This is a genomic window from Flavobacterium frigoris PS1 (assembly GCF_000252125.1).
Classification (GTDB): Bacteria; Bacteroidota; Bacteroidia; order Flavobacteriales; family Flavobacteriaceae; genus Flavobacterium; species Flavobacterium frigoris_A.
Genome location: NZ_AHKF01000032.1, coordinates 1 through 57,671 on the forward strand (window position 1 = coordinate 1; position 57,671 = coordinate 57,671).

50 protein-coding genes, 1 tRNA gene and 2 pseudogenes (1 of these 53 running past the window's edge) are annotated in these 57,671 nt (G+C 34.1%); 45 read left to right on the plus strand and 8 right to left on the minus strand.

The annotated features are described in order from the left end of the window. Positions 1-1,945: thrombospondin type 3 repeat-containing protein (locus tag HJ01_RS16290; RefSeq protein WP_040474087.1), on the minus strand; the 1,945-nt coding region annotated here is incomplete at its 3' end. Between the two features lie 689 nt (positions 1,946-2,634). Between HJ01_RS16290 and HJ01_RS16295 the strand changes: the two genes are divergently transcribed. The 3 genes and pseudogenes from HJ01_RS16295 (at position 2,635) to HJ01_RS16305 (ending at position 4,077) form a co-directional block, all read left to right on the plus strand. After that, a complete protein-coding gene (locus HJ01_RS16295) occupies positions 2,635-3,411 on the plus strand; it encodes a DUF4369 domain-containing protein (protein ID WP_007139606.1) in 777 nt (258 codons plus the stop codon). Positions 3,412-3,429: 18 nt separating this feature from the next. Next, positions 3,430-3,816, plus strand: a pseudogene (locus tag HJ01_RS16300) (TlpA family protein disulfide reductase); the annotation flags it as partial. A 176-nt stretch (positions 3,817-3,992) separates the two neighbouring features. Beyond that, a tRNA-Tyr gene (locus HJ01_RS16305) sits at positions 3,993-4,077 on the plus strand. A gap of 266 nt (positions 4,078-4,343) precedes the next feature. Here the strand turns inward: HJ01_RS16305 and HJ01_RS16310 are convergent. Beyond that, complete coding sequence (locus HJ01_RS16310; RefSeq protein ID WP_007139608.1) at positions 4,344-5,033, minus strand: SIMPL domain-containing protein; 690 nt, start codon at positions 5,031-5,033, stop codon at positions 4,344-4,346. A 51-nt stretch (positions 5,034-5,084) separates the two neighbouring features. Beyond that, on the minus strand, positions 5,085-5,723 hold the full coding sequence (locus HJ01_RS16315; RefSeq protein ID WP_007139609.1) for a rhomboid family intramembrane serine protease: 639 nt from the start codon (positions 5,721-5,723) through the stop codon (positions 5,085-5,087). Positions 5,724-5,838: 115 nt separating this feature from the next. Between HJ01_RS16315 and HJ01_RS16320 the strand changes: the two genes are divergently transcribed. After that, complete coding sequence (locus HJ01_RS16320) at positions 5,839-6,711, plus strand: lysophospholipid acyltransferase family protein (RefSeq protein WP_040474088.1); 873 nt, start codon at positions 5,839-5,841, stop codon at positions 6,709-6,711. A gap of 75 nt (positions 6,712-6,786) precedes the next feature. After that, complete coding sequence (locus HJ01_RS16325; protein ID WP_007139611.1) at positions 6,787-8,352, plus strand: protein adenylyltransferase SelO; 1,566 nt, start codon at positions 6,787-6,789, stop codon at positions 8,350-8,352. Positions 8,353-8,395: 43 nt separating this feature from the next. Here HJ01_RS16325 and HJ01_RS16330 read toward each other — a convergent pair whose 3' ends face one another. Further along, positions 8,396-9,883: an aminotransferase class V-fold PLP-dependent enzyme gene (locus HJ01_RS16330; protein WP_007139612.1), complete on the minus strand. Its 1,488-nt coding sequence runs from the start codon at positions 9,881-9,883 to the stop codon at positions 8,396-8,398. A 203-nt stretch (positions 9,884-10,086) separates the two neighbouring features. Here HJ01_RS16330 and HJ01_RS16335 point away from each other — a divergent pair, with 203 nt between their 5' ends. After that, on the plus strand, positions 10,087-11,109 hold the full coding sequence (locus HJ01_RS16335) for an alkaline phosphatase D family protein (RefSeq protein WP_007139613.1): 1,023 nt from the start codon (positions 10,087-10,089) through the stop codon (positions 11,107-11,109). A 69-nt stretch (positions 11,110-11,178) separates the two neighbouring features. On the opposite strand, the gene HJ01_RS16340 is transcribed toward HJ01_RS16335, so the two are convergent. From HJ01_RS16340 to HJ01_RS16350, 3 genes are all read right to left on the minus strand, one after another. Further along, positions 11,179-11,760 carry a porin family protein gene (locus HJ01_RS16340; RefSeq protein ID WP_007139614.1) on the minus strand — a complete coding sequence of 194 codons (582 nt, stop codon included), beginning with the start codon at positions 11,758-11,760 and terminating at the stop codon, positions 11,179-11,181. Positions 11,761-11,798: 38 nt separating this feature from the next. After that, on the minus strand, positions 11,799-12,575 hold the full coding sequence (locus tag HJ01_RS16345) for a hypothetical protein (RefSeq protein WP_007139615.1): 777 nt from the start codon (positions 12,573-12,575) through the stop codon (positions 11,799-11,801). 96 nt (positions 12,576-12,671) lie between these two features. Further along, positions 12,672-13,715, minus strand: coding sequence for a hypothetical protein (locus HJ01_RS16350; protein WP_007139616.1), 1,044 nt, complete (start codon positions 13,713-13,715; stop codon positions 12,672-12,674). Between the two features lie 339 nt (positions 13,716-14,054). Here HJ01_RS16350 and HJ01_RS16355 point away from each other — a divergent pair, with 339 nt between their 5' ends. The 6 genes from HJ01_RS16355 (at position 14,055) to HJ01_RS16380 (ending at position 20,111) form a co-directional block, all read left to right on the plus strand. Next, positions 14,055-14,570 carry an RNA polymerase sigma factor gene (locus tag HJ01_RS16355; protein ID WP_007139617.1) on the plus strand — a complete coding sequence of 172 codons (516 nt, stop codon included), beginning with the start codon at positions 14,055-14,057 and terminating at the stop codon, positions 14,568-14,570. Positions 14,571-14,631: 61 nt separating this feature from the next. After that, positions 14,632-15,546 carry a FecR family protein gene (locus HJ01_RS16360; RefSeq protein WP_007139618.1) on the plus strand — a complete coding sequence of 305 codons (915 nt, stop codon included), beginning with the start codon at positions 14,632-14,634 and terminating at the stop codon, positions 15,544-15,546. Beyond that, complete coding sequence (locus tag HJ01_RS16365; RefSeq protein WP_007139619.1) at positions 15,533-18,061, plus strand: TonB-dependent receptor; 2,529 nt, start codon at positions 15,533-15,535, stop codon at positions 18,059-18,061. The genes HJ01_RS16360 and HJ01_RS16365 overlap by 14 nt, the downstream gene beginning before the upstream one ends. Positions 18,062-18,382: 321 nt before the next feature. Then, positions 18,383-18,709: a DMT family transporter gene (locus tag HJ01_RS16370; protein WP_007139620.1), complete on the plus strand. Its 327-nt coding sequence runs from the start codon at positions 18,383-18,385 to the stop codon at positions 18,707-18,709. Between the two features lie 734 nt (positions 18,710-19,443). Beyond that, a complete protein-coding gene (locus HJ01_RS16375) occupies positions 19,444-19,689 on the plus strand; it encodes a hypothetical protein (protein WP_007139621.1) in 246 nt (81 codons plus the stop codon). 23 nt (positions 19,690-19,712) lie between these two features. After that, positions 19,713-20,111 (plus strand): DoxX family protein, encoded by a 399-nt coding sequence (locus HJ01_RS16380; protein ID WP_007139622.1) that lies wholly within the window; start codon positions 19,713-19,715, stop codon positions 20,109-20,111. A 112-nt stretch (positions 20,112-20,223) separates the two neighbouring features. Here HJ01_RS16380 and glmM read toward each other — a convergent pair whose 3' ends face one another. Then, positions 20,224-21,627, minus strand: a complete 1,404-nt coding sequence (gene glmM / locus HJ01_RS16385) for a phosphoglucosamine mutase (RefSeq protein ID WP_007139623.1) — start codon at positions 21,625-21,627, stop codon at positions 20,224-20,226. Between the two features lie 97 nt (positions 21,628-21,724). Between glmM and HJ01_RS16390 the strand changes: the two genes are divergently transcribed. The 33 genes and pseudogenes from HJ01_RS16390 to HJ01_RS16545 form a co-directional block, all read left to right on the plus strand. Beyond that, entirely contained in the window at positions 21,725-22,312 is a 588-nt protein-coding gene (locus HJ01_RS16390) for an ACP phosphodiesterase (RefSeq protein ID WP_007139624.1), read from the plus strand. Positions 22,313-22,350: 38 nt separating this feature from the next. Beyond that, the gene (gene ggt / locus HJ01_RS16395) at positions 22,351-24,036 is read left to right on the plus strand and encodes a gamma-glutamyltransferase (RefSeq protein ID WP_007139625.1); all 1,686 of its coding nucleotides are present in this window, start codon (positions 22,351-22,353) and stop codon (positions 24,034-24,036) included. A 51-nt stretch (positions 24,037-24,087) separates the two neighbouring features. Further along, positions 24,088-25,773, plus strand: coding sequence for a gamma-glutamyltransferase (gene ggt, locus HJ01_RS16400; RefSeq protein ID WP_007139626.1), 1,686 nt, complete (start codon positions 24,088-24,090; stop codon positions 25,771-25,773). Next, entirely contained in the window at positions 25,751-26,062 is a 312-nt protein-coding gene (locus HJ01_RS16405) for a DNA alkylation repair protein (RefSeq protein WP_081478731.1), read from the plus strand. The genes ggt (HJ01_RS16400) and HJ01_RS16405 overlap by 23 nt, the downstream gene beginning before the upstream one ends. A 35-nt stretch (positions 26,063-26,097) precedes the next feature. Then, a complete protein-coding gene (locus HJ01_RS16410; protein ID WP_007139628.1) occupies positions 26,098-27,882 on the plus strand; it encodes a chloride channel protein in 1,785 nt (594 codons plus the stop codon). 58 nt (positions 27,883-27,940) lie between these two features. Continuing rightward, a pseudogene (locus HJ01_RS18090) lies at positions 27,941-28,894 on the plus strand (Fic family protein). A 100-nt stretch (positions 28,895-28,994) separates the two neighbouring features. Continuing rightward, entirely contained in the window at positions 28,995-31,826 is a 2,832-nt protein-coding gene (gene uvrA / locus HJ01_RS16420; protein ID WP_007139631.1) for an excinuclease ABC subunit UvrA, read from the plus strand. A gap of 121 nt (positions 31,827-31,947) precedes the next feature. After that, positions 31,948-32,676: a TIGR00730 family Rossman fold protein gene (locus tag HJ01_RS16425; protein WP_007139632.1), complete on the plus strand. Its 729-nt coding sequence runs from the start codon at positions 31,948-31,950 to the stop codon at positions 32,674-32,676. A 190-nt stretch (positions 32,677-32,866) separates the two neighbouring features. Then, positions 32,867-35,614 (plus strand): hypothetical protein, encoded by a 2,748-nt coding sequence (locus HJ01_RS16430; protein WP_007139633.1) that lies wholly within the window; start codon positions 32,867-32,869, stop codon positions 35,612-35,614. A 186-nt stretch (positions 35,615-35,800) separates the two neighbouring features. After that, entirely contained in the window at positions 35,801-38,209 is a 2,409-nt protein-coding gene (locus HJ01_RS16435) for a thiamine pyrophosphate-dependent enzyme (protein ID WP_007139634.1), read from the plus strand. A gap of 119 nt (positions 38,210-38,328) precedes the next feature. After that, complete coding sequence (locus HJ01_RS16440; protein ID WP_007139635.1) at positions 38,329-38,583, plus strand: hypothetical protein; 255 nt, start codon at positions 38,329-38,331, stop codon at positions 38,581-38,583. A 98-nt stretch (positions 38,584-38,681) separates the two neighbouring features. Further along, positions 38,682-39,362 carry a peptidoglycan DD-metalloendopeptidase family protein gene (locus HJ01_RS16445; protein WP_007139636.1) on the plus strand — a complete coding sequence of 227 codons (681 nt, stop codon included), beginning with the start codon at positions 38,682-38,684 and terminating at the stop codon, positions 39,360-39,362. Then, a complete protein-coding gene (locus tag HJ01_RS16450) occupies positions 39,359-39,844 on the plus strand; it encodes a hypothetical protein (protein ID WP_007139637.1) in 486 nt (161 codons plus the stop codon). Before HJ01_RS16445 ends, HJ01_RS16450 begins: the two co-directional genes overlap by 4 nt. Positions 39,845-40,151: 307 nt before the next feature. Continuing rightward, a complete protein-coding gene (locus HJ01_RS16455; protein ID WP_007139638.1) occupies positions 40,152-40,727 on the plus strand; it encodes a helix-turn-helix domain-containing protein in 576 nt (191 codons plus the stop codon). A gap of 15 nt (positions 40,728-40,742) precedes the next feature. Continuing rightward, positions 40,743-44,105 carry a PAS domain S-box protein gene (locus tag HJ01_RS16460; protein ID WP_007139639.1) on the plus strand — a complete coding sequence of 1,121 codons (3,363 nt, stop codon included), beginning with the start codon at positions 40,743-40,745 and terminating at the stop codon, positions 44,103-44,105. Then, positions 44,105-44,542 (plus strand): response regulator, encoded by a 438-nt coding sequence (locus HJ01_RS16465; RefSeq protein WP_007139640.1) that lies wholly within the window; start codon positions 44,105-44,107, stop codon positions 44,540-44,542. Before HJ01_RS16460 ends, HJ01_RS16465 begins: the two co-directional genes overlap by 1 nt. Before the next feature lie 212 nt (positions 44,543-44,754). Continuing rightward, positions 44,755-45,585: an ice-binding protein gene (locus HJ01_RS16470; RefSeq protein ID WP_007139641.1), complete on the plus strand. Its 831-nt coding sequence runs from the start codon at positions 44,755-44,757 to the stop codon at positions 45,583-45,585. A gap of 242 nt (positions 45,586-45,827) precedes the next feature. After that, entirely contained in the window at positions 45,828-47,192 is a 1,365-nt protein-coding gene (locus HJ01_RS16475; protein ID WP_007139642.1) for an NAD-dependent succinate-semialdehyde dehydrogenase, read from the plus strand. A 328-nt stretch (positions 47,193-47,520) separates the two neighbouring features. After that, a complete protein-coding gene (locus HJ01_RS16480) occupies positions 47,521-47,715 on the plus strand; it encodes a hypothetical protein (RefSeq protein WP_007139643.1) in 195 nt (64 codons plus the stop codon). Positions 47,716-47,809: 94 nt separating this feature from the next. Then, complete coding sequence (locus tag HJ01_RS16485) at positions 47,810-48,025, plus strand: hypothetical protein (RefSeq protein WP_007139644.1); 216 nt, start codon at positions 47,810-47,812, stop codon at positions 48,023-48,025. A 115-nt stretch (positions 48,026-48,140) separates the two neighbouring features. Then, on the plus strand, positions 48,141-48,614 hold the full coding sequence (locus tag HJ01_RS16490) for a Dps family protein (RefSeq protein WP_007139645.1): 474 nt from the start codon (positions 48,141-48,143) through the stop codon (positions 48,612-48,614). Between the two features lie 124 nt (positions 48,615-48,738). Further along, a complete protein-coding gene (locus tag HJ01_RS16495; RefSeq protein ID WP_238531104.1) occupies positions 48,739-49,164 on the plus strand; it encodes a hypothetical protein in 426 nt (141 codons plus the stop codon). Positions 49,165-49,460: 296 nt separating this feature from the next. Further along, on the plus strand, positions 49,461-50,354 hold the full coding sequence (locus HJ01_RS16500) for a YihY/virulence factor BrkB family protein (protein ID WP_040474090.1): 894 nt from the start codon (positions 49,461-49,463) through the stop codon (positions 50,352-50,354). Between the two features lie 309 nt (positions 50,355-50,663). Beyond that, a complete protein-coding gene (locus tag HJ01_RS16505) occupies positions 50,664-51,047 on the plus strand; it encodes a hypothetical protein (protein ID WP_007139648.1) in 384 nt (127 codons plus the stop codon). A 209-nt stretch (positions 51,048-51,256) separates the two neighbouring features. Continuing rightward, entirely contained in the window at positions 51,257-51,715 is a 459-nt protein-coding gene (locus tag HJ01_RS16510) for a DUF2383 domain-containing protein (protein WP_007139649.1), read from the plus strand. Between the two features lie 102 nt (positions 51,716-51,817). After that, positions 51,818-52,096 (plus strand): hypothetical protein, encoded by a 279-nt coding sequence (locus HJ01_RS16515; RefSeq protein WP_316928999.1) that lies wholly within the window; start codon positions 51,818-51,820, stop codon positions 52,094-52,096. Between the two features lie 390 nt (positions 52,097-52,486). After that, a complete protein-coding gene (locus HJ01_RS17570; protein ID WP_007139651.1) occupies positions 52,487-52,639 on the plus strand; it encodes a lmo0937 family membrane protein in 153 nt (50 codons plus the stop codon). A 36-nt stretch (positions 52,640-52,675) separates the two neighbouring features. After that, positions 52,676-53,008 carry a YtxH domain-containing protein gene (locus HJ01_RS16520; RefSeq protein WP_007139652.1) on the plus strand — a complete coding sequence of 111 codons (333 nt, stop codon included), beginning with the start codon at positions 52,676-52,678 and terminating at the stop codon, positions 53,006-53,008. A gap of 29 nt (positions 53,009-53,037) precedes the next feature. Beyond that, a complete protein-coding gene (locus tag HJ01_RS16525; RefSeq protein WP_007139653.1) occupies positions 53,038-53,385 on the plus strand; it encodes a hypothetical protein in 348 nt (115 codons plus the stop codon). Between the two features lies 1 nt (position 53,386). Further along, positions 53,387-53,725, plus strand: a complete 339-nt coding sequence (locus HJ01_RS16530) for a hypothetical protein (RefSeq protein WP_007139654.1) — start codon at positions 53,387-53,389, stop codon at positions 53,723-53,725. 152 nt (positions 53,726-53,877) lie between these two features. Beyond that, positions 53,878-54,681, plus strand: coding sequence for a hypothetical protein (locus tag HJ01_RS17940; RefSeq protein WP_007139655.1), 804 nt, complete (start codon positions 53,878-53,880; stop codon positions 54,679-54,681). Between the two features lie 391 nt (positions 54,682-55,072). Beyond that, positions 55,073-56,854: an Ig-like domain-containing protein gene (locus tag HJ01_RS16540; RefSeq protein ID WP_007139656.1), complete on the plus strand. Its 1,782-nt coding sequence runs from the start codon at positions 55,073-55,075 to the stop codon at positions 56,852-56,854. Between the two features lie 77 nt (positions 56,855-56,931). Beyond that, positions 56,932-57,671: the 5' end (the start) of an OmpA family protein gene (locus HJ01_RS16545; protein ID WP_007139657.1), read on the plus strand. It continues 1,294 nt past the right edge of the window; 740 of the gene's 2,034 nt are visible here — the first part of the coding sequence; it begins with the start codon at positions 56,932-56,934; its stop codon lies off the right edge, out of view.

Here is a 57,671-nt window from a genome sequence, read left to right on the forward strand (position 1 = left end):
CATTCAATGGATTCGTTCCGTTTGTGATTTCTTGACCATTAGTCACTCCATCACTATCACAATCTGCGGCATTCCAGGCTGCATTTGGAGCTAAAGTTTGACTAGCGATTACTAACGAACAGTTGTCATTTGGATTCGTGCCATCTGTTTTTTCCACTGTATCTAAAACACCATCTCCATCTGAATCTAAATTGCATACTAATCCATAACTAGGATCGTTAGCCGTTCTACTATCTACAAAAGCTCCAAAAACTCTAATTGAATTTATTGCACTTACTAAGGAACCAACACTTATCTTAATTTCATCATATGATTTAGTAGTTTGAAAACCAATATTATACCTGCCTGCAGCAGTTCCAAAAATATCTATTACTGCTGTTAAGTTTAATAAATTACTCGTTGTGGAACATTCCTGCTGCACACCATTTAAATAGGTACAAATTTCAAGTGAGTTTAATAAATCAAGTTGTAACAATCCTCCTGTATCTTCTATTGCAAATCCAGCTACACTTCCTATAGGATAAGTAGAAACAAGATCCTTAACAGCAATTGATGCTGAAGATGCAACCCCCACGGCTGTACTTATTAAAGCAAAATCGCTGGTACTAGTAGAAATTACGTTTTGAGTATCACTAACAGAGCATCCCACGCAAGCAATACCGGCTAAACCTGTATTAACACTATTTACAATTACAGGAAAGCCAGAAGCTCCTTCATTTAAAAAATAGGTTTGATCACAAACAAGTGACACAGGGCAATTTTTTTGGATAATCGCTCCATAAACGTTAGTTGTTCCTATATTTACTCCTACTAAAGGGTTAAAAACAGATAATTGTATTTCATCAAAAACTTGAGTTGTAACAAAACCTACAATTCCTCTCCCGTCTCCATTTAGTAAAGAAGTTTTTGCTAAAATTAAGCCTGAAGATCCTGAAAAAGTTTCAACTTGTACTCCGTTATTATATGTTGTTAAAGTTAAACCACCTAATAAATCAACACCTAAAAGTGCTGTGTTAGAAATTTCAAAACCAGCAAAAGTTCCTATTGGATAAGTACTTAAAACGTCTTTTACCGAAATTGAGCCACTAGACCCAAGTACGCCAACAGCTAAGTTTATAGTAGCAAAATCTATTGTACTCGCAGATATTAAATTTTCAGCATTGTTTACAGAGCATCCAACGCACGCTAGACCAGAAATTCCTGTTTTACTGCTGTTGATAATAACAGGGAAATTAGGATTACTAAGAGTTGTTTTTTCGTTACAATTTAATGCAGGACCAGCACAAAAATTTTCGATTACAGCATAATAAATAGTATTCGAAAATAAAACTCCTACCAAAGAAGTGTACTCAATTCTGACTTCATTAAAGGATTGAGTAGTTACAAAACCAAGAATTGTGTTGCCACTGCTATCCACTAAAGTAGAATTCACTCCAATAGTACTTGTTACCGCATTAAATGTTTCTTTTAAAGATCCTCCTTGGTACGTTTTAATCTTGATTGTTGCTCCAATTGAGGCCTGCAGTAAACCAGTTGCACTTATTTTAAATCCGGCAAAAGTTCCTGCAGGGTAAACATCATTACTATCTGAAACGGCTAGTTCTCCATTACAACCAATACCTGTAATACTTATAGATGCAACGTTATTCAAATCAGCATCCGTAAGATTACCTGTACCTGATATAGAACCTAAGCAGGGCGGTATCAAGCTTGGTACATTATTAGTTATTGTCGCAGTCAAATTATCAAAAACACTTCCATTTATTAATGGCGTTTTTTGGTTACATGAAACTGCACCTGGATTTAAAGTAGCCGCTCCTCCTGGTACTATTGTCTTCTCGGTATTATTAGCTCTAATACTAAAAGACAATAAAAAAAATAGAGTTGCAAAACTCAATAGTTTTATAAAATTATAATTGACGCTTTTTAAGGTAGAATTACACATAAAATAAATATTTTAAGTTAGTAAACATATGAATGCATGAATTTTCGGCTTGTTAATAGTGTAAAGAAAAATATAAATTACGCCTACCTTTATTTAAATCGATTAAGCTAGAATTGCGATAGATGAAATACAATTATATATAGATGAATGAAATTTCAAAAAGTGTTGAAATTCAGAATTGAAAAGCTTTATGATGAAGAATTAAAAGCAAGTAAATAGCTATAATCAATTAGGTAAACATTGATTAATAAAGCTAAATCTTTCCTCTTCAGTAAAAAAGCTATTGAAGTTTTACACTAATTAAAGTTTATTTTCCTTTATCATAAAAATGAAAATAATATAGTAGTAAAGTTAAAATTGAAGCTTTTATTAAATAGGTCTTCAAAATTTGAAATATTAAGTTTTATTCAAATTTAAAACCATTGACATTAGTCTAATAAAAAGTAATTACTTTCTTTAATTTAAATACTAATTTATCCTATTTGGGTTATGGAACTATCTATTTCACTTTGTAAAACGTTCCATTTCTATGGTTTTTAAAACTAACTAAAGAGTTACAAACGACTAAAATACTTCATTTGTATAAAAAGAAATTAATTAAAAAATAACAAAATTTTAGGTAATTAAATTAATTATACTTTAATAAATTTAGATACTTTTGCACACTTAACTCAATTAACTAATTAACAATGAAAAAAATAATTTTATTACTTTCTGTTGCTGTCATATTATTTTCTTGCAACAAAGTCGGAAAAGACGAATTCCTTATCACTGGTACTGCAACTGGTATTGAAAATGGTAAAACTATAATCCTAGAGACTCAAGACCCTACTACAGGTGCGATAACTGCTTTAGATACTGTAAAGGTAGAAAACGGAAAATTTGAAATTAAAGGAAAAGTTACTGAACCCTCTTTCCATACTATTCAATTAGAAGCACTAGCAGGAAAAGCGCCTTACACTAAAATTCCTTTTATCTTAGAAAATGGAGAAATCACCATAGCAATCGATAAAGACAGTATTCAAAATTCTAAAGTTTCTGGTACTTACAGTAATGATGAATATGTGAAATTTAATGAGGAAATCAAAGTAGTTCAAAAGAAACTAATGGATTTTCAAACTCAAAACATGCAAGCAATGAATACAGCACAACAAACTAAAGACACTGCTGTAATCAACAAATTAATGCAAGGTTTTTCAAAATTACAGGAAGAAGTAGGTGTTGCATCTAAAGCAAAATATACAAGCTATGCTGAAACTCATCCTAAATCTTACATCAGTGTTTTAATTGTACAAGGTATGGCTAATGACCCAACTGCGGATACTAAAAAAACAGAAACAATTTTTAACAGTTTAGAAGAAACTTTAAAAAAGACAAAAGCTGGTATAGCTGTAAAAGCAAAACTTACAGAAATAAACTCTCCTGCTGTTGGTGCAAATACTGCCCAAGTTGGAGATGCTAACTGAACTTCAAATTTCTCTGCACCTAATCCAGAAGGGAAAATTATTTCACTTAAGGAAAGTTTAGGTAAAGTTACAATTGTAGATTTTTGGGCGTCATGGTGCGGCCCTTGTAGACAAGAAAACCCAAATGTGGTTGCCATCTATAAAGAGTTACATCCACAAGGGCTAAATATCATTGGTGTTTCATTAGACAAAGATGCTGCTAAATGGAAGGAAGCCATCGCAAAAGATAAGTTAACTTGGAATCAGGTTTCTAACTTAAAGTTTTGGGATGAGCCAATTGCAGCTCAATATGGTGTCGAAGCCATTCCTGCTACTTTTATACTTGATGCTTCAGGTAAAATAGTAGCAAGAGATTTAAGAGGTGCTGAACTTAAAGCAAAAATCATCGAACTTTTGGCTAAATAATACGTTTTTTAGAACAAAACAAAAAAATCTCCCTAGTGGAGATTTTTTTATTTTATTCAATACCAATACGTTAAAAATAATAGTAAAATTAAGTATGAAAATTGTTTGCAGAAACGAAAAGTGTTACTATATTTGCCACCGCTAACAACAACATAAGCGTTGTAAGCAAAGGCCTCGGGGAGATACTCAAGCGGCCAACGAGGGCAGACTGTAAATCTGCTGACTACGTCTTCGTAGGTTCGAATCCTACTCTCCCCACCAAAACGCTGCAAGCAATTGCAGCGTTTTTTTATGTAAAAAAGTCGTGAAATTTCGAGGACTTTCACTAAGCATAAGAACTACGGATTAATTCAAAAACACTACAAACGTGCAGTTTTTTTTTTGCGCTTAAAAGAACCTGAAATTTATTCTTTCTGCTCTTATAGGAAGCGTACGACAATCAGATATTAACGAATCGTTGTTCACAAAAAAAGTCCTTTCTCTTTTTTAAAAGAGAAAGGACTTTAATATTTTAACTGTTTTATTTTTTATTCTAAAACAAAACTTACACTTACATTTGCAGTTATTGTAATTTCACCCTCGGCAAGCGTCTCACGAGTTGTTGTACTTTCGTCCATTGTCATTGTTTTCATACGGGCATAAACAGGCTGTGGCTGATAGTTTTGTGAGTTATCAGTAATAGTCATCGCTTTACCTACTTTTTGCCCTAAAACAGATACATAGTCCTCGGCTTTAAGCTTCGCATCCTTCATAGCCATTTTTCTGGCATCTGATTGGTACTGCGCTACTTTTGACGACTGAAAAACCACATTATCAATTCGGTTGATTCCCTGATCCACTAAGCCTTCCATTAATTCATCATATTTCGATAAGTCCTTTAATAAAATTTCAACGGTTTGAGTAGCTTTATAGGTAGTCTTCTTTTTTTCGTAATCAAAAATTGGATTTAAGGAGACGCGTTGCGTTCTATAATCAGCTGGCGCAAGATTCATTTTTTTAATCATCTTTAACACTGCTTCCATTTGCTTATCATTTTCCTTTTTTACGTCTTTAGCATTATTTCCCTTTGTCTCGACAGTGGCAGTTATACTAACTTGATCAGGAACTACTTTGATCTCACCTACTCCCGATACGTTGATTTGAGGAACTTGTTTTAATTCCTGTGCATACGTCATGCCCATAAATAACATCGCTATAATTAAAGCTGCTTTTTTCATATTGTTTCTTTTAATTGTTTATTGGTGTATTCTCTTTCAATATCTATGCCATTATAGTTTACCCATTTTAGCCATAGCAAAAAGAATGATAATGGGAATAGTTAATAATACGACCATAAAGGTGTGCTCTACAAGTAAATTGGGATTAGTGATAAGCGTTATCAAATAACCGCCTATAGCACCCCCAAAATGCGCCGTATGACCTATATTGTCATTCTTAGCTTTCATTCCGTAAATTGAATATAACAAATAAAGTATCCCAAAAAGATAGGCAGGCATCGGAATTATAAAAAAGATTCCCAGCATCATATCTGGTCGTAATAATATTGCCGAATATAACACACCGGTTACAGCACCAGAAGCGCCGATAGCCCTATAATTATAATCATCTTTATGAAATACTATAGTCAACAGACTTCCAAAAATTAAACTTCCAAAATAAACAACAACAAATAAAAATTCTCCCAAATAATCAATAACTACTGGTGCGAAGAAATAAAGTGTAAACATATTAAATGCCAAATGCGCTATATCAGCATGAAGAAATCCTGACGATAAAATCCTGATTTGTTCTCCCGACTGAACTCTTCCCATGTGAAATTCGTATTTTCTAAAGAACGTATTGTCATTAAATCCTTTGTAGCTAAAAAGGACATTTGCAACTATTATTGCAATTAATATTATATTCATAAAGTATATTTATTGTGAATTGTAAATGTAGTGATTCTCCAATACTTCATTAGTACCTTCGTATAATTTATATGTTTATCCATTTTTGGCTTATCTTTGCAAGAAAAATTACTGCATGCAATTTCTTATATTTATAATAGCTTACCCTTTTATTTGGATAATATCAATGCTTCCTTTCCGAATTTTTTATTTATTATCGGATGTGGTATATTTTTTAATTTATTATGTCATTGGCTATCGCAAAAAGACAGTTAGAGCAAATATTGCTTTAGCACTACCTCATCTTAGCCCTGAAGAAAGACTCTCAATAGAAAAAAAATCATACCACCACTTATGCGACATGTTTATGGAAATGACAAAAACCATGACCATTTCGTCCGAAGAGATGAATAAAAGATTCGTAATAACAAATCTTGAAGTCATCAAAGAATACGAAAAAAAGGAAAAAAGCATTATGCTTCTAGCTTCCCATTATGCAAGTTGGGAATGGCTCATTACCCTAAATCAAAAAATTAGCTACCAGGGTGTAGGTGTTTATAAAAAAATTGCTAATAAATATTTTGATAAGCTTATTAGAGACATTCGTTCAAAATACAACACTGAATTAGTCGCCACTAACAAAACGATTCCTTTAATATCGCACAATCAAAAAAACGGCATTCTTTCTATATATGGCTTAGCAAGTGACCAATCCCCGAAAGCTGGCCGAATATTTCATTGGGATAGTTTTATGGGCATAGAAGTTCCAGTACATACGGGGGCCGAAATGCTAGCAAAAAAACATGATTTGAACGTTATTTTTGCAAAAGTCAAAAAGGTTAAAAGAGGATATTACGAAGCGACCTTAGTCCCTTTGAGCGACGATCCTAAGTCAGTGCCAGATTTTGGAATTACCCATGCCTTCATCAAGGAAGTTGAAAAACAAATTTATGAGGCACCTGAATATTATTTCTGGACTCATAAAAGATGGAAACACCGTCGCCAATAAATCAAACTACATTAGGCTTTAATTAACTAAGGTTACCAAAATATTTCCCTAATTTTGGTACTAATACACTATAAAATGAATTTAAAAATCAACAATAGGTTTAGTACGGAACTTCCTGCAGATACTAATGAAACAAACGTTACACGTCAGGTTAAAAACGCTTGTTTTTCCTATGTTAACCCTAGAATTCCTTCTAGTCCTAAATTAATCCATGTGACGGACGAAGTCTTGGAACTACTTGGTATCACTAAAAAAGAAGCGCAATCAGCTGAATTCACAAATATATTCTCGGGTAAAGAATTACTTCCCAATACACGTCCCTACTCCATGAGTTATGCCGGACATCAGTTTGGCAACTGGGCTGGACAATTGGGTGACGGAAGAGCCATCATTCTTACAGAAATCGAAAATAATCAACAAACATATACCTTACAATTAAAAGGATCGGGACTTACACCCTACTCTCGTGGAGCAGATGGACTGGCAGTATTGCGTTCTTCCATTCGGGAACACTTATGTAGCGAAGCCATGTTTCACTTAGGCGTTCCTACTACTCGCTCACTTTCGTTACTCCTTACAGGCGACCAAGTATTGCGCGACGTTATGTACGATGGTCATCCCGCTTATGAAAAAGGTGCCGTAGTTTGCAGAGTGGCACCATCGTTTATTCGTTTTGGAAATTTCGAACTGTTTTCCTCGCAAAATGACCTAAAAACATTGAAATCACTAGCTGATTTTACCATAAAATATTATTTCCCAGAAATAAAATCAATAGGGAAAGAAAGCTATATTCAGTTCTTCCAAGAAGTTGCCAACAAAAATCTAGAAATGATCGTTCACTGGCAACGTGTGGGTTTTGTTCATGGAGTAATGAACACTGATAACATGTCTATTCTTGGCCTTACTATCGATTATGGCCCATACGGTTGGTTAGAAGACTATAATCCAGAATGGACTCCAAATACAACGGATCGTGAAAACCGTAGGTATCGTTTTGGGAACCAACCCGAAATTGTACTTTGGAATCTATATCAATTGGCCAATGCATTATATCCATTAATTGAAGAGGCTGCACCGTTAGAAGCTATTTTAAATAGTTTTCAGAGTAAATACGAAGCCGATTATGCCACTATGATGCGCAATAAATTAGGCCTTTTTACCAAAGAGGAAAATGACAATCAACTGATTCACTTGTTAACCGAAAATTTGCAGCAAACAGAAACGGATATGACCATTTTCTTTAGAAAATTAAGTCAGATAAAGAAAGTAGAATCTGAAGAAGAGGCTTTTTTACGAATAGCTGATTCTTTCTATAAAATAAATGAAGTTACGGGACAGCTAAAAGAAACTTGGTTGTATTGGTTTACCCAATATTTAAATCGACTAAGACAGGAAGAAGCAACTGATGCAGATAGAAAGAAAGCGATGAATGCTGTAAACCCAAAATATGTTTTAAGAAATTACATGTCTCAACTAGCTATTGAAGCTTCTGAAAAAGAGGATTTCTCGTTGATAGAAGAATTACATCTTTTATTGAAAAATCCATATGAGGAACAACCGGAATCTGAAAAGTGGTTTGCCAAAAGACCTGATTGGGCCAGAGAAAAAATTGGAAGTTCTATGTTGTCTTGCAGTTCTTAGCAGACAACATAGAATTTATGTATTAGCAGAGAAGCTCTTTCGATTATAATGAAAACCAATTATTAACCAATTCATCCTCTAATGGTTTTGCTTGTTTATGCACAAACTCATTAGTATCTCTGTTATAGTCATAATCTAAAGCCCAAATTTTGTGGTTTTCGGCCAATGCTTTAATGCTGTTACAAACAGACTCAATTTCGGCAGTGGTCGTTGTAGGATGAATGGACATTCTAATCCAACCCGGTTTTCTTATCAAATCACCCAAGGTTATTTCATCTATTAATTTATGCGAAGTTTCTTGATCCACATGTAGTAAAAAATGCCCGTATGTACCAGCACAACTACAACCTCCACGAGTTTGAATTCCGAATTTATCGTTCAGTAATTTCACACCCAAATTAAAATGCAAGTCATCAATATAAAAGGAAATTACTCCTAGCCTGTCTTGATGTTGCCCTGCAAGAATTTTAATATTGGAAACATTACCTAATTCTGCGAAAACATAATCAACGATTTCATGCTCTCGTTTAAGGATATTTTTAATTCCCATTTTTTCTTTTAATTGAATAACAAGAGCAGTCTTAATCACCTGTAAAAAACCTGGTGTTCCACCATCTTCTCTATCTTCAATGTTATCAATAAATTTATGTTCACCCCAAGGATTAGTCCACGAAACTGTTCCTCCGCCTGGATTATCAGGAACTAAGTTTTGATATAATTTTTTATTAAAAACCAAGATGCCCGGAGTTCCTGGTCCGCCAAGAAATTTATGAGGCGAAAAGAAAATGGCGTCTAAATAACTTTCGGGATCTTCAGGATGCATATCTATTTCTACATAAGGACCAGAACAGGCAAAATCTACAAAACACAGTCCGTTGTGTTGATGCATTATTTTTGCAGCTTCATGGTAGGGCGTTTTAATCCCTGTTACATTAGAACAAGAAGTAATTGATGCAATCTTGAAAGTTCTATCTTTATACTTTTCCAAAACTATCTCCAGATTTTCGATGCTGAATAAACCATCTTCAGTAGAAGGTATTACAACAACATCAGCAATCGTTTCTAACCAAGAAGTCTGGTTTGAATGGTGTTCCATATGCGAAATAAAAACGATAGGTCTTTTTTCGGCTGGAATATTGATAAAGTCTTTTAAATTTTCTGGTACTTTCAGCCCTAAAATACGTTGGAATTTATTCACTACACCAGTCATTCCAGTTCCATCAGTAATTAGGATGTCATTAGCATCTGCGTTTACATGATGCTTGATAATATGTCTCGCTTTATGATACGCTTTAGTCATTGCCGTACCGGAAATAGTAGTTTCAGTATGTGTATTTGCCACAAAAGGTCCAAATTCATTCATCAATTTTTCCTCTATAGGGCGATAGAGCCTACCACTGGCAGTCCAATCAGTATAGATGATTTTTTGTTGTCCATACGGGGAAACGAAATTTTGATCTATTCCTATGATATTCTTACGAAACTGTTGAAAATATTGTTCTAACTGAGTTGGAGATTCTTTAACGGTCATGACATTCTTTTATTAAAGACCAAAGATATTGATTTTTATCGATTTAAAAATTTGAACTTTTATTACATTCCATATTCTTAAATTTTTTATTCCTTCAATTAAGAGAACCCACGAGAAATTTAAAGTTAATTTGACAATAAAATAAATTCCGTAAAAAAATAAAACTCTAATTTTATAACTTATAATAAAGTCCCTTATTACACATGAAAAAAATCATTTTAGCTTTTAGTATTCTTATATTTATCAATTGCAAAAGCACGTCTAATTTAGACTTAAAGCCTACTCAAAATCAATACACAATTGCTTTTGGCTCTTGTGATAACCAAATAATTAAAAATGTACTTTGGGAATCTATAGATGCCAACCATCCTGGAGTTTGGATTTGGGGTGGAGATAATGTGTACTCAGATACAGAAGACATGAACGTTTTAAAAGCCAACTTTGCGCTTCAAAAATCAGACTCTAGTTACCAGCATTTTATAAAAAACAAAATTATCCTTGGCACCTGGGATGATCATGATTACGGTCGTAATGATGGCGGACAAGAATACACTTTCAAAAAAGAAAGTCAAAACTACCTCTTTGATTTTTTAGATACTCCTAAAAATGCTCCCGAAAGAAAACGAGATGGTGTTTATAATTCCAAAACAATTACTGTCAACAATCATCAAATAAAGATTATCATTCTAGACACCCGCTATTTTAGAACGGAGTTAACAAAGTCAGAAGACCCTAACAAACGGTTTCAGCCCAATGCTTATGGTGAAGGAACTATATTAGGAAAAGAACAATGGCAATGGCTACAAAAAGAACTAAACTCCTCAAAAGCAGCTTTTAATGTGATTGTTAGTAGTGTTCAATTTCTATCTGACAAACATGGCTTTGAATGTTGGGGAAACTTCCCTCATGAAGTTGATAAATTAGAAAAACTAATTGTTAGTTCTAAAGCCCAAGGGACTTTTATAGTTTCTGGAGATCGCCATATTGCTCTGTTTTCTACTAAGAAAGTACCTCAACTTCCCTATGACTTAGTTGATTTTACTTCAAGCGGTCTAACACATACCTATACCGGATTTTCAGGAGAAGAAAATCCATATCTAGAAGGACAAGTTGTCACAGAATTAAATTTCGGTATTTTAAAATTCGATTTTGATACTCATTCTGTCCAAATGGAAATTCGAGGCAAAGAAAATAAGCTTTTAGGACATCACATTCAAAAATACTAAAACGACTTAAATAGCAAAACCCTCCCAAAGCGTTATTTTGGGAGGGTCTAAATATAAAAGCTAGTGGGACTACAAGTCGAATCCTACTGAGAATTGCCAAACACGATTATGTGCTTTGTCATTATCATACAAATCCCCTAGACCTAAATGATAACGTACTCCTAAGCTTATTCCAGAATTAGTTTTAAAACCACCTCCAAAATTCATTCCCCAATCAAAACTGTTTGGGTCTCTTTCTGTTGATCCACTGATGAAACCATCATATTCCTCTTTATGAGAAACTGCTAATCCTATTTGTGGACCTGCCTCTAAAAAGACATTTTTAGTAGGATACGCTTTAAGCATTACTGGCAAATTGATGTAATCTAATTTTTGGGTAAACGTCCCATTAGCATCCTTTATCTCATATCCTTGTTGCGAGTACATAAGTTCTGGCTGAATAGAAAAGCTTTCACTAATGAACGATTCTCCATAAACACCTACGTGAAATCCATGGCGTTGTCCTGTTTCTCCACTACCGTCGTAATTTACTGCGGCTAAACTATAACCTCCTTTTATCCCTACATTTGATGTAGGAGTTGAACGATCTTGTGCAGTCATTGTTGACATTACACCTAAAAATAAGGCTATTGATAAATATTTAATTTTCATAATTTTCTGTTTTTATATTAGGGTTAATTTATACTCTCTTATTTCCCTCCGTTTGCACGAAGGTCTGCAATACATTGCGCATCTAATTGTGGCACCGATCCTCCTGAAACCATGTTGGCAATTCCGCTTCCTGATTCAGCTGACCAATACATCAAACAACTCGTCACATTACAATGTTTTGTATGTTCCGGATCTTCATGATTGCTTTGCAAAGCAGTACCTAAATTGGTCAAGCCTAAAATATGTCCAAACTCATGCGTGATTACCGTTGATTCCAATAGACTTCTATTAGGTTCAAATGGACTATCACTTAAACCTTGAACTGTCTTTTCATAAATAACAAAAGACGTGTTTCTGTAAGCTGTTCCTAAAACAACCGCTGTATCAGTATTACTGGACGAAGCTGCATCTGCAAAAAATGCCCAAACAGCAATCTGATCTGAGGTATTATATTTAGTTCTATTGGCATCTTCAATATCCACAATATCCTGATTTGTATAAGTGGATTTCCCAGGGGATACAATTGCTCTTTTAACAACTGTAATTCCTCCAGGCTTGTATGTTCTGGCATTCAAAAAGGAAACAAAATTACTAATAGCTGATGCTGATGGTTCAAATCCTTGTACATACACCACTTCGATGACCATACTTTTAAAAGCAGCATCAGACAATAAATCATTAGCTGAACTTCCTGTCGCTTTTTGATTATTACTGATTAAATTCCCCTCAATAGAAGTTTCGTTTGCGCTGTCTTCCTTTGCACAGGAAACTAGTAATACTATAGCGAAAGTCAATAATGTAATTCCTTTTTTCATTTTATTTTTTTATTCCAAATTATTATTTAAAGTACAGCAGCCTTTTACGTCGCTGTACTTTAACCAACCTTAAACCCTAAACCAAAACCATTCAATTTAGATTTGTTTCAATACTACTGTTACAGCAGTGTTTGTTGTGCTTTGCAATGAAATTGATGAAGCACTGAAACTTGTTACTTTCCACGTGTTATTTAACAAACTGAAAGAAGTATTTCCTGAAAAAGTCAACTTCAATAATACATCTAATTCTGAACTTACTGCATAAGTACCAGTTGCAGTCGTACTAAGTGTATTTACCACTTTTATTGACTTGTCATTAGCGAAATCTATTGTGAAATCTTTGTAATTACTTGCTGAATCAACTCCAGCAGTTATAAAAGATTGAACTTTAAAAGCACCATTCACTAATATAGTTTCTAATTTTTTAGAATTCTGAACTGCTTCCGCCATCGTCGCTTCAGTTTTAAGAGAAGCATTAATAGCTGCTTGAAACTCAGCATCACTAGAAACTGATGTTTTTGCACCATCAATAAGCGTAACATTCATTGGATATTTTACCGAGAATAATTCTGTGCTACTTACATTAGACATATACGTATATAATTGTTGCTCGGATGTGATAACAACACTTCCTGTTTGTTCTAAACTTACATTATAAGTTAAAATCGTAATAGGAAAAGTTATGTTTACAGATGAAATGGCACTTTGACCTGAAGACTCTGCAGACGAACATGCATTAAGAATAGCATTGTATTCTGTTTGATTGTTAAAAGTAACTTCAGTATAGTTACTCATTTTAACTTTCAATGGAAATTGAAGCGTAGCTGAATCTTGATCATTGTTAAACTGACCCAAAATAGAAATTACTTGTGTATAGTCCAGTTGGCTAATAAGCGTAACCTTTATTCCATTAACTGTTGCTGTAGCAGGCAATACAATTGAAGAACAAGAAGCACCATCAAGAAAATCATCAAATGAGCCATCATACATCGAAGTACGTTTCAAGTTATTCGCTGTTGTTGAGTTTGCAGCATTCGTATTTGGATTTTGTCCTTGCACATCATCCACTTCACTTTGGCAAGATGTGAAACCTAATATGGACATCAATACAATTCCTGTAATAGTTCTTAACTTTTTCATACTTTATATTTTTATATTTTTTTAAGCGATGCTATAAACGCCTTTCTGTTAGTAAGACAACCAAGCCTCCTTTTACCCTACCCTCATTTTAAAATAAAAATATTTTTTTTCTAATCGAAAGCGAACCTCTTAATTAAAAAAACAAAATTATTTATAAACGGCCTGCTATCAGTTATACAATTAACCCCATTTATTACAAAATTTACATTTGAATTACCAATACCGCATAAAAACATGACAGTCAAGCAAACAGCTCTAATTGGACTATTTAAGGAATCCTCCATACTTTATTAAAAAAACATTTACTTTTACGACCTACTAAAAATGAATTGGCATTAAATGAGCGACGACAAAAATAACCTTTGTGACGAAAATCACTTCAATCACTTTTATATAAAAAATGTGCAATCGGCTACGAATTTTGCTTATTACAAATGTGGTGATAGCGATGCCGCTTTAGATTTGGTTCAAGATGCCTTTACCAAAATATGGGAGAATTGTTCTAAAATTGATTTCGCAAAAGTAAAAACCTATTTGCTTACTACCGTAAATAATTTATTTCTAAATACCATAAAGCATAACAAGGTGGTTCTGGCTTACGCCAAAGAGACTCCAAACCTCGACACGAACAATCAAAGTCCAGAATACTTATTAGAAGAAGAGGAATTCAAAATAAAACTACAGAATGCTATTTCTTCATTGACCGAAGCCCAGCGTGAAGTGTTTTTGATGAATCGAATCGACGGAAAAAAATACAGAGAAATTGCAGATATTTTAGAAATATCTCAAAAAGCAGTAGAAAAAAGAATGTCTGCAGCTCTGAAAACATTAAAAGAGCAAATTGAAAACATATAAATAATTGATTTATACTAGGGTAATTCTACAATGAGTTGTCTTACCATTATAGAGGTTCAAAATGAAAAAAGAAAAAGAAATACTAAAATGGCTAAATGGAGATCTTTCAAGTGAAGAAATCGAGGTTTTAAAAAAACCTGAAGGTTTTGAAACATTGGAGAAAATCGCCCATTACTCATCCAAATTGGAAACCCCAAAAGTAGATGCGCAGAAGGCATTAGACCATTTTAAAGCGAGAAATAAATCCAAAAAAGAAACCAAAGTCAGAACCCTAAACTTTAAAACGATGTATAGGGCGGCTGCAGTAATAGTAGTGATGTTAACGAGTGCATATTTCTTGTTTTACAACACTACAACTTCATTTGAAACTCAAATAGCACAAACTAAAACGTTCCATCTTCCTGATAATTCCGAAGTATTATTAAATGCGGCTTCAAAAATAACATTCAACGAAAAAAAATGGGATAAAAAACGTGATTTGACTTTAGAAGGAGAAGCCTATTTTCGAGTAAAAAAAGGACAAACCTTTAGTGTAAATACTTCTGATGGTATTGTAAAAGTTCTGGGGACCCATTTTAATGTAAAACAACGCAAGAATTATTTTGAGGTAAGTTGTTTCGAAGGTTTGGTTAGCGTAACACATAATAACGAAACAATAAAACTACCACCGGGGAAAACCTTTAGATTAATCAATAACACTATTGAAGATGTTCCCGATTTTAATGCACAAAATCCTTCATGGATGCAACAGGAATCTAGTTTTGACCGCATTCCGTTAGATCAGGTAATAGCTGAATTAGAGCGTCAATACGACATAAAAATCAAAACTGAAGGCGTTGATACTTCTAAGTTATTTACTGGAAGTTTCACTCATAAAGATCAAAAAATAGCTTTAGAGGCTATTACTATTCCGCTTAAACTAAGTTATAAAATAGAAGGCAAAACCATTATATTTTACAACTATGGAGTACAATAAATGGATACTTTATATTTTGTTATGGGTAGGAAGTTTTTGCCATGCGCAAAAACCAAATGATAAAATCCCGCTATCAAGTGTTATCAGTTCCATCGAGCAGCAGTTTAATGTAAAGTTCTCGTATGCTGTTGAAGATGTGGTAGGCATTTCTATTGAGAAACCAGCCACTACACTTTCGCTACAAGAGACAATGGATTATTTGAACTCTAAAGTGCTTTTAAACTTCAAAGCTTTAGACAACCGCTACGTTACAGTTTCGATACTTAACAAAACGATTCCCGTTTGTGGTACTGTATTTTCTCAAGAATTAAAAACACCACTTGCTGGTGCTACAGTACTTGTGGGAAACGCAGCTACCATTACCGATAAAAACGGGTTTTTCACGATTCCAAATGTTCCTATAACGGCCACAATTTCAATTTCCTATTTAGGTTATGAAGGAAAACAGTTTACAGCCAATCAATTATTCTCTGCTCAAAACAACTGCAAAGAACTGTTTTTAAAAACAAGTCCTGAAGAACTCAATCAAGTCCTGATTAATGTGTATTTGACTCCAGGTTTACAAAAATACTTGGACGGAAGTACCGTTTTGAACACCAAGAAATTTGGCATCTTACCCGGATTAATTGAACCTGATGTATTGCAATCAATACAAGCCTTGCCAGGAGTGGAAAGCACGAATGAAAGTATTGAAAATATCAATGTTCGCGGTGGTACAAACGACCAGAATTTAATGATTTGGGACAATATTAAAATGTACCATTCGGGTCATTTCTTCGGGCTCGTATCAGCTTACAATCCTAATCTTACTAATAAAGTAATCGTCACTAAAAACGGAACCAGTACGGAATATAGCGATGGGGTTTCCAGTACTATCAATATGTTTACAAATGATAAAGTGAGTAATACATTTTCTGGCGGTGCGGGAATTAATGGTATCAGTACCGACGTATTTTTGGCAATTCCTATAACTAACAATTTGGAAATCGATATCTCAGGAAGGCGTTCTGTAACAGATCTTTTTGATACGCCAACGTTTACAAATTACTACAAACGAAGTTTTCAAGATAGCGAAATCAATGCCGAAAGTAATCAAAACAACACCAAATCAGATTTTTATTTTTACGATTATACCGCTAAAATTCTTTTTGACCTCAACGAAAAGCACCAATTTAGGGCGAATATTATTGGTATCAATAATGCTTTAGATTATACAGAATATAGCTCTAATGCTAGCAATTCAGAAACCAAGGCAAGTACGCTTTCGCAAAAGAATATTGGGTACGGAGGAAACTGGAAAGCGGAATGGAATTCTAAATTTAGTACCAACCTTATCAGCTACTTTTCAAAATACAATATCGATGCTACTGATTACAGAATAGAAACGGATCAACTACTAACCGAAGCCAATGAGGTATTAGAAACAGGTATAAAACTGAATGCGCATTACAAGGCGACAGAGTACCTCAATCTATTGGCCGGATATGAGTTTAACGAAACCGGAATGCTCAACCAGACTACCGTCAACGCTCCATCCTACTCTAGTACTAAGAAAGACGTATTGGAAAATCATGGGCTTTATACTGAAGCCGAATACCATAAAAACAATAGCTATTTGAGAATTGGCGCTCGCTTGAATTATTTTCAAAAGTTTGAAAAATTATTGCTTGAACCAAGGATAAACATCAGACAGCAACTATCAAATTCATTTGCATTAAAGCTGGAGGGTGAATTTAAGAATCAAACAGCAACTCAAATTATCGATTTTGAAGATGATTTTCTGGGTGTAGAAAAAAGACGTTGGGTACTAGTAAATAATGAAAATATTCCTGTTGCAACCAGCAAGCAAGCATCGTTTGGAGTAGAATTTAACAAAAACAAACTCAATATCGACGTTACGGGTTTCTACAAAATTGTGAATGGCATAACAGCGTCTAATCAGGGTTTTTACAATAATTTCCAATACAAAAAAGCACATGGAAGTTATACCGCCAAGGGAATTGAATTTTTAGCGAATAAAACTTCGGGACAATTCAGCACTTGGATTAGTTATACTTTTAGTGTAAACGACTATCATTTTGAAAGCTTTACTCCTTCTACATTCCCAAATAATGCTGATATAAGACATTCTGCTTCTCTAGGGATTAATTATGACATCAATAGTAACTTTAAGGTTTCTGTGGGTGGTATTTGGAGAAACGGCCAGCCTTACACAATTCCGCTTCAAGGAAACGAAACAGTACAAAACGGCAATACTACTATGGTCAATTACGATTCGCCAAACAGTAAGAACCTCGATGACTTTATGCGGCTAGACACTTCTATCAGTTACAGCTTCAGATTTTCGCCTGTGATAAAAGGAATTCTTCGTGCAGGAGTTCTTAATACTACTAATGAAGAAAATGTGATTAACCGCTATTACAAAGTGGATACAAAGGATTCCGATAAAACAATAAGAGTGGATAACAAATCCCTTGGTATGACACCAAATATAAGTTTAAGAATGAATTTTTAGGGAATAGTACTTTTATTAAAGAAGAAGACAGCGTTATTTTAGTAAAAATATGGATTGCAAATTAAAAACCTACAGCAACACTTTCACGAAGAGTTATTCTTTACAAATTGGGTACAATCATTTCGCATGCCGCAACTTTTCAAAACAAAAGAACAGCTTCTCTCAGGACAGCTTCGGTTTAGTAAAATGGAGGTAATAAGGACGTATCACTTTTTATTTAGGCATTAACGGGAGCAAAAATTAAATAAGATTTACTTTTTTTATCATTACTAAAATCATTCATCGATCCTATTTCCGACCTTTACGCCAAAAACAAAAGTTATGAATTGGATTATTTTAGTTATTGCAGGTTTATTTGAGGTAGCGTTTGCTTTCTGTTTGGGTAAAGCCAATGAAACAACAGGAAACGAAATGTACTTTTGGTACGTCGGTTTCTTTGTTGCCCTTAGTATCAGTATGGGCCTTTTAATTACCGCAACTCAAACTTTACCCATAGGAACAGCTTACGCCGTTTGGACAGGAATTGGAGCAGTTGGGACTGTTTTAGTAGGAATTCTTGTTTTTAAAGAACCAGCAACCCTGCTGCGCCTACTTTTCCTTACTACTTTAATCGGCTCCATTATTGGACTAAAAGCGGTATCACACTAAAATCTTAATTACGCAAAAGCAACTAGGCAATTTAGGCAGCTATCTTTAGTAGCGCACTCATCAACGTCGGTTCTTATTTCATCATTCCAATAGCTGTAAAGAAGGTACATAATAAACCCGGGGCTTCAATAACAAACGGAGCTATGACAGCCATAATATCTTTAACTATTTACCAAACCTGTAAGGGCAAATCAATGTTATTTATTTAAGTATAAAGGAAAAAGAAAAACCAGTCTTTTTAACCTTTCAATTGGACCAACCAATTAAAATCCAATTTAAAAATTAGCTTTCCTCCATTATAGCTTTTTTTATAAATAGCCGGTCCATTTTAAATAAATAGAACAACTTCAGGCTAAAACGCTACCCTAAACCTTAGTAATCACAATAGATTTGTTTGGGACGCCATAAAACAATAATTTTTCACTTAATTTCCCGAATAAATGGTCGCTCCGCTTAAAATATGAATAAAAAGCCAGAATGTAATATATTATCAAAACACCTCAGTATAGAAAGCCTTGAATCCTTAATAAGAAACTTACTATTGGGTTTAAAAACCCAATAGTATTACTTTTTTTACGAGCATTTTTTTCTAAAAACCAATATAATTTTAGTTAAAATCCTTTATATTTACAATATCTCAAATAATAAATAACGCAGAATATCGGCTGTAATACCTGTTTACTTTATCGTAAATGATGTGTATTTAGCCTTCTATTCCTTTAAAAACGACATTTATGAAAACAATGACTTGTAAACAATTAGGTGGTACATGTGATACAGAATTTCATGCTACTTCTATTGAAGAAATGGCTGAATTGAGTAAAAAACATGCCATGGAAATGATTAAAAATGGTGATGAACCACATACTAAAGCAATGAGGGAAATGCAGGAGTTAATGCATTTTCCAGAAGGAATGAACGCATGGTACGAAAATAAAAGAAAAACATTCGACCGTTTGCCCCATGCTGAATTCAAATAAATAGTAATCAATAATTAAAAACCATGAATAAAAACACAGATTTGGGCTTGTTAATACTTAGAATTGCAGTAGGAGCTTTGATGTTATTTCACGGAATCGCTAAACTAAGCGGTGTCTCTTTTATTGAAGGAATGTTAGAAGGAAAAGGTTTACCATCCTTATTAGCCTACGGTGTTTATATCACTGAAATTATTGCACCTATACTGATAATTATTGGATACAGAACCAGACTAGCTTCTCTGGCATTTATCTTTGGTTTATTGTCTGCTACGGCACTTGTGCACTTAGGGGATCTCTTTAAATTAAATCAGAATGGTGGCTGGGAATTAGAACTAATAGGCTTGTATCTGTCAGGAGCTTTATGCTTATTCTTTACTGGTAGCGGAAAACATGCTGTTTCAACAACAAATAAATGGGATTAAGTTAAAGTGCATTCTTTTTTTAAATGACGATCATTCGATTTTAATCTTAAAAATAAAAAAACCTTTCAAAATCAAATTTGAAAGGTTTTTTTATTTTTAGAAAGTGCGGTTTTTAAATTCCTGCCACCGCTTTTATTTCGTCAATAATACGCAAGGCCAAAGTATCTGCCTGTGCTTGCGAAGGTGCTTCTGTGTAAATACGAATAATAGGTTCTGTATTCGATTTCCTTAAATGTACCCATTCAGTAGCAAAGTCAATTTTCACTCCATCAATTGTTGTAATATCTTCATTTTTATATTTCTCAGTCATGGCTACAAGAATGGCATCAACATCAATTTGCGGTGTCAACTCAATTTTGTTTTTACTCATGTAGTATTCTGGATAGGAAGCACGCAATGCAGAAACAGTCATTTTTTTGTTAGCCAAATGTGTTAAAAACAAAGCCACACCTACCAAACTATCGCGACCATAATGAGACTCTGGATAAATGATTCCTCCATTTCCTTCACCACCTATGATGGCATTGTTCTTTTTCATTAAGTCAACTACATTCACTTCACCAACTGCGGATGCTTCATAAGTACCGTTGAGTTTGTTTGTCACATCACGCAGAGCACGAGAAGATGACATATTTGAAACTGTATTTCCTGGAGTTTTACCTAATACATAGTCCGCACAAGCAACAAGAGTATATTCTTCACCAAACATTTCACCGTCTTCGCAAATGAAGGCCAAACGGTCTACATCTGGATCAACTACAACACCTAAATCGGCTTTTTCTTTCACTACCAATTCTGATATGTCAGTCAAATGTTCTTTTAACGGTTCTGGATTGTGAGGGAACTGTCCGTTAGGCTCGCAGTACAATTTCACAACTTCCACTCCCATCAATTCAAGTAATTTTGGAATAATAATCCCTCCAGATGAATTCACTCCATCAACAACAACTTTAAATTTAGCTGCTTTTACCGCTTCAACATCGACCAAAGGAAGGTTTAACACTTCATCAATATGAATATCCATATAAGCATCATTCTCTGTAATCTCTCCTAAACTGTCCACATCTGAAAAATCAAAAGCTTCAGCTTCGGCGATCACAAGAATTTTTTCCCCTTCGATACCATTCAAAAATTCTCCTTTTCCATTCAATAATTTCAAAGCATTCCATTGTTTTGGATTGTGAGAAGCCGTCAAGATTATTCCACCATCAGCTTTCTCCAAAGGAACAGCAATCTCTACTGTAGGAGTTGTTGACAATCCTAAATCAATTACATCAATTCCTAAACCTATTAAGGTGTTTACTACCAAATTATGAATCATAGGTCCTGAAATACGGGCATCGCGACCTACAACTACTTTTAGTTTTTCATCAGTATTACTTCTTGAAGCTGTGTTGTTTTTCAACCAAGTCCCATAAGCCGAAGCAAATTTTACTGCATCAACAGGTGTAAGATTATCCCCTACTTTACCTCCAATAGTTCCACGAATTCCCGATATTGATTTTATTAAAGTCATTCTTATGTTTTAAAATTTTGATTTATTTCTTTTTAATTTCCACAAATATAATAATTGACAATTTAATAAAGTCAATTAGAATTCATAATTTAGGCGAATGAACTTCTTAGCACACATTTATCTTTCGGGCGACAATGATTTAATTAAAATTGGTAATTTTATGGCTGATGGAATTCGGGGCAAACATTTTGAAACTTTTCCAATGGAAATTCAAAAAGGAATCATTCTTCATAGAGCCATAGATACTTTTACGGATGCACATCCTGTTTTTAGACAAAGCACCAAAAAGCTACACAGCCATTACCATCATTATGCTGGTGTGATTGTCGATGTATTTTACGATCATTTTTTAGCTAAAAACTGGACCAATTATTCTAATGAAAATCTAGAAGAATACATTCAATTCTTTTATAAGTCACTAGAAGACAATCGCCCAATTTTAACAGAGAGAACCATAGGAATTATGCCCTATATGTTTCAGCAAAATTGGTTGTCGAGTTATCAAACAATTGAGGGAATAAATACTATTTTGACTCAAATGGATAGCCGGACAAAAAACAAATCAAAAATGCGTTTCGCTACGGAGGAACTGCAGGAATTTTATACAGAATTCGAGAATGAATTCACAAAGTTTTTTGAAGATTTAAGAGAGCATGCCCGAGAAAAGCTAATCACTTTGCAATAAATTTAAAATAAACCAAAACTATAAACCAACTACCCACAATGAAAAAAATAATAGTACTGCTTTCCTTAGCTATAATAGGATGTAAATCGAATGAAAAAATAATTGCCCCAACAGGTTTACTAACTGATAAAGCGATGGTCGTTTCGGCACGTGAGGAAGCTTCGGAAATAGGAGTTGCTATCATGAAAAAAGGAGGAAATGCATTTGATGCCATGGTAGCAACTGAACTAGCTTTGGCCGTTTCCTATCCTCAAGCCGGAAACATAGGCGGAGGAGGCTTTATGGTTTTCAGAAAAGCCAATGGAGAAACCGGCGCCATGGATTATAGAGAAAAAGCACCATGGGCCGCAACTAAAGATATGTTTCTCGATAAAGATGGAAATGTAATTGAAGGTAAAAGTACAGCCACAGCATTTGCATCTGGTGTTCCCGGAACTCTTGCTGGTTTATTTGCTGTACACAAAAAACATGGATCCCTTCCTATTGCAGAGATCTTGGCTCCCGTAATTGCTTTAGCAAAAAAAGGTGTTGTTGTGACTGAGCATCAAGCGAAAAGTCTTGCTGATTATAGAGCTACTTTCATCAAAACAAACGGTCCAAATAGTTTGTTTTCGCAAGAATATAAAGCAGGTGACAGTATTAAATACCCTGCTCTAGCGGCTACTTTACAGCGCGTTTCTGATAATGGACGTGATGAATTTTACAATGGCGAGACTGCTCACAAACTGATTGCTTTTTTGACTCAAAAGGGCGGTAATATGACACTCAAAGATTTGAATGCCTACGAAGCTAAATGGAGAGCGCCAATCACTTTTAAATACAAAGAATTAAAAATCACTTCTATGTCGCCGCCTAGCAGTGGAGGAATTTGTTTGAACCAAATTATGAAAATGATTGAACCTTTTGATTTGTCCGTAATGGGACACAACAGTGTGAAAGCGATTCAAGTGATCACAGAAGCTGAACGACGAGCTTATGCTGACCGAAACTCTTTCCTTGGAGATCCTGATTTTGTAAAACTCCCAGTTGCAGCATTATTAGATTCTATCTATATCAAAAATAGAATGAGTGATTTTTCTTTCGATAAAGCCTCTAAATCTTCCGAAATTGGAAAAGGGAATATTCCTGGATATGAGAGTAAACAAACAACGCATTACTCGATTGTGGATTCTGAAGGAAACGCAGTTTCAGCCACGACGACTTTAAATGACAATTATGGTTCTAAAATATACTGTGACGAATTAGGTTTTTTTCTGAACAATCAAATGGATGATTTTAGTGCTAAACCAGGTGTTCCAAATCTTTATGGACTTACAGGTACAGAAGCGAATAGTATTGCTCCGGGAAAAAGAATGTTGAGTTCTATGACTCCAACCATAGTCGAGAAAGACAGAAAATTATTCATGGTCTTAGGAACACCAGGCGGTTCTACCATAATTACTTCAGTATTGCAAACCATTTTGAATGTTTATGAATACAACATGAGCATGCAGCAAGCAGTTAATGCGCCTCGTTTTCACCATCAATGGCTACCTGATGAAATTACTTTTGAGCCCGCTTCATTTGATAAAGAACTATTGGAAAAAGTAAAAGAAAAGGGATACAAAGTCAACGAAACCAATAAAGAAATAGTAGGCCAAGTAGACGCAATTTTAGTATTACAAAATGGAAAATTAGAAGGTGGAGCCGATAAAAGGGAAGACAATAAAGCCGTTGGATTTTAAAATGTAGTATTATTAATTCTCTACAAAACAATAATATAAATACCCAAAGCAATGAAAAACATTATTATTCTATTATTCTTTATTTGTTTCAGCTGTAAAGCTCAAACTACAACTGTTCAACCTACAGGACTTATCGCCAACAAAGCTATGGTTGTCTCCGCACGAGCAGAAGCTTCAAAAATTGGAGCCGATATCATGAAAAAAGGTGGAAATGCTTTTGACGCAATGGTTGCTACAGAGTTGGCCCTTGCGGTTGCCTATCCTTATGCTGGTAACATTGGAGGTGGCGGTTTCATGGTTTACAGAAAAGCCAATGGAGAAATAGGAACATTAGATTATCGCGAGAAAGCTCCCTTAGCAGCTACAAAAGATATGTTTCTTGATAAAGATGGAAATGTAATTCCTGGAAAAAGCACAAAAACTCCTTTAGCTATAGGAATTCCTGGAACTATTGCTGGTGTGTTTGCAGTACATACAAAATTAGGCTCTTTGCCAATGGCAGAAATCCTTAAACCCGTAATTGAACTAGCGGAACGTGGCGTTATTGTTACTCATAAACAAGAAGAACGTTTAAACGACTACCGCGAAGAGTTGACAAAAATAAACGGTACCAATTCACTTTTTTCGAAAGTATATAAAGAAAACGATACTATCAAATATCCTGCTTTGGCAAATACGTTAAAAAGAATTGCTAAAAACGGAAAAGATGAATTTTATAAAGGGGAAACCGCTACAAAATTAGTAGCTTATTTAAAAGACAAAGGTGGCATTATAACCATGGAAGATTTGGCAAAATATGAAGCCAAATGGAGAAACCCTATAACTTTTAAATACAAAGATTTAAACATTATTTCTATGGCTCCGCCAAGTAGCGGTGGAATCTGTCTGGCACAAATTATGAAAATGATAGCTCCTTATGATTTGGCTAAAATGGGACACAATTCATCTGAGGGAATCCAAATTATTGTAGAAGCTGAAAGAAGAGCTTACGCTGACAGAAGTTACTTCTTGGGAGATCCTGATTTTGTGAAAATTCCTTTGAAAGCATTAATGGATGATGCTTATTTAAAAGGAAGAATGAGCAATTTCAATGTAGACAAAGCCACTCTTTCATCTGAAATAAAAGAAGGAAAAGTAAATTACAATGAAAGCATGGAAACTACCCACTACTCTATTGTGGATCAGTTTGGTAATTCAGTTTCGGCAACAACAACGCTGAATGCGGGATTTGGTTCTAAGTATTATTGTGATGAGTTAGGTTTTATGCTTAACAATGAAATGGATGATTTCAGTTCAAAACCAGGAACACCTAATATGTTTGGATTAGTTGGAAACGAAGCCAATAGTATTGCTCCCGAAAAAAGAATGTTGAGCTCAATGACTCCTACAATTGTAGAAAAAAACGGAAAGTTTTTTATGTCGGTTGGATCGCCAGGAGGTTCTACCATAATTACATCGGTATTACAAACTGTTTTGAATGTATACGAATACCAATTGAGCATGCAGGAAGCAGTAAATGCACCTCGCTTTCATCACCAATGGTTACCTGATTTAATTACTTTTGAACCTAATGCTTTTGATGTTAAAACATTAGAAAGCTTAAAAGCAAAAGGCTATTTGATTAATGAAAAAACGACACCTGTAATTGGAAAGGTTGATGCTATCCTAGCATTACCAAACGGAAAACTAGAGGGTGGCGCCGACTTTAGAGGAGATGATACAGCTCTTGGATTTTAGACTATGCCTTTTATTAATTTCTGAGTTTTCTACTTCAGGTAATATGTGGTTGAATAGAAGCGTGATTTTATTCCAATTGGGATATAAAGAAAAAACGAATTTTGAAATTTTAAAAGAGATTTGCCTACAACATCAAAATTCAACAGAATTTTTTATTCAAAAAGCAATTGGATGGTCTTTACGTGAATACGCCAAAACAAATTCAGAAGCGGTAAAAAATTTTGTAGACGTTAATAACTTAAAGCCATTGAGCAAAAAAGAAGCCTTGAAAAACTTAAGTAATGCTTAAATTAATAGTAATTTAGCATTTTCAAAAAAAGATAAATGTTTAAAAAAATTAGAACTAAATTAGAAAGCATAATAGCTTGGTCACAATCCATTTTGACAGAAAAGCAATTTATTTTCTTATCTAGCGTACTTGTTGGGATCACTTCAGCATTTGCCGTTATTGTTCTAAAAACATTTGCTCACTGGGTTTTTTCATTTGCCACTTACATTAATGGAATTTTAAAACTGAGTTTTATTAATAGTGTTTTACCTATTGCGGGACTTTTACTTACTGTTTTTGTTGTTAAAAGAGTGCTTGGGGGCTCTATTGAAAAAGGGACATCACAAATTTTATACGGTGTAGCAAAAAAAGCCAGTATAATACCAAAAAAACAAATGTATGCCCAGATTATCACCAGTTCCTTAACTGTTGGTCTTGGAGGGTCAGCGGGTTTAGAGAGCCCAATTGTAGTAACTGGAGCTGCTTTTGGATCTAATTATGCCCAAAAATATAAACTAAGCTATAAAGATCGGACTTTACTTATTGGTTGTGGTGTAGCTGCCGGAATTGCTGCTGCTTTTAACGCTCCAATAGCTGGAGTTTTGTTTGCTGTTGAATTTTTATTGGTCGATGTAAGCATCTCCGCTTTTACACCTATTATGATTGCCGCTGCAACGGGAGCTCTCGTTTCTGAAATTGTATTAGATGAAACGATCTTATTAAATTTCAGACAACAACAAGTTTTTGATTATCATAAAATACCATTTTATATTCTACTAGGAATATCAACTGGTTTTATTTCCATTTATTATACGAGGAACTTTCAAAGAACAGAACACTTTTTTCATAAATTAAAACTAAACCCTTATAAGAAAGCATTTTTAGGAGCTTCAATTTTGGCTGTGCTAATTTTCATTTTCCCTACTTTATTTGGTGAAGGTTATGAAAGTATAAAAGTATTGTCAGATAGTGATCCTGGTAAATTATTAGAAAACACCCTCTTTAGCGATTTTAGAAATAATCCCTGGGTTCTTTTAGCATTTGTGGGCGGTACAATGATGTTAAAAGTTTTTGCAACAGGAATCACATTAGGTTCTGGAGGAAATGGAGGAAACTTTGCCCCTGCTCTATTCATGGGTTCCTATGTAGGTTATTTCTTTTCAAAATTTATAAATTTAACTGGACTAACGCGTTTGCCTGTCAGTAATTTCACATTAGTAGGAATGGCAGGTATTTTGAGCGGTTTATTCCATGCTCCACTAACTGCGATTTTTCTTATTGCCGAAATTACTGGAGGATATAGTTTAATGCTTCCGCTTATGATTGTGGCGTCTATTAGTTTTGCTATTTCAAAACGATTTGAAAAACACTCAATGGACGTAAAAGAATTGGCTCAAAAAGGGCATGCTTTTACAAGTAATAAAGATACGAATGTACTTGCAACATTAGATACTACTTCCATCATTCAAACAGATTATTTAACCCTTTCTCCAGATGAAAATCTAGAAAAACTGGTTGATTTAATATCCCATTCCAATCAGGTTATTTTTGCCGTTGTTGACAAAGACAAGCATTTGTTAGGTATTGTTCATTTCAATAATATTAGAGAAATCATCTTCAATACTTATAGGGTAAAATATACCTTGGTAAAGAACATTATGGCTGCGCCTACTGAGATCATCTACCCTTTCAACAGTATGGAAACGGTCATGAATAAGTTTGAGCGATCAAAAGTAGCATTCCTTCCAGTTATCAAGGATGAAAAATATTTCGGTTTTATCTCAAAATCTGTAGCACTTGAAGCCTATCGTACCAAACTGAAATCGATGACAATAGAGTAATTTAATATCGGATAGTATAAATTGAGTAATCTCCGATAATAGTAGCATCTTTTTGGCTATGTGGAAGATAGACTTAAACTATAGCGAAGAATTTCAAACAACTTTTGATCGATTGAATGGAAAGAAGCAAATTTTGCAATCCAGCAGACCTTTGCCAAACATCGCTTTGAATAAAATCAAGGAGAGTCTTTCTATTAAATGGACCTATAACTCTAACAGTATTGAAGGAAATTCATTGACTTTACGAGAAACCCAAATGGTCATTCAAGAGGGAATTACCATACAAGGAAAATCACTTCGAGAGCATTTTGAAACATACAACGACGACAAAGCCATTGATTTTTTGTTTAAAGTAGTAAATGATGAATATGTTTTAAAAAGCATCAATATTCTTTCTTTACATGCTCTGGTTTTGCGCTCTATTGAAGAAGATTTTGCTGGGCATTTACGCAATGCAGGTGCACGTATTACAGGAGCTAACTTTGTACCACCAAATGCCAATAAAGTTTCGGATTTACTAGATGAATAGATTGATTTCATAAACACAAATCCGTTACAGCTTAACGATATTGAATTGGCGACTGTTTTTCATCACAAACTTGTTTGGATCCATCCGTTTTTTGATGGTAATGGTCGTACCGTAAGATTAGTAATGAATTTGTTATTGATGCGTTGTCGCTTTCCTCCTGCTATCATTCTAAAAAATGACAGAAAGAAGTACTATGAAGCACTCAATCAAGCTAATGCTGGGAACTATCAAAAACTCACTCTTTTGATGTGCCAGGCGGTAGAGCGAACACTTAACATTTACATTAATGCGCTTCCTAATAACGATAAATAATACATCGAAATTTCAAATTTAGTTCAAGAACCGGATATGCCTTACGGCCAAGAATACATCAGTTTACTGGCTAGAAAAGAAAAAATTGATGTCTACAAAGAAGGTAGAAACTGGCTTACTACAAGAGAAGCCGTTGAAAACTATATCTGCACAAGAAAGAGAAAACGCTAACTTCGGTTGGCGTTTTTTATCTCCCATTTTAACATAAACTTCTAAAGTGTTCTATTGAAAGAATAAACCAAAAGGTTAACTTTGCTTTTTTGCAAAAATTATGTTAGACAAAGACAATACTATTGACGTTCAAGGAGCTCGTGTTCACAACCTTAAAAATATAGATATATCCATTCCTCGTGAAAAACTGGTAGTTATTACTGGTCTTTCTGGTTCTGGTAAATCATCCCTAGCTTTCGATACCATTTATGCCGAAGGTCAACGCCGATACGTAGAAACATTTTCGGCTTATGCCAGGCAGTTTTTAGGCGGATTGGAGCGTCCAGATGTGGATAAAATAGATGGACTCTCGCCAGTTATCGCGATTGAACAAAAAACAACCAGTAAAAGTCCTCGCTCCACAGTGGGAACCATAACTGAAATATATGATTTCCTGCGATTACTTTATGCCCGTGGAGCTGACGCGTACAGTTACAATACTGGCGAAAAAATGGTCAGTTATTCTGACGAGCAAATTAAGGATCTGATCACACAAGATTTTACTAACAAACGTATCAATATTCTGGCGCCAGTTATTAGAGCTAGAAAAGGACATTATGGGGAGTTGTTCCAGCAAATAGCCAAACAAGGATTCTTAAAGGTTCGCGTAAATGGCGAGGTGCGGGACATTACGACAGGAATGAAACTGGATCGTTATAAAACGCATGATATTGAGATTGTAGTTGATCGAATGGTGATCGAGGCGACTCCCGACAATGAAAAACGTTTGAGCGAAAGCATTAATACGGCCATGCATCACGGTGAAAATGTATTAATGGTTTTAGACCAGGATTCTAATGAAGTGCGCTATTTTAGTAGAAACCTCATGTGCCCTACTACCGGAATATCTTATCAAAACCCAGAACCTAATTTATTTTCGTTCAACTCACCAAAAGGAGCTTGTGACCATTGTAACGGTTTGGGTACAGTAAACGAAATCAATCCCAAAAAAATCATCCCAAATCCGAAATTGTCAATCAAAAATGGTGGTTTTGCACCTTTGGGGGAATATAAGTCTTCTTGGATTTTTAAACAATTGGAAATCATAGGAGAAAAATATAGCTTCAAAATAACAGATCCGATAGAAAAAATTCCTGAGGAAGCCATGGAAATGATATTGAATGGCGGTAAGGAAAAATTCACGATTAACTCTAAAGATTTAGGAGTGGCCCGCGACTATAAAATTGATTTTGAGGGCATCTCCCATTTCATAAAAAACCAACATGACGAAAGTGGTTCTACCACAATTAAACGCTGGGCGAAAGAGTTTATGGACGAGATAAATTGTCCGGTTTGCGAAGGTACACGATTGAAAAAGGAAGCCCAGTTCTTTAAAATAAACGAACAAAACATTTCGGAATTATGCAGCATGGATATTTCTGATTTGACGGCTTGGTTCCTTGATTTGGACAGTCATTTATCTGACAAACAAAAGCGCATTGCAACTGAAGTTATCAAAGAAATAAACGATCGATTGAACTTTTTGATGAATGTAGGTTTAGAATATTTATCATTAAGCCGAAGTTCAAAATCACTTTCTGGTGGAGAGGCGCAGCGCATTAGATTAGCCACACAAATTGGTTCTCAATTGGTTGGAGTTCTCTATATTTTAGATGAACCCAGCATTGGTTTGCACCAAAGGGACAACGATAAATTAATACATTCGTTAGAGCAATTACGCGATATTGGGAATTCAGTTATTGTGGTTGAGCACGATAAGGATATGATTGAACGTGCGGATTATGTGATTGACATCGGTCCTAAAGCGGGAAAATTTGGTGGTGAAATAATTAGTAAAGGAACACCTGCCGAAACGCTAAAATCAAACACCATTACTGCTCAATATCTGAATGGGACGATGAAACTCGAAATTCCTGAAAAACGCCGTGAAGGTAACGGCAAGTTCATGAAACTGACTGGCGCAACTGGGAATAACTTAAAAAACGTATCCATTGAATTGCCTTTAGGAAAAATGATTTGTGTGACGGGAGTTTCAGGAAGTGGAAAATCGACTTTGATAAACGGTACGCTCTACCCTATTTTGAATGCCTATTATTTTAATGGTGTAAAAAAACCACAACCTTACAAAAAGATTGAAGGTTTAGACCTTATCGATAAAGTAATTAATATAGATCAAAGTCCTATTGGGCGAACGCCACGCTCTAATCCGGCAACGTATACTGAGGTATTTACTGAAATCAGAAACCTGTTTACTAAGACTTCAGAAAGTATGATACGCGGTTACAAGGCGGGACGTTTCAGCTTTAATGTAAAAGGCGGACGTTGCGAAACCTGTCAGGGATCAGGAGTACGAACGATTGAAATGAACTTTTTACCCGATGTTTATGTTGAATGTGAAACCTGTCAAGGAAAGCGATTTAACAGAGAAACACTAGAAATTCGATTCAAAGGAAAATCAATTTCAGATGTGTTGAATATGACCGTGGACGAAGCCGTTCCATTCTTCGAAATGATTCCGAAGATATATCGAAAAGTAAAAACCATACAAGATGTAGGTTTAGGGTATATCACATTAGGACAGCAAAGCACTACCCTTTCTGGCGGTGAGGCACAGCGTATAAAATTAGCTGGTGAATTATCAAAAAAAGATACTGGAAACACATTTTATATTCTTGACGAACCTACTACAGGCTTACATTTTGAGGATATTAGGGTATTAATGGGCGTAATCAATAGACTAGTAGATAAAGGAAATACGATATTGATTATAGAGCATAATATGGATGTAATCAAACTTGCAGATTATATTATAGACATTGGTCCCGAAGGAGGAAAAGGAGGCGGACAAGTGGTTGCCAAGGGTACACCCGAAGAAATAATTAAAAATAAGAAAAGCTATACTGCCCAGTTTTTGAAAAAAGAATTACTTTAGTATTCTGGATTTATAGCCCTGATGGTAGTGGCAACCTTCTACTTGTTTTTTTTAACCAGTAAAAGATATAGCGAACAGCAGGAATAAGCTCCAAAAACCTACAGCAATAAAAAAGTAAAACATGAGATTAGAAGATTTCGATAACGATGAGGATAAAATAATCCAAGATCGATTAAAACAAAAAACTTGGAATGAGATTCGTACCAATGATAGCTGGGCTATTTTTAAAATTATGGCCGAGTTTGTAAACGGTTATGAAAATATGGGACGTATTGGTCCATGTGTGTCCATTTTTGGATCAGCAAGAACAAAACCAGAGGATAAGTATTATAAACTTGCCGAAAGTATTGCATTCAAAATCAGTAAAGCTGGTTACGGTGTGATTACTGGTGGTGGACCTGGAATAATGGAAGCAGGTAACAAAGGGGCACATTTGGGTGGTGGAACTTCTGTGGGATTAAATATTGTTTTACCCTTTGAACAGCACTTCAACCCTTATATTGATGGGGACAAAAACTTGAATTTTGATTATTTCTTTGTTCGAAAGGTAATGTTTGTAAAATATTCCCAAGGATTTGTAGTGATGCCTGGTGGTTTTGGCACCATGGATGAGTTGTTTGAGGCCATGACCTTAATCCAAACAAAAAAGATAGCGAGATTCCCGATTATATTGGTTGGAACCAGCTTTTGGTCAGGATTGATCGAATGGATAAAGACTGTTTTGATAGAAAAGGAACACACGGTAGGTCCAGACGATTTGAAATTAATAAAAATTGTCGACACCGAAGATGAAGTCGTAGATGTTTTGGATAATTTCTATAAAAAATACAATTTAAAACCAAATTTTTAAGTGTAAAGCCGTTTTTTAAAACGGCTTTTTTTTTGGTAATTTAACTTCGGTGTATGGTCTTTTTCCTCAAATAAATGTATATTGTGCAGTACTAAACCTGAAACAAGAATTGAAACGATTTTATAGACTTATAGTTTGTTTTCTGTTTTTATTGGCATCAATAAAGCAATATGCTCAACATCATTCCCAAATGTTCGTTGAAGTGAATTCTGATACTAATACATTAAATATTCAACAGGAAATTACTTTTTTTAACGAATCGGATGATTACTTGAGTTCAATCGTTTTGAATGATTGGAATAATGCCTATTCGAATGTTAATTCAGCATTGGCTAAAAGATTTTCTGATGAGTTTTATCGCGGATTCCATTTGGCAAAGGAAGAAGAACGCGGCAGCACTACTAATTTAACCATAATTGATGATAATAAATTATTTCTTAGTTCGGAAAGAACGGACAAAAATCCGGATATTATCACCATACAATTAAGGGATAAGCTAGCTCCCCATCAGAAAGTAAAATTACATCTTACTTATATTGTCAAGGTTCCTAGCGATAAGTTTACAAAATATGGCTATGATGCTATTGGCGGAATGAACCTAAAAACATGGTACCTCACTCCTGCCCGATATGAAAACCATGGTTTTATAAAATACAATAATGACAATCTCGATGATATTGCCAACGGCGCTTCTGATTTTGACATAGACTTAAAAATTTCAAAAGGTCTTGAAGTGACCTCTGATTTAAACAATGCGGGATCCCTAAAAAAAGGGGATTACAATATCTACACCTTATCAGGAAAGAAACGAACTAATTTCAGTCTTTTTATAGAACCGAAATCTAGTTTTTACCTTTTCAAAAATAAACCTCTTGAAGTGATTACCAATTTGAAAGAGCAGAAAATCAGCACTGCACAACAAGCGTTGGCCATTGATTGTATCGTCCATTTTGTTAATGATTTAATAGGACAATATCCGTTTGAAAAAATTGTCGTTTCCCAGGCCGATTACGATAGAAATCCTTTCTATGGCTTGAATCAACTACCCTCTTTTATTAGCCCTTTTTCGGATGAATTCACCTATGAAATTAAATTCTTAAAGACCTATTTAAATGCGTACCTAAAAAATAGCTTGCGATTAGACAACAGGAAAGACGCGTGGATTTATGATGGCATTCAAGTCTACGCCATGATGAAGTATATTGAGGAAAATTATCCAAACACTAAAATGTTGGGAAGCGCTTCCTCGTTCAAATTATTGAAAAGTTATAATTTAACAAACTTAGATTTCAACGAGCAATATAGCTATTTTTATATGCTAATGGCCCGAAAGAATTTAGATCAGCCGCTTGGAGCTCCCAAAAACACTCTCATAAAATTTAACGAACAAATTGCTAGTAAATATCGTGCAGGATTAAGCTTACGCTATTTAGACAACTATCTTGGTGAGAATATTGTATTAAAGAGTATGCGCGAGTTTTACTTAAAAAACAAACAAAATCAGCTTTCTGGAGAAAATTTTGAATCCGTATTAAGATCGAATACTAACAAGGATATCAGTTGGTTCTTTAATACCATTATAAATTCGAGAGACATCATCGATTTTAAATTTTCGCAGGTATCAAAAACGAAAGACAGCATTTCTTTTTCGCTCAAAAATAAGACAAACGTAGTAGTGCCCATTCCCATTTATGGAATCAAAAACGGCGCAATCGTATTTAAAAAATGGATCAATCCAACAGTTAAAGATAGTACCTTCACCTTGGAAAGAAAAGACGCTGACAAAATCATTTTAAATTATAAAAACGAAGTTCCCGAATACAACTTAAGAAACAACTGGAAATCCTTAAAAGGCTTTTTTCCGAACAACCGTCCTGTAAAATTTGTATTTATGAAGGACCTCGAGGATCCTTATTACAATCAGGTACTGTATGTTCCTACTCTAACTTATAATTTATATGATGGTTTGTCTCCGGGTTTAAGACTACATAATAAGACATTATTAGACAAACCTTTTATTTTTGAAGTTAATCCTTCGTATTCAACAAAAGCACAAACGTTCTCAGGTTCCGCAGCTTTTGTCGTTAATCAAAATCACAGAAATGCCTCTCTATATAACACGAAATATTCGCTTTCGGGTAATTATTTCCATTATGCCCCAGATGCGACCTATTTAAAAATTAACCCCATGGTTCAGTTTCGATTTCGTGAAAGTGACTTTAGAGATAATCGTAAACAGCTAATCCTTCTGCGTCAGGTTATAGTAAGTAGGGAAAAAAGCGAAATTATAACTGACAATATCTCTCAAAATTATTCGGTTTTCAATGCAAAATATTTCAATACAAATACTGAGATTACTGAGCATTTGAGCTTTATGGGGGATGTTCAATTCTCGGGGAAATTCGGAAAAATGGCAGCGGAAATTGAGTATCGAAAACTTTTTGAGAACAACCGTCAGATAAATTTACGTTTGTATGCAGGAAGTTTTTTATACAATAATACTAATTCTGATTTTTTCAGCTTCGCCTTAGACCGTCCTACCGACTATCTTTTTGACTACAGCTATTATGGGCGATCAGAAAGTAGTGGTTTCTTTAGCCAACAATTGATTGTGGCCGAGGGTGGTTTTAAATCGAAACTGGACAACCCATACGCCAACCAATGGATCACCACTTTAAATGGAAGTTACAATATTTGGAATTGGATAGAACTTTATGGAGATGCAGGTTTTATAAAAAGCAAACAGCAAAACACGCGATTTTTATATGACAGTGGTATCCGCTTAAATTTAGTTCCTGACTACTTTGAATTGTTCCTACCTGTATATTCCTCTAATGGCTGGGAAATAAGTCAGAAAAATTACAATGAAAAAGTACGGTTCGTTATTACCTTATCACCTAAAATATTAATCAATTTATTTAATCGAAAATGGTTTTAATAGCTGCTAATAGCGATTTTATATTGAATTATTTTTAAAATAATAACTATTTAATTACGAATACTTAAAAAATAAATATCTTTAACGGTGTTTAACTATCAATAATTAAATTATATTTATTTCAATGAATTATGATAATCGCTAGTTTTTAATTAAATTTGCACCACTAAGTTATACCTTTCAACTATGATAAAAGAAAAAAGCAATACTACATTAACATTCGAAGATTTTAAAACCGAAGTGTTGAACGACTACAAAATCGCTATAACAAGTAGGGAATGCAGTCTATTAGGACGTCGGGAAGTGTTGACCGGTAAGGCTAAATTTGGAATTTTCGGAGACGGAAAAGAGGTTCCTCAATTGGCCATGGCTAAATTTTTCAAAAACGGTGACTTTCGCTCCGGCTACTATCGCGATCAAACGTTTATGATGGCGATTGGTCAATTGACAGTGCAACAGTTTTTTGCCGGATTATACGGTAATACAAATATTGAACAAGAACCAATGTCTGCGGGTAGACAAATGGGCGGCCATTTTACTACTCACAGTTTGAATGAAGACGGTTCTTGGAAGGACTTAACAAAGCAAAAAAATTCTAGTGCCGACATTTCTCCTACAGCTGGACAAATGCCTAGATTACTTGGACTTGCACAAGCATCAAAGATATACAGACAAGTTTCTGGACTTACAGACAAATCTAAATTCTCCATCGACGGAAACGAAGTTGCATGGGGAACCATTGGTAATGCAAGTACTTCAGAAGGTTTGTTTTTTGAAACTATAAATGCGGCCGGCGTTTTACAAGTACCTCTTATAATAAGTGTATGGGATGACGATTATGGAATTTCAGTTCATGCAAGACATCAAACTACAAAAGAGAACATATCTGAAATTTTAAAGGGATACCAAAAGGAAAAAAACACTAATGGTTTCGAAATACTTAAAGTAAAAGGTTGGGATTATTCCGATTTGATAGCGACGTACGAAAAAGCGTCTGCTATTGCTCGTGAAAAACACATTCCTGTACTTATACACGTTGATGAACTGACACAACCGCAAGGGCATTCAAGTTCAGGTTCGCATGAAAGGTACAAAGACGCAGATCGTCTTGCATGGGAAAGGGATTACGACTGTATCAGACAGATGAGGCTTTGGATGATTGCAATCAACATTGCTTCTTCGGAAGAAATTGCTGAAATAGATGCAAATACGAAAAAAGAAGTCCTTGAAGGTAAAAAAGCAGCATGGAGCGAATTTATAGACCCCATTATAGCTAATAAAAAAGAGCTAGTTACTTTATTGGAAAAAGTAGCCAATTCAAGTAACAACAAGGATAAAATAAGTAAAATTGCTACTGCTTTAAACGGCATAAAGGATCCATTAAGAAAAGAAATCCTTGTCGCTGCACGTAAAACCTTACGTCTTGTCATAAATGAAAACGGTAAAGTCGAATTGTCAAACTGGATTAAATCTTACACTAATAATAGCCAAGAAAAATTTAGCAGCCATTTGTATTCGGATTCTGACAAGAATGTGTTTTCTGTAAATCAAGTATTACCTAAATATCCAGACAATGCAAAAGAAGATACAGATGGTAGAATGATCCTAAGGGATAATTTTGATGCTATTTTCACAAAATATCCTGAAGCACTAATTTTTGGTGAAGATTCAGGAAACATTGGTGATGTAAACCAAGGTTTAGAAGGAATGCAGGAAAAATATGGAGAACTACGTGTTGCCGATGTTGGTATTCGCGAAGCAACTATTATAGGACAAGGAATTGGAATGGCATTGAGAGGCTTACGCCCAATAGCTGAAATTCAATACTTGGATTATTTATTATATGCCATTCAAATTATCAGCGATGATTTAGCAACCTTACAATACAGAACGGCCGGAAAACAAAAAGCACCGCTAATTATACGTACGAGAGGACATCGCTTAGAAGGCATATGGCATTCTGGATCTCCTATGGGAATGATCATAAATGCCGTTAGAGGTATTCATGTATTAGTTCCAAGAAATATGACCAAAGCGGCAGGTTTTTACAATTCTCTGTTGGAATGTGACGAACCTGCATTAGTTATAGAATGTTTGAACGGTTACCGTTTAAAAGAGAAAATGCCTTTGAATTATGGTGAATTCAAAACCCCTATTGGAGTTGTGGAAACAATAAAAGAAGGAACAGATATCACTTTAGTTTCTTACGGATCTACTTTAAGATTGGTAGAACAAGCGGCAAAGGAACTACAAGAAATAGGTATTCAATGTGAAGTAATTGACATACAGTCTTTACTCCCTTTTGACATCAACCATGATCTTGTAAAAAGTATCGCTAAGACTAATCGTCTGTTAGTAATCGATGAAGATGTTCCTGGAGGAGCCTCTGCCTATATTTTACAACAAATCATTGAGCAACAGGATGGATACAACTATTTAGACAGCAAGCCACAAACTTTGACCGCCAAGGCGCATAGACCTTCTTATGGAACTGATGGTGATTATTTCTCAAAACCTTCTATCGAGGATATTTTTGAAAAAGTATACACCATGATGAACGAAGTTAATCCTTCGAAATACCCAAGTTTATATTAAAATATGTTCTTTTTATAAAATAAAATCCCAACCTTAACAACCTTGGGATTTTTTTTGCCTTAATAAAAACAGTATATTGTCACATCAAATAATTAGTCACAATCTAAATAAAAACAAAAATGAAAAAAATATCAATGTTCATAGGAATGCTTTCAATTTTAGCTATTGTTTCCTGTAAAAAGAAAGAAGAGGCTCCACAGCCAAGCGAAACAACAATTGAAGTGAATACTCCAGCTCCAGAAGTTGAAGAGAATGCTGACGGTACTTCAGTAAGTGTTGGGACTGAAGGTGTAGATGTTAGCACTAAAAATGGAGCAAACGAAACCAATATAAATGTTGGTGGAGGAGACGCGAAAGTTGAAGTTAAGAAATAATTAAACATTTATCTTAATTAAAAGTTATAAAGCCAACATAAGTTTTTTGTGTTGGCTTTATTTTTTTATTTTAGATGTGAACAAAAAAGAAACCCTTAATGACTAGTTTAGAAACACTCTTGAGAAATACACAAGACGTAAAAGTAATAGATAGCACGATTAATAATGAAGATTATGTTGCGCTTGACCTATCTCCTTCCAACCACGAATTATTGAATTTTGACATTAAATGCGCAGTGAGTTTTGAAAAATATATTGAAAATCACTTGGCCTTGAATAATGCTCAAATAGCTTTTGGAGGATACAATGAGAAAAGAAATCTTTATCAACGGAGCACTATTTTTAAGGATGAAGAAACGGACGAGCGAAATATGCACATTGGCTTAGATTTATGGATAAAAGCAGGAACTCCAGTATTGTCAGCCCTTGACGCAAAGGTTCACAGTTTCGATTTCAATGCAGGCTTTGGAGATTATGGGCCCACCATAATACTAGAACACCAGCTGGAAGACCAAACGTTTTATACATTATATGGCCATTTGTCCTTAAACAGTTTAGATGGTATCGAAATTGGAACCGTATTCAAAAAAGGAGAGCAATTTGCTACTTTGGGTGACGCTGCCGTCAATGGGGATTACTCACCTCATTTACATTTTCAAATCATAAAAAACATATCAGATAAGTTTGGTGATTATCCTGGTGTCTGCAGCAAAAAAGAACTGCCTTTTTATTTAGAAAATTGCCCCGATCCTAATCTATTATTAAAAATAACAGCATGAAAAAAACAATAATTATACTTAGTTTACTTATCCTTGTTGGATGTAAATCCAAAAAAGCGCAAGTAATACTACCTGAGGAACCTACAATAGAAAAATTCGCGCTTTCAGAAGTTGATTCTAATCTAAAGAACAAGGCATACGAATTGGGAAAAAGAATGCTGATGACCTGCAATACGTCAAAGTTCAAACCGTATGATGAAAGTGAAGCTACAGCATCCGTAATTAACAACATTACAGAAGAAAGGTTATCCAAAACCTGTGCGAAATACAGACAGCGTTATGGTACTTTTAAAGACCTTCAATTAGTAGAAATCTTTAAAAACAATATTGAAAGAACAACTATTTTTCGATATAAAGCTTTATATACTAAGAAAATAGCAAATAAAGAACTACGCGTATTCATGAATGAAGAGAATAAACTTTCTTCCTTAAAAACATTGGATTGGATTGATCTTTATGATAATCTAATCATTGAAAATTAGACCTTTTTTATGGGATAATTCACTCTCAAAATAGGTTTTCACATCTTCTAATTAAACTCACTTAAATTTAAAATCAAAATGATAAACATCCCTGCAGGCTCATCCTGAAGGGATGTTTATCATTTTAAGTTTACAAAGATCAACTACAGAACGCTATTTTTAGATAAAAAACGTTAATTGGCAGTCTTCTAAAACAGTAAATTATACAACTTTTATTTCCCATTGTGTAAGTCTTATTGTTGAAAATAGCGCAACTTTTACATAATTCTATTTAAAAAGAAATAATTTGAAATTATATATTAAATACATGGTCAGTAATCGCTGTAAAATGGCAGTGAAAGAAGAGTTGAAAAAACTCGGATTGCATTTTATTGTAGTCGATTTAGGGGAGGTAGATGTCATGGAGGTTATTTCTATGTCGCAACGTGAGCTCCTAAAAAAGGGACTTCTTGAAGCGGGTTTTGAATTAATGGATGATAAAAAATCCATGCTTATAGAAAAGATCAAAAATGTAATTATTGAAATGGTTCATCATTCTGATGAAGTAATCAAAGTTAATTTTTCTATTTATATAAGTGAAAAGCTAAATCACGATTACACATATCTGTCTAACTTATTTTCAGAAGTTCAAGGGACAACGATTGAGCGATTTATTATTTCCCACAAAACAGAACGCGTAAAGGAGTTGATTATATACGGAGAGCACAATATTACTGAAATCGCTTGGAAAATGGGTTACAGCAGTGTAGCGCATTTATCAAGTCAATTTAAAAAGGTTACCGGCCTCTCCCCTTCACATTTCAAAAACATGAAAGATAAAAGACGTTGTCCTATTGAAGAGATAGGAACCGAAAGCAATATCAACCGAAACAACGAGAATTAAAACTCTGAAGCGATCATGAAGTTACTCTCACAAAAAAAATTTCAACTTTACTATATTCTTGTTGCTGTTATATTGGCGGCTGTTTTGGCAATTTTTTATTACAATAATCTAAAAGTACAAGCAACCAGCGATTCTACGGAGCTTGCACAGGAAATATTGCGTAAAAATGATAACGTCCTTTTAGACATTCTTGATATAGAAACGGGTACAAGAGGGTATATCATATCGGACGACAACCTTTTCCTTGAAACTTTTAACAATGCAGTAAAAGCTTTGAATAGTAACTTAGCCGCTTTGTCAATGCTTACAAAGGATAATCCTAAACAGTCTGAGCAGATAGCCTCTTTGAAAATAAAAACAGCTGAAAAACTAATTCTGATTAGAAAATTGCTAGATGACCGAAACACAAACTTATTAAACGAGGATGAAAAAATAGAGATTCTTAACCACGGAAAAGTTGTCACTGACGAAATAAAGGATATAATTTCAGATGTCAATTATGATGAATATAACTCTCTTAAACAGAGAAAAATAGAAAATGAAAACAGCAGTAGAAATGCAGAAATACTCTTTTTCTTACTCTTAATTTTGATATTTGTAATATTTACCTTAGTCGTAATTATAGTAAAAAATTTAAAAGTTAGAAATGATGAGTTGGAAGCCTTTACTACTTCCCAAAAGTTACTTTCCAATTATTCACTTAGTCTGATTGAAGCGAGCAAAGATCCATTGGTTACCATAAACATAAATGGCCAGATTACCGGGATGAATGAGGCAACAGTTACAATAACCGGCGTAGATCGTAAAAAACTGATTGGTTCCTCTTTCCTGGAATATTTCACGGAGCCACATATGGCCCAAGAAGTTTATCAGGAGGTGTTCGCAAAAGGATTCGTGTCTGATTCGCCTCTTACGATCCGCCACAAAGATGGAAAATTAACTGATGTTTTATTTAACGGATCAATTTACAAAGATGATAAGGGTAATGTATTGGGTATTGTAATTGTGGCCCGTGATATTGCTGAACAGAAATGGGCAATGGATTTACGAATTGCTAACAGAGAGCTTGCTTTCCAAAATAATGAGAAAGAAAAAAGAGCAGCCGAATTAGTCATTGCAAACCACGAACTTGCTTTCCAAAATACGGTTAAAGAAAAACGTGCTGCCGAGTTAATAATAGCCAATGAAGAACTCCTTTTTCAACACGATGAAAAAGAGAAACGGGCAGCTGAACTATACCTAGCCAATGAAGAACTTATGTTTCAAACTGGAGAAAAAGAGAAAAGAGCGGCTGAATTAGCTATTGCAGGCATCGAACTTGATTTTCAGAACAAAGAGAGAGAGAAACGTGAAATTGTAAATAAAGAGCTCAAATCACTTGGTGACTCCGCAAAATTAGCTTCGCAATACTCCTTGAGTTTAATAGAGGCCAGTCGTGATCCTTTGGTGACAATTAGTACAGAAGGTAAAATTACCGACATGAATGAGGCTACAGTAAAAATCACGGGATTAGAAAGAGACAAACTTCTAAACTCTGATTTTTTCACCTATTTTACTGATCCGCAAATGGCTCGAGAAGTTTATCAAGAAGTTTTTGCCAAAGGATCTGTATCGGATTCTCCTCTAACCCTTAGACACAAGGACGGTAAATTAACAGATGTTTTATTTAATGGGTCCGTTTATAAAGATGAACATGGAAATGTTCTTGGTGTAGTGGTTGTAGCCAGAGATATTACAGATCAAAAAGTAATTGAAACAGAACTGATTGAAGCAAAAGTTTTTGCTGAATTGGCAACCGGCATTGCAGAAGAGGAAAAAAGGAATGCAGAATATGCTGCCTTAATTGCCGAAAATGCAGTTAAAGCAAAACAGCAATTTTTGTCAAATATGAGCCATGAAATACGGACTCCTATGAATGCCATTATCGGATTTACAAAAGTGGTGTTAAAGACAGACTTGTCTGAGAAACAAAAAGAATATTTGAGTGCCATAAAAATGAGTGGTGATGCACTAATTGTACTAATTAACGATATTCTTGATTTAGCAAAAGTAGATGCGGGAAAGATGACTTTTGAAAAAATACCTTTTAAACTAAAATCTTCGATTTCATCGATGCTTCATCTGTTTGAAACAAAAATTCAAGAGAAAAATTTAAAATTAATAACAGAATATGACCCTAATATTCCTCCAATAATAATAGGAGATCCAGTTCGATTACACCAGATTATTTTAAATTTAGTCAGTAATGCCGTGAAATTCACCTCTAAAGGAAAAATCACCGTAGCTGTTCGTCTTGTTCAAGAAGACGCTGAAAATGCCATCATAGAATTTGCTGTTACTGATACCGGTATTGGAATTCCAGAAGAAAAGTTACTGACAATATTTGACAATTTTCAACAAGCTTCCAGCGGAACGTCAAGGATTTATGGAGGAACTGGATTAGGCCTTGCAATTGTAAAACAATTAGTGGAACCTCAAGGCGGTGCAATAGATGTTATTAGTGAAGTTGGAGTGGGAACTACTTTTAGTTTTAGACTTAAATTTGAAAAAACTGACCTAGAGGCAGAATTAGATACAGAAATCCTCGAATTAGACTCTGAAGTTAAAAACATAAAAGTATTAGTTGTTGAAGATATTGCATTGAACCAGCTATTAATGAAAACGCTTTTGGATGATTTTGGATTTGAACGAGACATCGCAGAAAACGGAAAAATAGCCATCGAAAAACTAAAAAACAAAGAGTACGATGTCATTTTGATGGATTTACAAATGCCGGTAATGAATGGTTTTGAATCTACAGAATATATTAGAAAAACATTAAATTCGCAAATACCTATTATTGCTTTAACAGCTGATGTAACAACAGTAGATTTGGCAAAATGTAAGGCTGTTGGAATGAACGATTATATTGCAAAACCTGTTGATGAACGATTATTGTATAGTAAAATAATAAATATTGTTAGAAAGACTTCAATCCTAAAATCTGATCAACTTAAAAGAAAAGATATGCAGAAAAAACAAAAATGTATAGACTTGGAATATTTGACCGTGCGAACGAAATCAAATCCAAAATTAATGATGGAAATGATAGCTGCATATTTGCAACAAACACCTCCGTTAATAAATGCAATGAGACAAAGTTTGCAGAACAAAGATTGGGCATTACTAAAATCATCTGTTCATAAGATGATTCCATCCTTTTCAATAATGGGGTTGAGTCCAGAATTTGAAGATATGGCTAAAAAAGTACAAGACTCTGCTACAGCCCATGAAAACATGGACGAAATAAATAATTTAGTTTTACAGCTAGAAAACATCTGTAATCAAGCCTGTACAGAATTAGAAATAGAATTTAATAATATCAAAAATATAAACTAATGAAAAGCGATAGCAAAACAACAATATTTTTAGTAGATGATGATGCCGTTTTTTTAAAATCATTAGAAATAGAGTTTATACATAACACAGAATATATTGTTGAAACATTTGCAACTGGCGAACTCTGTTTAGCCAAAGTAGCAAAAATAAAACCTGATGTAATTATTCTTGATTATCAACTGGATGGAATAGATAAAGAAGCGATGAATGGAATACAAACTTTAGATAAAATAAAGGAATTCGATCCTGAAATCCCAGTAATAATGTTGTCTTCACAAGACAAAATTGAAGTAGCCGTCAGCTGTATGCACCACAAAGCTTTTGATTATGTCGTAAAAAGCGAGACTGCTTTTTTAAGACTGCAAAAAAACATTGCGGCATTTTTCCATTTCGAAAAAATAGAAAAAGAATTAAACTGGTATATGACCCGAATGTAAGCTTCTGCCTATTTTAACACTGAGAAAGCAAATTATAAAAAGAGCGATTTTCATCATTAGATGAAAATCGCTCTTTTTTATTGAACAAAAAACACTATTAACAGTAAGAAGTGTCAATGTCATAACTTTAAAAGACAATAGAGCAATAATTTAGCCATTAAACGCCTCAACTTTGAAATGTGATAAATAAATCACAATACAAATAAAAAATTATGAAGATATTAAAAAGAATTCCGGTCTTAGCAGTGCTTTTGGTCGGCTTAATGACGAATTGTAGCAATGATTCGGATTCAAGCTCTCTATCAGTTGCAAATTCAACTTATGAGACGACCGCCTTAAATTCACAAAAGTCTTCAACTGACCAACCCAATTCAGGCTCGAAAAGCGGCCAAACCTTGGATCTAGTAAATCTTGGTGTTGCAGCTAACTTTGCTATACTTTCAAAAACAGGAATAACCGATGTGTATAAATCGGCAATTACAGGTGATGTTGGTGCAAGTCCAATTACAGGAGCCGCTATTCTTTTAAAATGTGATGAAGTAACTGGTACCATATTTTCAGTTGATGCTGCAGGACCTGCTTGCAAAATAACTGATGCTTCACGTCTAACTACAGCTGTAGGTGACATGCAAATTGCTTATGATAATGCTGCAGGACGACTAAACCCAGACTTTTTAAATTTAGGGGCTGGAACTATCGGTGGAAAAACTCTTACACCAGGTTTATATAAATGGACAAGTACATTAAACATCCCTACAGATATCACCATTTCAGGTAGCTCAACTGATGTTTGGATTTTCCAAGTTGCAGGAAACCTGAATATGAGTTCTGCAGTTAGAATAACTTTAGCCGGAGGTGCACAAGCCAAAAATATTTTCTGGCAAACAGCTGGTGCAGTTACGCTAGGATCAACTAGCCATTTTGAAGGAAATATATTAAGTCAAACTGGTATAAATATGAAAACAGCCGCTTCAATAAACGGAAGAATGATGGCACAAACAGCAGTTACACTACAAATGAATACCGTTACCATACCACAATAAATCTAGAACTCGTTTTAGAAACGTAAAAAACGCTGCAAGTCATATAGCTTGCAGCGTTTTTTTATGGTAAAAACGAATAGTAACATTCGTAAATGTGGGAATCATGAAAGCTTTTCCTAAAACAATATAAAACAAACTCGGACTAAGTCCTCTATCTTTGATAGCATAAGCACAGACCTATTGATAATGAGTGAATTATTGACAGATTCAGCTTTCTCTTTTATAAATTAAAATTAAACACTATGGCTATTCAAACAACAAACCCAGCAACAAATAAAGTAGTAAAATCATTTGATGAAATGACTGATCAGCAAGTACAAGAAGCTATTGCTGTTTCTGACAAAACTTTTAATGAATGGAAAAATACCAGTTATGAACAACGTGCAGCCCTACTTCATAATGTTGCAAAATTAATGCGTGATAGAAAAAGTGAACTTTCTAAATTAATTACATTGGAAATGGGTAAAATAATTTCCCAATCAGAAAGCGAAATTGATTTAAGTGCCAATATCCTTGACTATTATGCCGATAATGGGGCTGAATTTTTAGCGGATAAAAAGCTAAGTCCCGAATCAGGGGAAGCCTTTATTAGGAATAGTCCGATAGGCGTTTTATTTGGTGTGATGCCCTGGAATTTTCCTTTTTACCAAGTAGTTCGTTTTGCAGCCCCTAATATTATGGTAGGAAATACAATTCTTTTAAAACATGCGTCAATAGTACCGCAATGTGCTATAGCTATAGAAAAAATATTTATAGAGGCTGGTGCAGCAGAAGGACTTTACACTAACCTAATGATTTCTGGCAAAAGAAGTTCCGCTTTGATCAGTGATACAAGAATCAAAGGCGTGTCATTAACTGGAAGTGAAGCCGCTGGTGCAAGCGTAGCAGAATCAGCAGGTAAAAACTTAAAAAAATCAGTCCTTGAATTAGGCGGTAGTGATGCTTTTATAGTTTTGGAAGATGCAGATATTGATAATGCGGTCGAGATGGCTATTGTGGGTCGAATGAATAATAACGGAGAAAGTTGTGTTGCATCGAAACGATTTATTGCAGTAGCTGCAATTGCCGATGAATTTCTAGAAAAATTCACTAAAAAAATAGCATCTCTTAAAGTTGGTGACCCAATGGATCCAGAGACCCAAGTTGGTCCTCTAAGTAGTGAAGACGCTTTGCTAAATATTTTGGACCAAGTTAAAAGATTTGAAAAAGCGGGGGCAAAAGTTTTAGTTGGCGGAAAAAGAGCTGCTGCTATTGGTGCTTACATGCAACCTACGCTTTTGACGAACCTAAAGAGAGGTGAACCTACTTTTTACGAGGAGTTATTTGGCCCAGTAGCATCGTTTTATAAAGTAAAAGACGAGCAAGAGGCTATCGACCTAGCTAATGATTCCCCGTTTGGACTAGGAGGTTCTATTTACACTAAAGACATAAAAAAAGCGATCGAAATGGCAGATCAAATAGATACAGGAATGGTCTTTATTAATCAGCCTACTTCTACTAGTCCCGATTTACCTTTTGGAGGAACAAAGCGCTCTGGATACGGACGCGAACTATCTGAACTAGGTATAACTGAGTTTGTTAATAAAAAGTTGATTAGAGTTACTTAAATCCTAAAAAAGTAGTGTTCCGCTAAACAAATAGCATTGATTTTTCTTTTAAGGAGTAACACATATTAAATTGTAATTATAAAAGTATTATCATTTTATTACTTGTAATCCAATACGTAAATGATGTAACTTTTTACATAAATAATGTAAAACTTACTGACAACAAGTTCTTTAATTTTACACAGTGATAATCAATTGACTAAATATTTGCGAATAGCTCGCTTAAATAATTGTCAAATTATCCCAACCCATGCTTACAAATCAATTTTAGTAGAGATCAGCATGGCAAAAAATTAACGATCAAATTAACAATTCAAAAAATCGAATTATGAATCTTAAAAGAATCTTTGGTGCATTACTTACCGCCCTTGGTGTTGGTGCTCTTATTTATGCTGCCGTAGTTTTTACAAATACATCAGGAAGCAATCAAGATATTAAATCTCTAATTATTTACGGAATCCTTGGATTGATATTCTTTAGTTCGGGAATAAGCTTAGTACGTACAACAAAAGATGAATCCTAACTCAAGTCCACTTTTGTTTCACTTTTTTTGACTCAAAATAAAATTGAATTTCTTATAAAAAAAATCAATCTAAAATAACATTAAAAATTATTATATGAACACAAAAACTGTAGGAATAGTAACAATAATTATTGGAGCAATCATGATTTTTTATACAGGCTTCAATTATGTAACAACCGAAAAAATAGTCGACATAGGCCCTATAGAAATAAATAAAGAGAAATCTAATCCTGTACAATGGTCCCCAATAGTTGGTGTAATATTAGTCATTGGAGGTGTAGTACTTGTAACGCAAAGTAAAAAAAATTAGACCAGGGTTGAAAACTACTTTACGCATTTTAAATTAAAATTGGCAGAAAAGCTTTCTTTAAAACAAGTATTATATTTCTGTCTAATCAATAATTAATATTAAATAAACAAAGATTATGAAACCACAAATAGGAATTACAGAAAACAATTTGAAAAATAGTGTCAAATTACTTTCAACCGTTTTAGCTGATGAAATGACTTTGTATGTTAAAACAAGAAAATTCCACTGGAATGTAAGCGGAGAAAGTTTTATGGAAATTCATAAATTATTTGAAAATCATTACAAACAGCTGGAAGTAAGTATCGATGAAGTTGCAGAACGCATCAATAAATTGGGAGGAAAGACCATTGGTACCATGTCTGAATTTTCAGGATTGACAAACCTAAAAGAGTCTCCAAACATGTATCCTGCACAAAAAGAAATGTTGAAAGAATTACTAGATGATCATGAAACAGTTATCGTCGAACTACGTAAGGACATAGACACTAGTGAAAAGCAAAACATGGATATAGGTACTGCTGATTTCCTTACAGCTTTACTAGCACAGCATGAAACAATAGCTTGGATCTTAAGAAGGTACTTAAGCTAAATATCCAATTCTAATGGATCATCGTGAAGGTCTTTAAATGAAGGGAATCCGCTCTTATAGCCATCTCCTTTTTAGGCCAAAACAATAAATTTTAAATAAGCAGTTTAATCAAATGAAAAAAGAAATGTCAATTTCAAAAAAAATATACTTAGGGTTATTGGTAGTCGTGGTAGCAATGGCATTTACTTCCTGCTCTAAGAAAATAGCTTTTAAAACATCAACTATTGTTCCTGCCGCCCGTGGGGATGTCAAAATAAAAAAAGACGAAAATAAGAATTATTTGATTCAAATTGAATTGGAAAACTTAGCTGAAGTAAGCCGCTTGGATCCCCAAAAAAAGGCTTACGTGGTTTGGATGGAAAGTGAGGATTCGATGGTAAAAAACATAGGTCAAATAAAAAGTGATTCAAAATTCTTATCATCAAAACTTAAAGCTTCGTTCGAGACAGTAACTCCGGTAAAGCCATCAAAAATATACATTACCGCGGAAGATAACGCTGACGTTCAATTCCCTAGTAAACAATTGATCATAGAAACAAAAGGATTTTAATTCCTTTTCCCCTTACTCGAAAGGTAAATAAATTGCAATTAAATACTGATGATTTACAAAAATAACGAGTTTATCCCAATTATAATTAAAGGGGTATTACTTCTAAAAATTGGTTGGTTTGGTTTGGTTAAGGGCTGTTGTAAAAGACGGCCCTTTTATATTTTATAAAGACAGTCTTTGCAAGATTTAAAAAATATAAAAATTGTACCTCATCATTAATCAAACATCTTCACTCCTTTAAAATACTTTTGTTTACAGTTTCGATTTTAAATAAAATAATACAAAACAGCCCGAAAATGCAATTTAAAACCAAAGATATCGGTAAACTATTAAAAATGACCTTTAATGGATGGAACGATAAAGATCCCTTCAGACAAAGTGCTGTTATCGCATATTATGCTATTTTCAGCATCCCTGGGCTATTGGTCCTAGTGATTTCAATTGCAGGCTATTTCTTTGGAAACGAAAGTGTCAATCAAAATATCTTGAAACAAATTTCAAATACGATGGGGTCAGAAACGGCTATTCAAATCAGTGAAATATTAATTAAATCCACTCAATCAAAGTCTAGTTTTTGGGGCTCATTTATGGGGATTATAATCCTATTAGTAGGATCGACGGCCGTATTTGTGGAGTTGCAAAAAACCCTGAACCTCATCTGGCATGTAAAGGTCATCCCTAAAAAAGGGATTCTCACAATCCTTAAAGCAAGACTCTTTTCTTTTGGTCTAATATTAGCAATAGCTTTTTTACTGATGGTTTCTCTCGTGGTCTCTGCAGGGCTATCAAGTTTGGGTAGCTGGATGAGAACCTATACTCACGACTACATGATATCATTATTTTATGTATTACATTTTATCATTTCATTAGCGGTTATATCAATTCTTTTTGCACTAATGTTCAAAATATTGCCAGACGCTAAAATCAAATGGAAACATGTATGGCTAGGGTCAATTGTAACGGGGATTTTATTCACTATTGGTCAAACCGTTTTAGCCTATTATTTTAGTACTGCGAACCCTGCCTCTGTTTATGGCGTAGCAGGCTCGGTCATTTTAATTTTATTATGGGTATCGTATTCTTCTATGATTCTCTTTTTTGGCGCTGAATTTACGGCTACCTATGCCAAAGTCTATTCAGGAGATATTCCTCCAACAGAAATTGCGAAAGTTGATAACTCTAAAAAATAAGATTGGAGTCTATTAAGGGAATTGCGCAATACACTGTGCGCTAACAATACTTTAGACCGGAGATATTCATGCGTTTTTACTTGTTATTCTTATTTAAATTAAGGCTAACAAGTAATTCTGCATTATCCAAACTAAAAGACTTTTAAACTTTACAAAAACACCTACCTAGGTACCTAATATGTAAATTATGTAATATTCTTATAAAGTTATATAACAAAATTTCACTTTAAAATATTGAATTTTAATACTTTATAAATCGCATCATTCAAGTGATACATATATATCCGTTTATTTAAAAATATAGATACCATGAAAACAGTAAAAAAACTAGGAATATGGATGGATCATTCCATTGCGTACTTGATGGAGTTCACAAACAGTCCTTTTGAAATAAAAACGATTGAATCAAAATTTTCAATTGATGAAAAACAGTTGAAATCATCCAAAATTTCAGCCCTATTGATTAACAAGGAAAAACGTGTTTTATATGACTACTATAATAAAATTGGGGAAGCAATAAAAAGCTATAAGCAAATAGTGCTTTTTGGCCCTTCAGATGCAAAAATGGAATTCTTTGATGTTTTAAGTGAAGATGAAAGATTCATGAAAATAAAATTTGAAATTAAGGAAACTGATAAAATGAGTATGCATCAGCAACACGATTTCATCTTGGAATACTTCGGAAAAAAATGATAGCTAATTTGGTTTAAAAAAGCGAGTTACTAATTGATCTAAAGCATGATTTTAAAAAACAGAATCATTAAAGTGATTGGTCATTACTGCATTCTAAAAGAGTGAAAAATATAAATTCAGTCAAAAGTTATTCAACATTAATACTATTGATAGTAACAATATTTATCTTTTATATTATCCCGATTACTAAACTTTAAAAATTAAATAAAATGAATACCGAAATGACAATTAGCATATTGAATTCTTTTATTATAATTAATGATGCTAGAATCGAAAGATATAAAACTGCTTCAACAGACGCCGAAGAATCGTTTTTAAAAAAAACCTTTATAAATTTTCAAAAAACAAGTCAGGCCTGCAAAAGTCAACTCACCGCGGAAATCATAAAATTAGGAGGCACCCCCGTAATAGAAAAAAATCATGAAAGTTTTCTTGATATGATTTGGTTAAAGATATCAAAAATACTTATTTCTAAAGATTCGCAAGATATTATCTACTCCTGTAACCGAAATGACAATATCATCATACAAACCTATTATGAGGCGATATACAATAATCCGGAATATCTTACCAACAAACAAAAGGCTATGCTAAATGACCAATATTACTTAATAAATGAGGATCGTGCGATGATGAAATCATTAAAAAAACAGTCTACTACCTATTGAAACAATTCCAACGTTACTTTTTTTGTAGCAAAGGAAAACATTTAAAATTTGAAATATTTTTTTTTATGAATTTGCAGTTTTTCATAATTATATTGAAAATAAGTGAATTACACAAATTTCCTTAGAAGTTATGTAATAAATTTAATTGTTAATGTGATGACCTTTGTAGTAGTACAAAACAGCAATAACGATACAATGACAAGGAGAGAACTACATCAGGCTTGGGGAACACAAAAGGAAAAATTAAAACTAAAATTCGCGGCTTTAACAGATACTGATTTGTTGTATCCAGAAGGAATGGAAACTGAAATGATTTCTAAGCTTGCGCTAAAACTTGGTAAAACGAAAGAAGAAGTATATCAAATAATTAAAGCTATATAACTAAGTTGATTTTCTAAATGGTAATCTAATAACTACCTAAAAAACAATCTCCCTTAGATATTTTTACGAAGATAGAACTACTGAAAATAGAATTAGGTATTATAGAACATATTGATTTAAAAACCCTCTAAATAACTCAATTAATCCACTTTTTAATTTTTGTCCATAAGTAATAAAGTTTTGATAAAATCATCTTCTTATAACTGTAAATATTACAACATTTATCGAAATTTCTATAACACTTTGCCTCTCATTGTTATAGATATTTGTAGTAGAAAAAAAATCGTCAAAAAACATTAACATTTTAGAAATTCAAAAAAGAATGTCCACTGTTTGATCATTTTTTTTTTAAGACATAAAAAATAATACTAATCAAAAACAATAGAAATCATGAGCAATCTTCTTTACACAGTAGCAGTAATTTTAATCATTTTTTGGGCAATTGGATTCTTCGCATTTAGTGTTGGAGGAATCATACATATTTTATTAATTATAGCAGTTATAGCTGTAATATTAAGACTTATCCAAGGAAGAAGATTATAAAAACAGAAATTAAATAGAATAAAAACAACAACAATTATGAAAACAGATAAAGTAATATTAGGAGTTTTAGGTGGTCTAGCCGCCGGTACAATACTAGGAATATTGTTTGCACCAGATAAAGGTGAAAAAACTAGAAAAAAAATTAAAAACAAAGGAATCGATTACGCTGACGAGTTAAAGTATCAGTACGGAGAAACAGCAAACAGTCTTTCCAAAAAATATGACTCTATTAAACAAGAGGGTAAATCTCTTTTGAAAGAAGGAAAATCGAAATTTGAGAATCTTAAATCCGAAGGACAAAACTTCCTTGCAGAAGAAAAGTCGAAATTTGAAAAAGCAAAAAATGAAGTTGAAAAGTTAGACATCTAAACGTTTATAAACTTTACAATAAATAAATTATGGATAACAAAGCAACAGCAATAGAAACGCTCTTTGAAAAAGCAGAAGATTACACTAGAACAACCGTAGAGTTAGCAAAGCTAAACGCCATTGATAAGTCAGCTGATGTTCTCTCCTCTCTTTTTTCAAGAATCACTGTTCTTATTGTTGTTGCTATGTTTGTCCTGCTATTCAATATTGGACTTTCCATATGGATTGGCGAACTTCTCGGAAAAACCTATTATGGTTATTTTGCTACCGCCAGCTTTTACTTATTATTGGCCTTCTTAATAAATGGTTTCAAGAGTCAATGGCTTAAAATACCAGTTAGCAATTTAATCATTTCCAAACTGTTAAAAAAAAGATAGTATGAAAAAAGTAAATGTAACAGACACTTTAAATGAATCTATCGCTTTATTAGAAAATAGACAAAAGCAGGAATTAAGGATTCTCAAAGAGCAATTTGAATTGACTTATGATAGCTTAAAGCCTTTAAATATTATCAAAGGCGCCTTTAAAGAAATAGCAACAACATCAGACTTAAAGGGAAATATCATTAATAATGTTATAGGTATCTCAACAGGTTACATTACTAAGAAACTTTTACTGGGTTCAAGTCATAATCCAGTAAGAAGAGTACTAGGGACAGTACTACAGTTTGTAATTACAAATGTAGTCTCAAAGCATGCTGATCCCTTAAAAAACTAAGGAATTACTGCAATAGAATAGCATAGAGCTATTCTTCTGATTATTTTAATAAATATCATATCGAGTATCTTAGCTTAGAAATATTGGAATTATCAAGATTCAAAAATCATCTCTAACAGCTACTATTTAATTAAAATTTTGAATAATGCGTTATGGTAACTCCAAAGAAAAATAATCTAATTTATTCCAATAAAAGCCTTTCTTTTCAAAATAAAGAGAAAGAAAAACAGCTAGTACACTTAAACAGTATCCATATAGAACTGGAGAGTAAAACCCAAGAAATAGCAAAACTTAAAGCTGAGTTGGTGATTGCAAATCTGGAACCCAATATTCAAAACGGTGAAAAGAAAAAACGAGCAGCTGAACTAATTATTGCCAACAAAGAACTGGCATTCCAAAATAATGAAAAAGAGAAAAGAGCTGCTGAACTAATTATTGCCAACAAAGAACTGGCGTTCCAAAATAATGAAAAAGAGAAAAGAGCTGCTGAACTAATTATTGCGAACGAAGAGCTCGCGTTCCAAAATGATGAAAAAGGGAAAAGAGCAATCGAACTAATTATTGCCAACAAAGAGCTTGCGTTTCAAAATCATGAAAAGGAGAAAAGAGCGACGGAACTAATTATTGCCAATACTGAACTTGAATTTCAAAACAATGAAAAAGAGAAAAGGGCGGCTGAATTAATGTTGACAAACATAGGACTTAAGAATGCAGAAGAATCTCAAAGGGAATATATTAGAGGATTAGAAAAAATTACGTTCATGACTTCACATCAAGTTAGACAACCAATTGCTAATATTCTAGGTTTATCACTAATCCTTGATTTACATAATGATTCAAAAGAAGAAATTCAAAAATCTATAGATTGTATCAAACAGTCTGCATTATCCCTAGATATTTTGACTAGAGAATTAAATGCACATGTTTTATACCTGCAGAAAAAAGTAAAAATATAAAAATACATCTAACAGATTATTTGTAGTTTCTAAATTCTAGTAAAACAGAAATGTAAGTCGAATTGGTCTATAAAAAGATTTCCTCCTAAAACAAATACAATTGTTTTAGGAGGAAATCTTTTTTATACTCTTACTTAATTAACCATCACTCCTTAATAATTATAAGATTTAACTTATATATTAACTCTCCTTTTTTTAAAATGGCAGTATTTAAAATAATATACAAACACAAATAATATATCGTAAATACCTGATAAACAATTACTTAATTTATAAAAAAAGCAGAGCATAAGTAAATTATAAAACAATGAATGTTAATAGTATAACATCATATAGGCCTTAACAATGAACCTTTGTTCACTGAACGATAAATCCCCAAAATTAAATAAAAATGAAAACAAGAAAATTACTATTAACCGTCGCAGTATTATTTATTGCTTTATTTTATGGTTGCGAAAATGATGATTTTCAAGAAATAGATGGTGTTTGTCCGCTTGTGACAATTACCAGTCCTATTAATGGAGCTACAAATGTTCCTCTTGATCAATTAATTATTGTAAGTTTTAATGAAGAAATGAATCCTGAAACAATAAATCAGTCTTCCTTTACTTTAAATGGAACTTCTCAAGTAGCAGGTGTGGTCACATACAGCGGAACTACAGCAACCTTTACCCCTTCTGCTTTACTTTCTTCTAACACAACTTATACTGCTAGAATAACGAGAACAGTAAAAGATCTTACAGGTAACGCTTTACAAACCGAAACTATTTGGACTTTTAGCACTGGTTTAACAATTACTCCAATGGTATCATCAACTGATCCTGAAAACAAAACTAATAACGTGGTTTTAAACAAATTAGTAAGTGTTAACTTCAACATGCCAATGAAGGCTTCAACAATTAACACAACTAACTATACTTTAAAACAAGGAACTACTGCTGTTTCTGGAACTGTATCATATAGTGGAACTACTGCTACCTTTACTCCTGCAGTACCTTTATCTCCTAATACTCTTTATACAGCTACTGTTTCTAAAGCAGCAACAAATTTAGACGATACTGCATTAATCGGTGACTATGTATGGGAATTTACAACAGGTGCCTTGGTTGCCCCTAATGTAACTTCTACAGATCCAATCAACGGTACAACAGGAGTTAGTCTTACGAAAACGATTAGCGCTAACTTTAGTATCATTATGGATCCGTTAACGATTAATGCAACAAATTTTACCTTAAAACAAGGTACAACAACTATTGCAGGAACTGTAACTTATTCAGGTACTAAAGCCTCTTTTAATCCAACAAATGCTTTATTAGAAGGTAAAGTTTATACAGCCACAATTACAACTGCTGCTAAAAATCTTGCGGGAGTTGCTTTAGCAAATGATTATGTATGGAACTTCACGACATTAGTCGTTAATGCTCCTGCTCCAACTGCAGGTTTATTCTTCGGAATATTTGGTGGAAACGCCGGAATAACGAATCAAGGTCTGACTACCAGAATTAATGGCGGAGGTATCGGAACAACAGCTGCTTCTACATTAGTAACTGGATTCACGGATGTTTTAGCTTCACCATTTGAGGTTTATACAGTTACAACACTTAATAACGGACTTGTAGCTGGTGGAATCTTTGCTGCTGCGCCAGCGCCAGGAAACGCCACAAAAGCACAAAAAGCACTTGAAGGATTGAATGAAGCAAGAGCTCTTTATAATAGTATTTCTCCCGCTTCAATGCCAGGAGGAAGTGATCAAGGCTCTGGCGAGCTTGGTGGATTAACTTTAGCCCCAGGTGTTTATAAATCAGCAAGTGGTAGCTATAAAATCACAAATGGAGATCTTACATTAGATGCCCAAGGAGACGCAAATGCAAAATGGTATTTTCAAGCAGCATCTTCATTAACAGTAGGAAATTCAGCGCCAAAAAGTGTTAAACTGATAGGTGGAGCCCAAGCTAAAAACGTATACTGGTATGTAGGAAGTGCAGCAGAGATTAACTATGCCGGTGGTGGTGTAATGGTAGGAACCATTATCGCAAATGATGGCGTGACATTGTCATCTCCAGGGAATAGCACAACACTAGTTGGTCAAGAAACTGTATTAAATGGAAGAGCAATTTCACTTGTAGCATCGGTAACTATGGTAAATACAATCATCAATATACCCGCTAACTAATTAATAGTCATTCTTTTAAATATCCCGTCTTAGGGCGGGATTCATTTAAATAAAACCTAATAATAAAATACATAAAAATGAAATCAAAAAATATTTATAATGAGACACCTTGTACAACAAGGTCTCTTGCCAATCGTACTCTAAAAAGTATCGGAATAATTACTTTAGCTTGGTTGAGTTTTGAAAATTCTGTTCAAGGACAGGAAACTCTTGATACTAAATATTCAAAACCATCATGGTATTTTGGTGTAGCGGGTGGAGCTAATTTTAATTTTTACCGTGGTTCAACGCAACAAATGAATGCAAGTTTTACATCTCCAAAAGCATTTCACGATGGATTTGGTGCTGGACTATTCATTGCGCCACTTTTAGAATATCGTCCTGCTGATTCAAGGTGGGGTGTTATGTTACAAGCTGGATACGATAATCGTAAAGGAAAGTTTGACGAAGTGATTACGGATTGTGACTGCCCAGCTGATTTAAAAGCGAACGTGAGTTATATCACCGTAGAACCAAGTTTGCGTTTTGCTCCTTTCAAATCTGATTTCTACTTATATGGAGGTCCACGTTTGGCTTTCAATATGGATAAATCATTTACCTATCAATTAGGAACTAATCCAGCATATCCGGATCAAACAACTAATGCTGAAGTGAAAGGTGATTTTGACAACGTCAACAAAACAATTGTTTCTATGCAAATTGGAGCAGGTTACGACATTCCACTTTCAACAGATAGCAACAAAACACAATTTGTATTGTCTCCTTTTGTTTCTTTCCAACCTTATTTTGGTCAAAACCCACGTTCAACAGAAACATG

What these genes read in the sequence shown, in the direction of transcription:
- HJ01_RS16295 (WP_007139606.1), top strand. Translation starts at nt 2,635, where the DNA reads ATGAAAAAAATAATTTTATTACTTTCTGTTGCTGTCATATTATTTTCT.
- HJ01_RS16310 (WP_007139608.1), bottom strand. Translation starts at nt 5,033, where the DNA reads ATGAAAAAAGCAGCTTTAATTATAGCGATGTTATTTATGGGCATGACG.
- HJ01_RS16315 (WP_007139609.1), bottom strand. Translation starts at nt 5,723, where the DNA reads ATGAATATAATATTAATTGCAATAATAGTTGCAAATGTCCTTTTTAGC.
- HJ01_RS16320 (WP_040474088.1), top strand. Translation starts at nt 5,839, where the DNA reads ATGCAATTTCTTATATTTATAATAGCTTACCCTTTTATTTGGATAATA.
- HJ01_RS16325 (WP_007139611.1), top strand. Translation starts at nt 6,787, where the DNA reads ATGAATTTAAAAATCAACAATAGGTTTAGTACGGAACTTCCTGCAGAT.
- HJ01_RS16330 (WP_007139612.1), bottom strand. Translation starts at nt 9,883, where the DNA reads ATGACCGTTAAAGAATCTCCAACTCAGTTAGAACAATATTTTCAACAG.
- HJ01_RS16335 (WP_007139613.1), top strand. Translation starts at nt 10,087, where the DNA reads ATGAAAAAAATCATTTTAGCTTTTAGTATTCTTATATTTATCAATTGC.
- HJ01_RS16340 (WP_007139614.1), bottom strand. Translation starts at nt 11,760, where the DNA reads ATGAAAATTAAATATTTATCAATAGCCTTATTTTTAGGTGTAATGTCA.
- HJ01_RS16345 (WP_007139615.1), bottom strand. Translation starts at nt 12,575, where the DNA reads ATGAAAAAAGGAATTACATTATTGACTTTCGCTATAGTATTACTAGTT.
- HJ01_RS16350 (WP_007139616.1), bottom strand. Translation starts at nt 13,715, where the DNA reads ATGAAAAAGTTAAGAACTATTACAGGAATTGTATTGATGTCCATATTA.
- HJ01_RS16355 (WP_007139617.1), top strand. Translation starts at nt 14,055, where the DNA reads ATGAGCGACGACAAAAATAACCTTTGTGACGAAAATCACTTCAATCAC.
- HJ01_RS16360 (WP_007139618.1), top strand. Translation starts at nt 14,632, where the DNA reads ATGAAAAAAGAAAAAGAAATACTAAAATGGCTAAATGGAGATCTTTCA.
- HJ01_RS16365 (WP_007139619.1), top strand. Translation starts at nt 15,533, where the DNA reads ATGGAGTACAATAAATGGATACTTTATATTTTGTTATGGGTAGGAAGT.
- HJ01_RS16370 (WP_007139620.1), top strand. Translation starts at nt 18,383, where the DNA reads ATGAATTGGATTATTTTAGTTATTGCAGGTTTATTTGAGGTAGCGTTT.
- HJ01_RS16375 (WP_007139621.1), top strand. Translation starts at nt 19,444, where the DNA reads ATGAAAACAATGACTTGTAAACAATTAGGTGGTACATGTGATACAGAA.
- HJ01_RS16380 (WP_007139622.1), top strand. Translation starts at nt 19,713, where the DNA reads ATGAATAAAAACACAGATTTGGGCTTGTTAATACTTAGAATTGCAGTA.
- glmM (WP_007139623.1), bottom strand. Translation starts at nt 21,627, where the DNA reads ATGACTTTAATAAAATCAATATCGGGAATTCGTGGAACTATTGGAGGT.
- HJ01_RS16390 (WP_007139624.1), top strand. Translation starts at nt 21,725, where the DNA reads ATGAACTTCTTAGCACACATTTATCTTTCGGGCGACAATGATTTAATT.
- ggt (WP_007139625.1), top strand. Translation starts at nt 22,351, where the DNA reads ATGAAAAAAATAATAGTACTGCTTTCCTTAGCTATAATAGGATGTAAA.
- ggt (WP_007139626.1), top strand. Translation starts at nt 24,088, where the DNA reads ATGAAAAACATTATTATTCTATTATTCTTTATTTGTTTCAGCTGTAAA.
- HJ01_RS16405 (WP_081478731.1), top strand. Translation starts at nt 25,751, where the DNA reads ATGATACAGCTCTTGGATTTTAGACTATGCCTTTTATTAATTTCTGAG.
- HJ01_RS16410 (WP_007139628.1), top strand. Translation starts at nt 26,098, where the DNA reads ATGTTTAAAAAAATTAGAACTAAATTAGAAAGCATAATAGCTTGGTCA.
- uvrA (WP_007139631.1), top strand. Translation starts at nt 28,995, where the DNA reads ATGTTAGACAAAGACAATACTATTGACGTTCAAGGAGCTCGTGTTCAC.
- HJ01_RS16425 (WP_007139632.1), top strand. Translation starts at nt 31,948, where the DNA reads ATGAGATTAGAAGATTTCGATAACGATGAGGATAAAATAATCCAAGAT.
- HJ01_RS16430 (WP_007139633.1), top strand. Translation starts at nt 32,867, where the DNA reads ATGTTCGTTGAAGTGAATTCTGATACTAATACATTAAATATTCAACAG.
- HJ01_RS16435 (WP_007139634.1), top strand. Translation starts at nt 35,801, where the DNA reads ATGATAAAAGAAAAAAGCAATACTACATTAACATTCGAAGATTTTAAA.
- HJ01_RS16440 (WP_007139635.1), top strand. Translation starts at nt 38,329, where the DNA reads ATGAAAAAAATATCAATGTTCATAGGAATGCTTTCAATTTTAGCTATT.
- HJ01_RS16445 (WP_007139636.1), top strand. Translation starts at nt 38,682, where the DNA reads ATGACTAGTTTAGAAACACTCTTGAGAAATACACAAGACGTAAAAGTA.
- HJ01_RS16450 (WP_007139637.1), top strand. Translation starts at nt 39,359, where the DNA reads ATGAAAAAAACAATAATTATACTTAGTTTACTTATCCTTGTTGGATGT.
- HJ01_RS16455 (WP_007139638.1), top strand. Translation starts at nt 40,152, where the DNA reads ATGGTCAGTAATCGCTGTAAAATGGCAGTGAAAGAAGAGTTGAAAAAA.
- HJ01_RS16460 (WP_007139639.1), top strand. Translation starts at nt 40,743, where the DNA reads ATGAAGTTACTCTCACAAAAAAAATTTCAACTTTACTATATTCTTGTT.
- HJ01_RS16465 (WP_007139640.1), top strand. Translation starts at nt 44,105, where the DNA reads ATGAAAAGCGATAGCAAAACAACAATATTTTTAGTAGATGATGATGCC.
- HJ01_RS16470 (WP_007139641.1), top strand. Translation starts at nt 44,755, where the DNA reads ATGAAGATATTAAAAAGAATTCCGGTCTTAGCAGTGCTTTTGGTCGGC.
- HJ01_RS16475 (WP_007139642.1), top strand. Translation starts at nt 45,828, where the DNA reads ATGGCTATTCAAACAACAAACCCAGCAACAAATAAAGTAGTAAAATCA.
- HJ01_RS16480 (WP_007139643.1), top strand. Translation starts at nt 47,521, where the DNA reads ATGAATCTTAAAAGAATCTTTGGTGCATTACTTACCGCCCTTGGTGTT.
- HJ01_RS16485 (WP_007139644.1), top strand. Translation starts at nt 47,810, where the DNA reads ATGAACACAAAAACTGTAGGAATAGTAACAATAATTATTGGAGCAATC.
- HJ01_RS16490 (WP_007139645.1), top strand. Translation starts at nt 48,141, where the DNA reads ATGAAACCACAAATAGGAATTACAGAAAACAATTTGAAAAATAGTGTC.
- HJ01_RS16495 (WP_238531104.1), top strand. Translation starts at nt 48,739, where the DNA reads ATGTCAATTTCAAAAAAAATATACTTAGGGTTATTGGTAGTCGTGGTA.
- HJ01_RS16500 (WP_040474090.1), top strand. Translation starts at nt 49,461, where the DNA reads ATGCAATTTAAAACCAAAGATATCGGTAAACTATTAAAAATGACCTTT.
- HJ01_RS16505 (WP_007139648.1), top strand. Translation starts at nt 50,664, where the DNA reads ATGAAAACAGTAAAAAAACTAGGAATATGGATGGATCATTCCATTGCG.
- HJ01_RS16510 (WP_007139649.1), top strand. Translation starts at nt 51,257, where the DNA reads ATGAATACCGAAATGACAATTAGCATATTGAATTCTTTTATTATAATT.
- HJ01_RS17570 (WP_007139651.1), top strand. Translation starts at nt 52,487, where the DNA reads ATGAGCAATCTTCTTTACACAGTAGCAGTAATTTTAATCATTTTTTGG.
- HJ01_RS16520 (WP_007139652.1), top strand. Translation starts at nt 52,676, where the DNA reads ATGAAAACAGATAAAGTAATATTAGGAGTTTTAGGTGGTCTAGCCGCC.
- HJ01_RS16525 (WP_007139653.1), top strand. Translation starts at nt 53,038, where the DNA reads ATGGATAACAAAGCAACAGCAATAGAAACGCTCTTTGAAAAAGCAGAA.
- HJ01_RS16530 (WP_007139654.1), top strand. Translation starts at nt 53,387, where the DNA reads ATGAAAAAAGTAAATGTAACAGACACTTTAAATGAATCTATCGCTTTA.
- HJ01_RS17940 (WP_007139655.1), top strand. Translation starts at nt 53,878, where the DNA reads ATGGTAACTCCAAAGAAAAATAATCTAATTTATTCCAATAAAAGCCTT.
- HJ01_RS16540 (WP_007139656.1), top strand. Translation starts at nt 55,073, where the DNA reads ATGAAAACAAGAAAATTACTATTAACCGTCGCAGTATTATTTATTGCT.